Origin of the sequence: Indolivaga capnocytophagoides DSM 22835, from assembly GCF_000426485.1 — a bacterium.
In the GTDB taxonomy this organism is placed as follows: domain Bacteria; phylum Bacteroidota; class Bacteroidia; order Bacteroidales; family Dysgonomonadaceae; genus Dysgonomonas_A; species Dysgonomonas_A capnocytophagoides.
Map to the genome: position 1 here is coordinate 1 of NZ_AUFL01000012.1, position 57,671 is coordinate 57,671.

Sequence of the window (57,671 nt, forward strand, 5' to 3'; positions counted from 1 at the left end):
TAAAGTATTGCTACTTTCATGCTACCCCTCGACTTGCATGTGTTAGGCCTGTCGCTAGCGTTCATCCTGAGCCAGGATCAAACTCTTCTTTGTATATCTTTTTTTATATTCTCAGAATTATTCTAACCTCTTTATTGACTCTAGGTATTGACTTAGAGTTGATACCGGTCGTAAAGACCGTATCACCCGTCTAATGCTATATTTTTTTGTTCCTTTTCAAATCTTTCAAAGATCGCTTCTCTTTTTCGCTTTTCTTAGTGACCGTCTCTCGGTCTTAAAGCGAGTGCAAAAGTAGTCCCTTTTACTATACACTCCAAATATTTTTATGCCTTTTTTTAAAATATTTTTAGAACTTCCTTTCAAGGCAGTAATTGCCAGCCGTTTAGAGAGCAGAAAAAATATAACAAGAGATTGTCCTGTTATATTTTTAGAGATTCTATATTTGCACTGAAACATGGCAAACATACATTTTTTATTTCAAATATCCAAATTTAAACGGACAATTTTTAATATTTTATGTGATTTTATTTATTTCGGCCACAATTACAAACTAAAACATTCTTTATTAGGGGTTTTCATACAGAAATGTTCAATATAGGTATTACCTTCATAAAATTCTCAGATTCTCGTTTTAACGAAGCTAATTATAAGTAAAGCCCAACCTGCAATCATAAAAAGTCCGCCCAATGGAGTTACCGGTCCTAAAAATTTCAGATTTATCTTCCAATATTCAGCAAATGCCAGAAGATAGATACTTACCGAAAAGAGGAAAGTTCCGATAATAATACTTCATGCTGTCCATTTTTCTATCGATGTTTCTAAATTAAGAAATAAACCGATTATGAGTAAGACTATAGCATGATACATTTGATAACGCACTCCGACTTCAAAACTATCCAATTTGTCCGGAGTCAGCAGATTTTTGAACGCATGAGCACCAAAAGCTCCTAATATAATAGAAAGCATACCATATATACCTCCAATAATAAGTACTATTTGTTTCATATCAACACATAAATTACATCTATATTTATGAAACAAATATAAACAATAAAAAAAACGAAAACTATCCGATAAGGAATAATCTTCGTTTTTTCGAAGGTTAGAATAGGTTAATAATTCAAATTAGGTTTAGTTCTAGGTTTTGGTTTATGTCTATTGTTTATTTCTTTTATCTATCTCTTTATATTTTTTCACATCCGATGCGTTCTTATATGCCGGACGTATAATCCTTCGTTCTTTGAAATTGAGTTCCTCAATACGGTGCGCACACCATCCTACTATACGAGCCATTGCAAAAAGCGGCGTATATATTTCCTGTGGCAGACCAATCATATCATAGACAAATCCCGAATAGAAATCGACATTGGCACAGACTTGTTTCTTTACATTAGTACCTTTAAACTCCATAAAGTTTTTAATAGCTCGTTCTTCGAGCAAGCTCATAAAATTAAACTCTTTCTCACGTCCCTTTTCTATTGCGAGATCCCGAGCCATTTCTTTCAGAAGGACAGCCCTCGGATCGGATATGGTATAGATAGCATGCCCGATACCATATATAAGTCCTGTTTTATTATATGCCTCCTTATTCAATATCTTTTTGAGATAAGTATCTATTTCATCAACATCAGTCCAATCCTTGACATTCTTCTTTATATGTTTCAGCATATCTACGACACGAAGATTAGCACCTCCATGCAATGGACCCTTCAATGAACCAATTCCGGCAGCAATGGATGAATAAGTATCGGTTCCGGCCGAACTGGTTACACGTACCGTAAACGTAGAATTATTACCTCCACCGTGATCGGCATGAACCATGAGCGCCAAATCGAGTATCTTTACATCAAGAGGTGTATAATTATGACCTTTCATCATATACAGAAAATTCTCGGCAAGAGACAAACCCTCCTGCGGATGACGGATATGAAGCGATTTGCCGACATTGTGCCGCAATGCATTATAGGCATAGGCAATAATAGTAGGAAAGGTTGCCACTAGATTTAGTGACTGACGAACCAGATTTTCTTCTGATGTATCATCCGGCGCCTCATCGAAAGTATATAGCTCCAGCACACAACGAGCCAGAATATTCATTATATCCTGCCCTTCGAGATCAAGAATATGCATCGTTATCTTCTGATTCAGATCCATAGTCCGGCTCAGCATGGTAGAAAAATTATCTAACTCTTGCTTGTCGGGCAAATAGCCTGCAAGAATCAAGTATATTGTTTCTTCAAATCCCAAGCGGTTTTCGTGCTGAGCTCCCCGTACAATTTCTTCGAGACTGATGCCTCTGTACATAAGTTTGCCAGGAATGGCTTTGAGAGAGCCATCCTCATTACGCTCATACCCTACTACATCTCCGACTTTAGTAAGCCCGACCACTACCCCTGTGTGATCTTCGTTACGGAGCCCTCGTTTGACATTATATACGTTGAATAATTCAGGATCAATCTGTGTCGTAGTCTTTATTGTCTCAGATATTTTCTTAATAATGTCATCCATTTGAATAATCTTATTTTGTTTAAAGGTTAATGGTCAATGACCTGTATGTAAACTTACAGTAAATCAACTACAGTGTTTCACCCAGTAATTTAGCAAATTGACTGGTTGAAAGGCTCGTTCCGTTTTCCATAAAGCGGGCAAGATCGTTTGTTGCCTTACCGTTGCTATATAATTTTTCGAGAGCATCGGTTATTAGTCCGGCAGCTTCGTTCCATCCCAAATATTCAAGCATCATTACAGCGGAAAGCAATAATGACGAAGGATTAACTATATCTTTTCCGGCAATATCGGGAGCTGTACCATGTGTAGCCTCAAAAATGGCATGACCCGTTTTATAATTGATATTTGCTCCGGGAGCAATACCTATACCGCCGACCATTGCTGCAAGCTGATCCGACACGTAATCACCATTCAGGTTCAGTGTTGCAATAACTGAATATTCAGAAGGTTTCAGCAATGTATTTTGCAAGAAAGCATCGGCTATAACATCTTTTACAACAATTTTTCCCGAATCTTGTGCTGCTTTCAGAGCTTCATTGGCAGCGGGTTCACCTTGCTCTTTTTTTATTTTTTCCCATTGAGGCCAAGTAAATACTTTATCTCCATATTCTCTTTCAGCCAATGCGTAACCCCAGTTTTTAAATCCTCCTTCGGTAAATTTCATAATATTACCTTTATGAACAATAGTAACCGATGGTAACTTGTGGACAATGGCATAGTCGATAGCTGCACGTACCAAACGTTCGGTACCTTCTACCGAAACGGGTTTTACTCCAAAAGAAGATGTTTCGGGAAAACGAACCTTTTTCACACCCATTTCCTTTTGAAGAAACTCTAGAAACTTAGCAGCTTCAGGTGTCCCCTGCATCCACTCTATTCCGGCATAAATATCTTCGGTATTCTCACGAAAGATAGTCATATTTACTTTTTCCGGAGTTTTTACGGGTGATACAACTCCTTTAAACCAACGTACGGGACGAAGGCATACATATAAGTCCAAATCCTGACGCAAAGCCACATTCAGAGAACGAATACCTCCTCCGACAGGGGTAGTAAGAGGGCCTTTTATCCCCACGAGAAACTCACGAAAAGAATTCATTGTCTCCTCGGGCAGCCACAAGCCATTCTCATTGAATGATTTTTCTCCGGCTAATACCTCTTTCCACTCTATCTTACGTTTTCCGTCGTAGACTTTTTCAACAGCTTTATCTATTACAGATTGACTGTTTTTCCAAATCTCTTTTCCGACTCCGTCTCCTTCTATAAAAGGAATAGTAGGATTATCGGGTACATTTAGATTTCCGTTTGCAATTGTTATTTTTTGCGACATATCTAATCTTTTCCTTTTTTGAATATTTAGAAGTTACCTTACTGCTGTTGATTACAAAATTCATCTGCATCCTTATCTTCCTGCCAGCGATATTCGATCCGAAAAGCGATTTTGCGAGCTTCTTCTACCCCGAATTGATCTGCTACAAACCCCAATGCCATATCTATTCCTGCACTGACACCCGATGATGTATAATAATTGCTGTCAACAACCCAGCGGGCTTCGCTTACCCAGAGTACTTTATCGGAACAACTTTTCACCCATTCAAAAGACCGTTTGTTGGACGTAGCTTTTTTATGATTGAGTAAACCTGTCTTTGCCAAAATCGCACTGCCTGTACATACCGTCAACACAAATAGGCTTTGTTCAGATATACTTTTGATTTGTTTCAGCAATTCAGTATTATTTACTTCGGTACGCGCTCCCATTCCTCCGGGAATAAAAAGAACATCAAGATCTGTAATCTTACTCACAGGCTGAGTTTCTATCCGTACTCCATCAAGGTTAGATATACTCCCTCCCTTTTCAGAAAAATAGCGAATCGTAGTATTTTCTAATTTGCCGAAAATCTCCACAGGGCCAAAAACGTCCAGTGTTTCGAAATCAGGGAAGAGGAGTATATTAAAAACCATTGTATATTAGGTAATAGTAAGTATTTAATGGTACATTAGAGTAAATAAAAAGGTCTGAGACCTTAATTTTTCATATAATTTAATGCACTACCGGCTTTAAACCATTCTATTTGTAAATGGTTGTAAGTATGTGCAACTTCGAAAGTGTCTTTTTCCCCATCGGAATGTAATAACTCTATTGTCAGATTTCTTCCGGGACGAAAATCCGATAATCCGAGAATACTGATTTTATCATCTTCCCTGACCTTATCATAGTCTTCTTTATTGATGAAGGTAAGAGCAAGCATTCCTTGCTTTTTAAGGTTCGTTTCGTGTATACGGGCAAATGATTTTACAATAATCGCCTTGACATTCAGAAAACGGGGTTCCATAGCGGCATGCTCCCGAGACGAGCCTTCGCCGTAATTTTCTTCTGCCACAACAACCGAACCCAATCCTTTCGATTTGAATTCACGAGCCAATTGTGGTACAGCTTCGAATTCTCCCGTAAAAGGATTCTTCACTGAGTTGGTTTTATCATTGAATGCATTCACCGCTCCGATCAGCATATTATCCGATATATTATCCAGATGCCCACGGAAACGGAGCCACGGACCTGCCATAGAAATATGATCTGTAGTACATTTCCCTTTTGCTTTTATCAGCAGAGGCAGGGCTGTTATATCTTTTCCATCCCATGCCGCAAAAGGATGTAATACCTGTAAACGTTGCGAGTCGGGTGCTATATTTACTTCTATGTGACTGCCATCGGCAACGGGTTCAATATATCCAAGATCATCTACACCGAATCCTTTATTAGGCAATTCAGCCCCAACCGGTTCCTTTAACATTACTTTTTCACCCTTATCGTTCAATAATGGATCTGTCATCGGGTTGAAACTCAAATCTCCTGCGATTGTGAGTGCTGCTACCAATTCGGGAGATGCAACAAAGGCATGAGTATTAGGGTTTCCATCGTTTCTTTTAGCAAAATTCCGATTAAAAGATGTCACGATCGAATTAGGTCTGTCGGGATTGTCGGTTTCTCTCTTCCATTGACCAATACAAGGCCCACAGGCATTTGCCATAATCGTAGCTCCTGCTTTTTCAAACACATCCAGAATTCCATCACGTTCCGAGGTATAACGTACCTGTTCCGATCCCGGGTTAATGATAAACTGTGCCTTTACTTTTATTCCTTTTTCCTGAGCATCTTTAACTATAGACGCTGCCCGGGTCATATCCTCATAAGAAGAATTTGTACAAGACCCGATCAAACCGACTTCCATTTTCTGAGGATAACCCTTTTCGGCTGAAACTTTAGCAAACTCCGAAATCGGATTTGCCGCATCAGGCGTAAAAGGCCCATTGATATATGGTTCGAGTTCACTCAGATTAATTTCTATCACACGGTCGTAGTATTTTTCAGGCGAGAGCTCAACTTCCGTATCAGCCTGTAAATATTGTCTTACGGCTTTGATAGCATCAGCCACTTCTTTCCGGTCTGTAGCAATGAGGTATTCGGCAGATTTTTCGTCATAAGGAAAAATCGAAGTCGTAGCACCTACCTCAGCACCCATATTGCAAATAGTTGCTTTTCCGGTAGCAGAAAGAGAGTGTACCCCCTCTCCGAAATATTCTATAATAGCATTGGTACCGCCTTTTACGGTCAGTATTCCTGCCAATTTAAGTATCACATCTTTTGCCGAAGCCCATCCAGAGAGCTTACCTGTTAGTTTTACACCTATAATGCGAGGCATTTTCAGCTCCCACGGCATGCCGGCCATCACATCTACGGCATCGGCTCCACCTACACCTATAGCTATCATACCCAATCCCCCTGCATTTGGAGTATGGGAATCTGTACCGATCATCATACCGCCAGGAAACGCATAGTTCTCGAGGACCACCTGATGAATGATTCCTGCTCCCGGTTTCCAAAAGCCGATTCCAAATTTATTTGATACTTCGGTCAGAAAATCATATACTTCTTTATTGGTAATCTCGGCTGTATTTAAATCTTCTTTAGCCGACTTATATGCTTGTATTAGGTGATCGCAATGAACAGTCGAAGGAACAGCTACACGTTTACGCCCCGAATTCATCAATTGGAGTAACGCCATCTGTGCGGTGGCATCCTGCATTGCAACACGATCGGGGGCAAAGTTGACATAGTCTTCGCCTCTTTTATAATCTTTCAGCTCCTCGTCTTTCGACAAATGAGTATACAATATCTTTTCCGTTAATGTTAATGGTCTTTTTAAAACCTGTGTTATTCTGTTTATTTTATCCGGTAGTGCTTCATATACCCCCTGAATCATTTTGATATCAAAAATCATCCTCTTATATCTTTTAGTTAATCGAATTGTATTTTAACGTACTTTTTCAAAGATATAAATTTTATATTAAATCCAACTATAAATTTATAATTATGTAATAAAAATGAATATTTATACATGATTTATGCATAAAAAAGAAAGATATTCCCTACAAATACCTTTCTTTATACATTAAGTAATAAAAAGTACTTATGATATACTTTTTATTTACAACAGGCATTGGTTGTTTTATTAACCAAAGCAATAAATAAGTATGAGACTTTAAATATGTATTTTCTTACAATTTCATATTTCCCAGAAAATTACTCATCCCCATCACGAGCAATTGATACAGAGCTTCATTAAACACGGTCATTTCCTTTTTATTCACAGGATAACCGCCAAGCATTAAAGCCTGCACATACATAATATGGACAACCGATGAAAACAAGCTGTCGTCTTCTATTGCTATCAGATTTTTCACTATCTCATTATCCTTATTGAAGCATAATGTAGGCATGTTATCTTCTTTCTTAATAAAATTCTGAAGTGTTGCCGCAAATGGGTTTCCACTATTTGAAAGGCTTTGCAGGTTTTTATTATTCATCGCCTCATCATTAGCCACATAAATTGCCGGAGTATCGGTCGGTTCGAATTGCTTAAGCTGAGCTTTGCAATACTGCTGCTTGAGCAATTCATTCGCTTTCTTTTCGAACCGGATGAAAGATTCATCATCCGACACCTTCACGTCCTCCAAAGTATCCAGAATGTCCTGAGGTGTTATTTTCTCGATCTTGATAGAAGGAAAACTGATCTTGATCTGTTGTATCAAATCTGCTTCGAATGAATAAGCCGCATTGATTACCGTCTTTCCCTGTGATCCCGCAATACGCCTGATCTGGCGAAAATCGTCTAACGAAGGAGTATAATAAATCACATCGTTATATGACTTAATCGATATAAACGGAATGTGCCCCTTATTGGTTTCGAAGGGTATATAATCCACAAAAAGTTTCAGCAGGTTGCGGTCTTCAACGGCCAGAGCTTTAATAAACATATGATGTATACTGATTATTTCGCCCAGCTTTTCGGTATCTTTCAGAGTCAGCACTTTCAGATAATCTTTGAAACTGTCACTCAGTTCTTTCTTCGCCTGTTTCATTACATCGTCATCCATCAACGACTCACGGGAAGCTGTCGGACGAAGTTCATTTGTATTGATAATACATTTGACGAAAGACGACCATTCGGGCAATAAGTTATTGACCTGTTCGCATAAAAACATCCGTTTCAGATACACCTTATGCTGTTTACTTCCAGAAAACTGTACTTTATGAGGCATAATATACGCTACCCCATCTATTGTTCCAGCTATCGAATGCAATGGAAAAACATCCAAAAAATTGATATTGAATGTTTCTTTTCCGTAAGTCAATAATTCTTCTTTTGTGCTTTCCCCAGATAACCAGACCGGATCTTTTTCAACAAGGACTTCGGTTTCACTATCCGCTATCAGTTTAATAGTTATAGGCAAGGCACTTCCGAAATAGAGGATATTTTTCCTCAACTCGTCTTTTTCGAAGAGCGGCAACCATTCTTTTTTCGGATAAAGAATGACCCTCGTACCGGCCTGCTCCAAATTATCGATACGCTCTACGGTATAAGTACCGTCTGCTTTTCCACGCCAGCAAATAGATTCGTCTTTTATCAAGGAACGGGTTTCAACTATAATCTCATGACTGACAACCAAACACGATAACATACCGATACCAAATTTTCCGATAAAGTCTTTCTCATTGAAATCGCCCCGCTTGGAACTTTGCCCGATTACAGACAAAAATTCATGCACTTCTTTTTCGGATAAACCGATCCCGTTATCCTCAAATATAACCTGAGGTAATCCGTCTACCTTATTTATGTATATATTTATTTCGCCTTTATGATGTTCATCTATTGTCTTTCGGGCTGTTGTCGCATCCATTCCATTTTGCAGTACTTCCCTCACAAAAACATTCGGTGCACTGTAAATGTGTTCGGACAACAGTTCGATCATCCCTTTCAAATTTACTTGAAAGAGGTATTTATTATTTTCCTCTGCCATTTTTCTTATTCTCCTAAGGTCTCAGACCTCGTTACAGACCTGTATCAACAACAGAGAACTATCTCTGAACACATCATCAAATACCTGTTGTTGCTTACACTTGGTCTTATGTCCTTTTCCTTTATTTTACCTAATTTTAGCTAAGAGCCTGTTTATTTTCGGCAGATATGAGCGTTTCATGTCTTTACTTCCGATCAATACAGGCATTCTCTCTTTTTCAAACGGCTGTGTGTGTTCCCAACCTAAACTAACCTTTTTATAATTGACATTCGCTGTTATATTCATACAGAGAATGGACAGAGAACTCTTATCGCTTTCTCCGCTCTCGTCTCCCTGTCACTTTCTGAGCCTGTTCATTTCCGTTATCCGCAGCTTTCTGATACCAAACCATCGCTTGTATATCGTCTTCCGGAACTCCACGTCCTGCCAGATAGCAATTTCCGAGTTCAAACTGAGCCCAATCGTAATTTTCTTTGGCAGCCTGTAGCAACATTTTTGCGCCTTGCTCTTCATCTTTAGTTATTCCATCGCCACTCAACAGCATCATACCCGATTCGTATATCGCATATATATTGCCGTTCTGTGCAGCATCCGACAACCAGCGATAAGCCTCAACCATATTTATGGATGTGCCAGTTCCGTATTTATAACAAAGTCCCAAACGATATTTAGCAGGTACATAATTTTCGGCTGCGGCTAATGTATAATATTTGAAAGCTTCAGTTTCATTAGCTTCTACACCAAAACCGTATTCATAACATACGCCTATCCCTTCGGACACAACACCCTGATCTGCGGCTTGTTTATAATACTGGAAAGATTTTCCGTAATCGGGTTCATCTTTTCCTTCAATATTATACAAATAAAAATCGCCGAGCATCAAAGCCGAATAAGGATATCCTTGTTCGTTTGACTTTTCGAACCAATATTTTGCTTTTTCCAGATCGACTTCTTTCAGACCATAGTAATAATATGTTCCTAACTTATACTGTCCATAGGTATATTCTTTTTCAGCAGCCTGTTGCATATAACTGATTGCTTTATCGGCATCAAACTCTATCCCACCGTACTCTTGCTCATAGGCCAAAGCCAACTCTACCAGCCCTGGAGCACTTCCGGCTTCTGCTGCTTTCCTGAAGCAGTCTAATGCAATCTGTGGATTTTCGGCTATTCCCACAGCATATTTATGGTATCTCCCAACGTGGTATATAGCATCCGGCAAACCGGCATCTGCTGCTATTTTGTACTGTTCGAGAGCAGCCACATAATCTTCTTTACCAAGTAGTCCGTCTTCATAATATGATGCCAAGCGAGTATTAGCATAAGGGTAATTATTATCGGATGCAGCCTTAAACAAATCGAATGCTTTTTGATAATCTTGCTCTACGCCATAGCCTGCGTCATAACAAAATGCCAATTCTACTTTAGCATAATTTGATCCTCGGTCTATAGCCTTCGTCAAATAGCTTACGGCTTTACGGGCAGCTTCTTCTGAATCTCCGCCAACACCTACCCTATAATAATTTCCGGCTAATTCTAAACTGTAAATATGATCCCTATCAGCCCCCCTTTCAAAGTAACCGAGAGCTTTTACATAATCGGATTCGCCTCCGAACTCTCCATTCTGATAAGCTAATCCCAAACGATAAGGAGCATATTCATTTCCTTTCGAATCAGCTTCTTCAAGTAACTGCTTTGCTTGCTCGATATCTGTATCGAGGATATCCGTTTCGAGAATAAGGTATGCCTTTTCACTGAGAGCACGCACACTTCCCTGTTTTATAGCTTGTTCGATATATTCCAAGCCTTGCGGGATATCTCTAAGTTTTTCGTTGTAAAGGTACAGGCATGCGAGTTCGAATGACGATTCTGCATTACAATACAAAGCGGCTTGCTCATGCCAGTATACCGACTTCTCCACTGAAGTATTCTCGTCATTAGCATAATTGTAATACTGCCCTAAAAAGTTTGCCGCATATACGACATTATGCTCGAAAGCATCCTCCAATAAGGCAATCCCCTCGTTCTTATCACTATTAGCTATTCTGCCGTTCAACATATTCATCCCTAACATATATTTACAATAGGGTATATTGAGGTCAACACCTTTTTTCATAGCTTCGAGTGCCTTATCGAAATCATCTTCACGTCTCTGATAATAGTCTGCCAGTATATGATATGGCTTACGATATTCTTTTTCCGTTTTTTTGATAAAATCCTCTATATCTTTCAATAGCTGTAGATTATCGGCAGCATCATAAAAGTCGATATAAAGCAGCAACAGGTCGGCCGATTCGTATCCTAGTTCCCTCGATTGATTCACCAGTCTTCGCCCCTCCTCTTTATCAGCGTTTCCGTATTCGGGCAAGCCCAAATAAATTCCGTAACCATAATCGCCAAGGGAAGCCGGATCTTTCGCTTCAACCCCCTTAACAAGATATTCCATCTTTTTGGACAGATCACGGTATTCTTTCCGTGCCGAACCATACAAATCGGCTTGCTCGCAATATCCACGAGTATGCCCCGATTTTATAAATGCTTCATTTAGATTACAATTTACCTCAAACCAACATTTATAGTCCTGATCTTCGAAATCCATAGAGACATACTTATTCCAGTTGCGGCTGTATATCTGCCTGTAAAGCTCTTTGATATCTTCAGTCAATATCTTTTCAGACAGAGCAGTTTCACATATAGCTAACGCTTCTACCCATCTGCTTTTGTCTTCGTAGTTATCTCCTGCTATCAGGACATTTGCTCTTTCATGTAATAAAGAAACGATATCGCCCGAAGCAAATTCTGCTAAATAACCGTTGTAGGTTTCGGCGAAAGTTCCAACCATTGTAAATGAGTGTGATTCTTTATTATCTTGAAGTTTATTTATCTCTTTTTTGCGCTTAAACAAATCAAATATTCCCATATTATACATTTAAAGGTCTCAGACCCATTCGTTATTTATTACCATTGTATCGGAGACTGCCCTTTGGAAATCAGATATTCATTTGCTTTACTGAAATGCTTGTTTCCAAAAAATCCTCTATGCGCCGATAATGGAGAAGGATGCACAGATGTCAATACCATATGTTTGTGTGAATCTATAAAAGATGCTTTTTTCTGAGCATACGATCCCCATAGCATGAATACAATATTAGAACGTTCATTTGCCAGTTTTCGTATAGCGGCATCAGTAAAATTTTCCCATCCTTTATTTTGATGTGATCCCGCCAAATGAGCTTGTACCGTTAGAGTTGCATTGAGCAAGAGCACCCCTTGATCTGCCCATCGGGTAAGATTTCCGGATGAAGGTACGGATATATTGAGATCGTCGTTTATCTCTTTAAAGATATTTATGAGTGACGGAGGAAATTTCACCCCGTCATTTACTGAAAACGATAACCCGTGCGCCTGCCCGTCATTATGATATGGATCCTGCCCTAGTATTACCACTTTAACTTTATCGAAAGGGGTATGATCAAAAGCATTAAATATCAATTTTGCAGGAGGAAATACCTGTCGAGACAAATACTCACTTCGTACGAAATCGGTTAGTTTTATAAAATAATCTTTTTCAAATTCTTCACTTAAATGTTCATGCCACGATGGCTCTATTTTTACATTCATGCAGGTTTCTTTTCTGTGTTATCCTTACGAACAAAGATATAAATTATAAAGAAAAGGCAAATCAAAAAAAGAAGTAACTGTTTAAATTTTCCCAAAATAAGTTCCCTTCAAACAAAAACTTACTAACGAGCATATCTTTTTCAACTTTTTTTAAAATATAATATACCTCATATGAACATTTTACAACCAATTATATTATTTTAAGAAATAGGGATTTTTCACACAAAATTTACAAAATATCTTATATTGATTCGGAACAATATAAGATTACTTAATAAAACCACTCATGATAACAAACTCATTTATTTATTTTCAGGAGGGATTATATATTCCTTTTAATTTCGGGTAAACAGAAATAAGCTCTATAGTCATTATTTCTATTATATAAAATGAATTCATTCTATAATGGACTCAAGCGGAATTATATCAAAACAATATTTTTATGTACCTGTACTCAAGGAATCATCGCAGTAGGGTGTCGGGAGACACTCTGCTGTATTTTATTGCTTTAACATAAACCATTAAAACATTTTATATATGAAAACACTTACAGCAATATTCTTATCCAGCCTCCCGTTTCTCTTATATTCTCAAGTCGGGATAAATACCGAACAGCCTACCTCTATGCTCGATATCAATGGAGATCTCAGAATCAGAAGTGTACCGGTCAACAATACCCAAACCAATATATTGGTTATAGAAAGTGACGGGAAAGTTTCTCAAAACCAGACATTAGGTTTACAGACCCGGAAAACTTTCATAAGAGCTACCGGCAGCACAAGTATGTCTCTGATAAATTTGACAATTCTACAGGGATGGTATCAAATAGGCTTTAACACCTCTGCTTTTGATGAAAACAGCGAATACAGTACAACAACCTATCTATATACAGCCAAGCAAGACGGAATATACGATATTTATGTACAGGCTAAAACCGAATCTCTTGTATCTGCCGCAGAATTCGGAGTTGGTATTTTCAAGCGAAATGTTGGAGAGACTACTTATACGCTCATGGCGGAAGAAACATTTCTCAGTGTAAACATCAATTTAGGGGTAACCAGTATAGATGTTTCTCCTCCAATCAGAAGCACCCGTACTCTTTTAAAACTAAAACAAGGGGATGCTATCACCTTTGCCGTCAAAGTTCCTCTGCTTTCATTAAAACTCGTGGGTGGCACATCTTCATTTTTCTCTATATATCAGGTCAAATAAGGTTATTTGGATCGGATCTCCGGAAACCGGACTATGATTAATAAACTAAACTATGCATTTATCAAGAAAAGACAACTCAAAAAGATAAGAAATGAAAATGATTAATAAATATTTTATACATTTGCACCACAAATCGGAAAAAGCAGGTCCCGTAGTTTAATGGATAAAACGTAGGATTCCGGTTCCTATGATGGGGGTTCGATTCCCTTCGGGATCACATAAACATAGAAATCCAATTATAAATCAATAGTTTATAATTGGATTTTTTATATCATCATTTTATTTTTCTTTAAAAAAATCTACGTTAAAGACAGTCGTATTAGTATAGCAAATTTTAATTTCTAGTCTTATTTTTCTATCGCCTTTATATTCCCTATATTTGGACTAAATAAAATATTTCAATAGGAAAAAAACTATCTTAATGCTATCATGGGTAAAGAGTATATTCTAGAATCAATGTCTCAGGAAGAAGACGGTACACTTGAAATCATTAAGTACTATTCAGAATTAGATATTTCATATTGGTAGGCTAATCCTTTTTAACAGATATTATTCACCTCATATACCAGAATAGATAGTGATAATTAAGCATGAAAACGAATAGAACTAAACAGCTTAATCTTAAAACGGACTTAGTTTAATTGATCATTTTAGAGCCTTATGAAAAAAATAAATGATATTTCATCTAAAATATTTTTCACATCCGATCAGCATTTCGGTCACGACGGAATTATAAAGTTTGCAAACCGACCCCATAATGATGTAGAGAAAATGGATGAAGATATCATAAATAGATGGAATAATACAGTGCCTTCAGATGGTCTGACTTTTGTTTTGGGCGACATCGGTTTTTGCAGTAAAAATCAAATTATCGACATATATTCTCAATTAAACGGAAGAAAAATACTAATAAGAGGAAATCACGACAGTAATTATCCTGACAGTGTATTATCCTCTATCTTCGATGAAATATACGATCTTCTGTATATAAGAATACAAGATGACGAAACTATGAAGTACATGTATATAGTCTTATGTCATTATCCGATGTTTGATTGGCAGGGATCTTTCAAAGGGGCATGGCAATTATTCGGACATATACATACCAGAGAGCTTTCTGAATTTGAAACACTTAAAACAAAGTTGTTTGCTTCTCAATATGACGTGGGTGTTGATAATAATAATTTTGAACCTGTTCCTTTTAAATCATTAAAGGAGATCATGATTCGTCAATCAAACATTTCCTCGTTTAAAAAGACTAATTATTATTAACTAAACATTCTTCGCAGGCATATACTGAGTCAGAACATTGGGTAGATTAAATACTTACTATTTTTTCTTCACCAAATCCTTACCTTCATATTGGCAGATGGCTTTTATCCACACATCGGGTAACGGTTTTGACTTGTGCAATGCAAGATCATAAGTAACCATTACCGAACGACAGAAACATTTTACTTCCTGCGTATCGATATCTATCACCTGCTGAGCTAGTTCAAAACTTTTCGTTCCGATGCTCGTAATAGCTGTTTGTACAGCAATATGATCCGTACCGAAAATCTGAGATATAAAATTAACATTGATCTGAACAACTACAATAGCCTCTTTTTCCCAATCGACATCAGGACATACAGTTTCGACATAGTTCGTTTTTCCTAAATCATAGAATGTAAAATAAACGGCATTATTTATATGTCCGAACCGATCGAGATCATTCGTCCTCAGTTGAAGAGGAATTGTATGTTTAAATGAGATATCATCCATTTTGGCTTATTGTTTTTCGCAAAGTTATAATATCTCCCGCACTTAAGGTCTCCGACAGGTACATTAATTTACCAAAATGATGTATATATATGCAATAAATCCGGAGAGAGGTAAAAGAGTATGCACTACTCCCTATCCTCTTTCCGGACTTATCATTTATTTATTCTCAGTTCCACTTATTTATCTGAATTTAGTTCGTTTAAACCAAGTCTCAAACATCGAGAAACCAACAGTTACACCAACATAAGACTCACGGATATACCCCTTAGGTGCGGATAATGAGTTTCCGTATTCGAGGCTCATATTTAATAGTCCGGCTCCTTTCAGCGGCCAGCTGTATCCTGCCGAAACGGTATAATTGTATACATCGTTTTCTCTGACTTGTAGATACGATTTAGCTAATGAAACTCCAAACTGATATTGACTTTGAGAGCGATAATGATGTATGTCCTTGTCGGGAGTATAACTCATCCCTGCTTTAATCCTATGATAATCGGTAATCTTAATACTACTTGCTCCCGAAGCCAAACCTTTTAGCTTCTGATACTCATAGTCCATAGCTAAAACGATATTCTTTTTCGACCATGACAGTCCGGCACTAAAGGTTTCAGGGATAAACTGGGAAGAAGACCTGCTATCTTCGGAGTCCAGCTCGGTATTACTGCTGTTATATATCACAGTCGAATTTTCCATCATAAGCTTTTGCTTGTACCCATAGGTAAGACCTGCAACCCAGGGACCATTGTGATACTGGAGTCCGAATGTATTATAAAGCTGCGACGTACGCGACGATTTCTCGAAGAGATAATCCGTTTGATTTTCGGTTTGCTTTATATTTCCGGATATATACATCGAGTTGATACCCAGTGACAGATATTTATTTAACAGAAAAGCATTAGACCAATATATACTGTACAGACCGCCATCGCCTTCGATATAAACAGATTTGGTTTCGGTAGATCCTTCAATATCTACGTCTGACTCAATCTGGTATCCGACATTAGAGAAAGGTTTTGTTCCGAAAGCCATCGCCCAACGGTGTGATACTTTAAAACCGAAAGCCAGACGGCGGAAATTTGCATTGAATGTATTCTCTCTTTTTGATCCTGATGCAAAATAAGACTGCTTGGCCGTAGCACTTATATCAAAAACAAACTTAAGACTGTCTAAAGCTGTCAATCCCGAAGGATTTGTTGTATTCAGCAAGTCATAGTCCCTCATACCGGCTCCTACTCCTCCCATGCCGGCGGTGCGTCCGTAATCACGGGTTTCGAGCTCTCCCAGCCCCAACATCGAATAAGGAGAATATGATGTTTGCGAATATAAATTATACACCGAAAATAAGATCATGCATATATACGATATGCTGCGTTTGTTATAGATCATCATTCACTACAAAATATATAAGTAATTTAATCTGTCTGTCTGTATTCTTCGAATCTCCGATTACCAGACTTTTAAATGTCCCGGAAGCATCGTCATCCGAAAGGTCGAGTTGCAGCATCGTTTTATTTACGCCTATTGCCCCCAGTTCATTGGTTATATAGGATGATATATCAAACGCATAGTAAGTCCCATTTTCATAAATAGGATTCTGAGTAAGCGACCCCGACTGTACGGCTGTTTTATCGCTGTCGACATATATATCCAGTGCTTTTCCGTTTTCATCCAGATAATTCAAGACCAAACTCTTGGGCAAAGGAATAAACGTGCTATACGAATTTTTGGCAGGATATATATATAAATAGGCACTTGCGATATTAACGAATTTACCGATTTGGAGTAAGTTGTTGATATGAGGAAAATTCATTTTTATATACAGGCTGTTTATACCTTGTATATATGCTTTGTTATCAGTCTCGGTAGATACAATCGAACGATTTTTATATGTTAAAGGCGCAAGTTTTGTAGCTGATCGGTCGTTGTTGACATGCGAAAAAGCAGTTGTGGTTACCGGTGCTATATCCAGCGTTTTCTCAGTAGGCCCAACTCCGTAAGTATGATAATACAAACGAATGACAGGAGAAGAAGTGCTTACTGCAAAACCGCTGACAGTTGCATCATCCGTTTTTCCGGGAGATATCTTAAACCCTTTGAAGTATTGCTGAAATTTGGTAGTGGAATCCAGCGTATCAGACTGTGCCTTCATCATCCGTATAAGTTCTTCTCCGAAAGCATCGGGGAGACGCATCTCAAATATCGAATCATTCTCCCAATTGCTGTTCGGACGATAAAAAGTATGAGAAGCGAAGGCTGTTTCTTCAGCACTGAACGATGATGTAGTGTACAACTTGCTGTTGTTTTCATCAAGTTCGAGTTTTTCTTTCAGCTTATAAAGATTAATTGTCTGAACTTTTGTAGTATCTCCATAGTGAACATTATCATAACTCATCCGAAGTGTGATAGAATCGAGTTTAACCTTGAGTGTTGCCTGAGACCCAAATTCAGAAGAACTATAAGAAGGGGTCTCAAAAGACACATATCCATCCGACTCGATAATACCGAAATCCGAAGATTCGTAACGCCCTACAAAAATTTTACCCAGCCCCGAAGTTGTAGTCGAGTCATCAAGCTGTGTATACAATTGTACCGTACACGTATCTATCAGTATATTCCGCGCATCGGATGAAACCAGATTGTCGCCAATGTTAAAACCATCGCTTACGCATGAGGTCAGTAGACCCGTAAACGTCAATAGGTAAAAGAAGTATTTCATCGAGTCCGTTTTTAGTTTAAAGAGGAACAATCGCACGCCTAAAGTCACAATTGACCGTTGCAAAGAAATAAATAGGCACTCCATTATGAAAATTGAATATATAAGCAGCCCAATTCTATCTATCGAATACCGATAATACTCCATAAACGGGCAGAATTATTATTACACCGCCAAAATATCAGGTTACAGACATAAATGTCCCGTTCATAGATTTTAGAACCCTGCTAACAGATATTTTTTTTACAAGCAAATCTGTCTATATACATTTGTGAGCCTGCATAGAAGCCATAAATCTCGGTTATCGGTTGCAGTGACCTGAAAGGGACTAACAAGGATTGTATACTATAAATAAATTACTGAAATTATGAATAGAAGATTTATTCTGTTTTTATTATTATCATCGATCTTATTGACATCATGTTCGAGTGATGATGATGATCTTGTCGGCAACTGGATCAAGCGTTCCGATTTTGGGGGTGTGGCACGTAGTGATGCCTCCTTATTCGTCATTGGAGGTAAGGTCTATGTGTTTGGCGGATATACTGGAAAAAAAAGATTAAAAGATATTTGGGAATACGATATAACAGGTGATTCGTGGACGCAAAAAGCAGACCTGCCAGGAACCGAACGCAGTTCGGCTGTAGGCTTTGCGATATCCGATAAAGGATACATAGGTACAGGATACGATGGCGAAAATTACCTGAAAGATTTCTGGGAATTCAATCCTACATCAAATCTTTGGACTCAGAAAGCCGACTTTGCCGGCTCGGCCAGATACGGAGCAGTCGCTTTTACGCTCAATAATATAGGTTATGTAGGAACCGGATATGATGATAATTACCTGATGGACTTTTACAAATACAATCCATCATCCGATTCATGGACTGCAGGAACAAGTATAAAAGGTTCGAAACGTGCATTTGCTACGACCTTCATATATGATAGCAAAGCATACGTAGTGTGCGGTATCAACAATGGGAGCTATGTAACCGACTTCTGGATGTTCGACCCTTCGACCGAAACATGGTCTGAGAAAGCTCAAATAGCCGATAAAACCGACGAAAGTTTCGACGACGACTATAATATCAAAAGGATGAATGCAGTTGCATTAAACATCAATGATAAGATATACCTATCAACAGGCGAATCAGGTTCTCTGCGTTCTGATACTTGGGAATACAACCCTATAACAGATCGATGGTATGAAAAAACCGCATTCGAAGGAACCAGCCGTTCGGGAGCCGTAGGTTTTTCTTATAACAACCGTGGGTACATCCTTACAGGACGTAGCTCAACATATTACTTCGATGATATGTTCGAGTTTATGCCTGAAGAAGAATATGATGAGTACGATTAATCAAAGACAGATGCCAAGGCTTGTATATATTATAATTTCGGTAGTGAACATTGTACTGTTTACAGCTTGCAACGATAATTCCGACACAGTTATTCCGGTTGATAAAACCGGGAAACTTGTTGGTAATTGGGTTAAATGCTATAACTTCGAAGGAACCAGCCATTCGGATGCTGTCGTTTTTTCGTACAATAACCGTGGATTTATCCTTACTGACCGTACCGGATCTTATTATTTTGACGACATGTATGAATTAAAAGCCTAATGATAAATATAATGAGCTCGATTAATCAAAAACGTTTACTTTGGGCTATAATATCGCTTATTATAGTGATAGCCTGTATCTTTGTATTTAACAATACAAAAAGTGCATCTTCAAATTCTGTAAGTGTCGAAACTTATAAAGTTAAACAAGGATGGGGGTATCTTATACGCAAAGGACAAAAAAAGATCATAGATCAACCGTACATGCCCTGTATAGCCGGTAATCTTCCTTTTCCTGATGAGGTATCGGCTAAGAATACAGGAGAACTTGTAGCATCAAAAGTATCAAAAGATGAACTGCCAACTATCACTCACGATGAGTTGGTAAAGATTATAGGAAACCGGATAAAGTAAGCTCCACAACCCTATTCATAGTTATTCGCTTAAATAAAAGCCCCTCCTAAAATTAGGTTCTACTTTTAGGAGGGGCTTTTATCATCAAATCATTAATTAACCTTCTTAATCAACCCCTTCAACAGTTCTGCCTATAGCGAATTCTTCCACATCCTGAGCGATCTTATCTTCAGACTTAAGTATTTGATCGCTTTACAGACAAAAATCCTACTTAAGAATATTATTCGATATCAGAGTATTGAAGAAGTTATCATAATACGAGTTACTGATCGGAAGTGAAGCTCTTTCTCCGATCAGAACTTTCTTATGCTCTATTGCCTTGATCTTGCTCAACGATACAATATAAGACCGATGTATACGCTTAAAACGATTCGACGGCAGTTTCTCCTCAAGGCTTTTCAAGCTGCTCAACGATAGTATCGGACGCTGAGAATCTTCGGTATATATTTTTATATAATCGGACAAGCTTTCGATATAAAGAATCTTATCGTAATTTATTTTCAACAGCTTATTATTTGATTTGACGAAGATATAGCTCTCAGAGGCTTCTTCGGTCTGAAAATGTTGTTCCACCGGATTTTCATGTGAGGCATTTTGTATCCGTACCTGATCTTGAAGCTTCTGTGCCGTTTTCAGAAATCGAGAAAACGATACAGGTTTCAGCAGATAGTCAATTACATCCAGATTGAAACCTTCTATCGCATACTGATCATGCGCAGACACCATTACAAACAGAGGCTTACGAGATATCCGTAAACTTTCGACAAACTGTAAACCGTTGATATCAGGCATTTCTATATCGCAAAAGATTACATCGGGAGCCTGAGCGGGTACTTCGGTCAATGCCTTGATGGCATCAGTATATGCTCCTGCGAAATTGAGATAAGGAACCTTTTCGATATATGTTTTCAGCACTTCGAGAGCATGAGGCTCATCGTCTATTAGAACACAATTAATCATCTCTTGTATATTTTTAATTTTCCGTTTTCTTCTGCTTTGTTAATCTTAGAGAATCTATGAAATACCGTCTTTGTCTGTCTGATCATATCCTACATTAATGTCCAGATCGACTCTGTATTCGTATCCATCATTCATTATATTCAATCTATAATTGTCGGGATAAATCAGATCCAGCTTTTTTGTTGTATTACCGATTCCTATACTTTGCCTGCCCGCTCCCACCTGTTTCTGGGTCTTATATATCTTATTCGTAATATCAAAATGAATTATGCCTGCTTTGGCAGACAGGTTGATTATAATATCAGAGATATAGTGAGTACTTACACCATACTGAAAAGCATTTTCGACAAAAGTCATGATCAATAACGGGGCAATTGTATATTTTTCGATATCACCACTTACGTTAAACTCTACTTTCAAATTTTCGGAAAAGCGCAATTTCTGTAAATCAATATAATCACTCAGATAAACTATTTCTTCCGAAAGCGGAACTGTATCCTGCTCGGCCTTATTCAGAACATACCTCACCAATTGTGAGAAAACCAGAATGGCATCCGTAGCTTTATCCGATTTATTGAGCGACAGTGCATATATCGTATTCAATGTATTAAAAAAGAAGTGCGGATTTATCTGCGCCTTGAGGAAAGACAGTTCAGCTTTGAGTTTTTCGGCTTCTATCTCCTTATTTCTCTGATTGATTGAAAACCACTCTAGACTAATTCGATAACCGATACTCAGAAGAAAGAACATCAGAAACTGAAAAAAAGGCAGGGTGATAAGCCTGAATTCGAAAGGCATATTACTTCCGTTGCGGTTCGGAACAATATGTATTCGGGATTGACTGTTGTCCGGCTCGAGATCAGCTCTCGGCATGTCCTTCATTTCATGGGGAGGCATTCGCTCTTTGAATGTCTCATTATAATCGGCAAAAGTACCCTCTCTGTCGAATGGCTTTCTATGTGAAAACTTATGCTCGAAATTAGATCTCGTTTCATTCCATACAACACGTTGTATTACCATAAAAGACACAAATCCGATAAATATACACACCCCATACAAGAGATATTTCCGTTTCGAAACCAATCTGGGTATTAACACGTAAACATTCAAATAAAAAAATAACAACAGATAAATATAAGCAAACACAAAAGGCAGCATATTTATCAGATTGAATGATTCTCCGGGACGCATAGGCATCAGCGGTACTATGATCAAAAAAATTACCCAAGCAACGGTATGAGTCGCTATAGTAAGCAAACGTCTCTTCATCAATTTATATTTACTCATCAGACATTATTCATATGATGATAAAATTAGCTCTCAGAATTGGTCTATTCAATAAAAATCGACATACTATGCATTTTAATCGGCGAATAAGTGCATTTACAGCACATATCTACAAATTCATACAATTATAGATTCGCAATAAAACTAATTAAACAGTTAATTTCATAGATAAAATTGAACTAATTTTTCGGACTATTGTTTACATTATATTAAAACCATAGTGATTAGTGTTTGTAAAAAATGTTGTTTTAAGTTGAAAAGTCTGTGATGTGAAATCACGGGCTTTTTTTATTATCACCCCTCTGCTTCGGTCTATATAAAATAGAATCCTCGCTGTTGAACAAACTATTTAAGACCTATTAAAACACTATTATTAAACTATTTATCAATCCGCAAAACACTAAAAATTAGAAAAGGTTACAAAAGTGACAATAAAATCAGTTATCAGACTTCATTTTCGCAGGTCTGCTGTTCCGCTGCTTTTTGTTCTGCTGATTCACGCAGCCACTTTTGATACTTTCTCTCTCTTTCCTCTTCCCATAATTGGTCTTCCAGCTCTTGCTGTAAAATACGTTCTTCTTCCTTCAGTTGCAAAAGAATTTTTTTCTCTTTATTGTTGATGTCGCTTTCTTTGGATATCGCCATTTTGAGGGTCTTTTCATCCGGAGAGTATTCTTTCATCGTTACGGTTTTTCCAGTCAGATACAATTCGCCATACTCATCCACTGCATATTTATAGCGGGTTGTAGTAACTGTACGTCCCTGTTCTATTCTCTGTTTGAGTATCTGACGTGCTTTCTGAGACAGACGTTCATCTCTCTCCAGACGGGCATTCTCAACCATCCCCTCAAAATCGGGATATTTAATCATCCACTGATAAAATGTTTTTCGGCTGATATTGTGTATTGAGCAGATTTCTCCCAGTGTATACTCATCCTGTTCTATTGCTTCAGCTATTTTCTTTCCTAGTTTTTCTGTGTACTTTGCCATAATTGAATGTGTTTTTATACATAGATAAAAAATGAGAAAACACACCGGATTATGGTTCAACTTCAAGAGTCTGTTTAAATTTTATAAGAATAGGAATAACCTCCGATCATATCACAATACATTCATTCTGTTTTATTTTTTTAACATTGAATAACAAGTTGAAATTGAACTATTCTTTTTATTCTGCGTTTAAACTATACAAATCCATAGTGATTAGTGTTAATTCAAAAAGAAAGTGTTGTTTTTAAAGAAAAAAGCCTGTGATGTGAGATCACGGGCTTTCTTGCTCTTTGGGGTCTAGGACCTTCTTCAACATCCTAAATACAATAGCAGCATTAAGCTATCGCTTTAGATCACGACATTAACACTCTCTGCTGCTTGAGTAAGAATTGAAACTAAAAATATATAAAATGTTTATAGGTAGCGTCTCTATTAACTGTATTTTACGACCTGCCGCAATCTTTACGAATTGGAGCAGGTCTTTGGTTTAACCTCGATCCTGAGTATTCTCATCAGGATTTATTCTGTTCAATGCCGCCTTCACAGCCTTTGGATTTGCTTTCTTCACCTTCTTTACAGGTGTTGCAATACGAGCGTCTTCATAACCAGTGAATCCGTGGTATTCATTTTTATCCAAATTCTTCATTTCTAATAGATTTAGAATAATATACCTTTCTAACAAAATAGACACATCATATGTTCGGTACAGATAAAAGAAAAGTGTTTTTTGTTCTGAAAAGGAATCAGGCAAATATTCCGGAGTCTTTCATTTCTTACTACCTTTACGAAAAAAGGATAATGACACACACAAGTATAAACATAAAAGAAATAGGTGTAGGGGACAAAGTCCAACTACAAAAGATAAGCAGTCAGACTTTTGTCGAAACATTTTCAGAAAGCAATACAAAGGAAGATATGGATAGATATCTTCAGGAAAATCTGAATTTAGAAGTACTTGAGGCAGAAATCAGAAATGAATCATCGTTTTTTTATTTTGCCATCTCCAACAACGACATAATAGGCTATCTGAAACTGAATTCGGGCAGTGCACAGACTGAATTAAATGATATCCAAGCCATTGAAATAGAAAGAATATACATTCTGAAAGATTATCATGGGCAGAAAATAGGCCAGTTACTTTATGAAAAAGCAATAGAGGTCGCTCACAAGATCAATGCAAAGTATATCTGGTTAGGTGTTTGGGAGAAAAATTTCAAAGCCATAAGATTTTATAAAAAAAACGGTTTCATGGAATTCGACAAACACATCTTCAAACTTGGGAACGACGAACAAACCGATATAATGATGAAACTAATATTGTAAGTTGTGAGACTTATAATAAAGAAAAAAGGACTTCAAGAAATTGAAATCCTTTTTGTGCGCACGACGAGATTTGAACTCACACACCCGAACGGGCACTACCTTCTGAGAGTAGCGTGTCTACCAATTCCACCACGCGCGCATGCTCTTTTATTTGGTGCTACAAAAATACGATATATTTTAAATATGATCAATCAAAATCCGAACAAAAAAACGAAGGATGGTTTAAATTTTAATAAAACCGGCTGTTATAGGCTTATAATAATAGTTGCCTAAGATATTTTACCATCTTTAACTACTAATTCAGGTTTTAATAAAATCTGACATCTTAACATCTGCTCAGATTCTAAATTATTTATAACCAAAATATCATTTTTATTTTATTTAAGCCCCATTTTCAAGTTAAAAACAACATTAAAAAAAATATGTTAACGTATAAATTTCGAAAACGAACTATTTTTTAAGAAAAAAGCATTATATTTTTAGTAATCACATCCTAAAAAAAACAGCATCACACAATACAACAAGCTGATTATTTACATTTTCACTTTTCATTTGAGAGAAACAGCAATCCTAGCACCGCCTTGTGTTAAAATGATACAAAGAACCTTTTCTATAACATATTTTAACAACACAAAGCGAGATTATATTAATCTGTTATACTATATTTGCCCATTGAACAACAAGTTCTTATAATAGAACAAACCAAAAAACAACAAAAAACTCTTTTTTTTCTATTTACAACACAATTAAATAAAGAGAGTTATTTTTTTTGATATGAACAACAAAAACAAAAGAACCATTCTGATTATTGTTTTAATAATCCTGGCACTGTTAACATTTACCCAAATGTGTAATGGATGCTCTGTCAGGGATAATACGAAAGATAAAAATCAGGTATCAGTCGAAAAAGTAATCAGTTTAATTAAACACAAACACAATTATACTATCACGGGGCTTCCCGATTTGGATATGTCGAAACAAGTCCAAATCACCAATCAAGATGATATAGATGAGCTACTCTTATCCATATTAGATCATAACATCTACACATATCAAATAAGCAAAAAAAACGGACAGAACATTATATCTATCACAGATACAGAAGATTCAGAAAAAAATCTGTTTAAAAATATTATAATAGACGAATTAGACAGAAATTTAACGACTTCAAATTCCAGCTCTAAAAATTCTGGATCAGGACGAGCTAGCCATGCAGCTGCAAACCAAAGATATAATATAGTCTCGGATTCAGATCCACCGGTACCTTCTTTCGGAAACAAAGAAGACTCTGAATCTGATATCGACACGCCTCATAAAAACGACATCATTACTCCTGAAAATACATTTCAACAGAAAGATACAATAATCCACACACCGGATACATATACTGAATCCAAACCTTCGAAGGAGGATATACAACAACACTCTATATATTCTGATGAGATTGATTACAGCGTAAAGGCAAAGCCTGCGAAATGGTCCATCAAAACAAACCTGCTTTATGATGCTACACTAAGTGTCAATCTAGGAGTGGAATACCTGATATCAGACAAATACTCTATCGACGTCCCTATCAACTGGAACTCATGGACATTTTCTAACAACAAAAGATTTAAACATGTACTCATTCAACCCGAATTTCGTTATTGGAAAGATCGTTCGTTATCAGGCCACTTCTTTGGATTGCACTTACACTGGGCTTTTTATAATGTAGGTAAAACCAGCTATCCGCTTCGTATAAAAGACAGATATCAAGGATGGCTTGCAGGTGCAGGGCTTTCGTACGGCTATCGGTGGAATCTGAATAACAAGTTTGACATTGAAGCTGAAATTGGCGGCGGATATGCTTATCTCCACCATTCTAAATACGCACATGAAGTTTGCGGCCCATTTATAAAACGAGATAATAAGCATTATTGGGGCATTACGAAAACAGCAATTAACATTATATACAAATTTTAGAATATACGATTTAAACTATTCTATAACAACACTCTAAAAACGAGAAAAATGAAAACAATCAAAAAATTCAGCTATTTATTTACGGTAGCTTTAGCTACTGTTATCGGATTCGCAAGTTGTTCGAGCGACGATGACAATGGAACTGATGTTAATCCGACAGGAAAAACTAAGGAAGTAAGCCTTAGCATATCTATCGGAAGTAATACACAATTGAGAGCAGACGGACCATCAGCTGTAGGACTTACACCTGATGTGGCTGATCTAACTCTTTATTTCTACGATGGTACCGGAAATATACTAAGTACACAGCAATTCCCTATCTCTGGATCTTTGCCGGCAGGAACAACAATGAAAACTTTCACTGTGCCTGCAGCTGCCACTAAAATTTATGCTATAGGTAATACGGGAGCTATCTCTGGATCTATCACTTTTGCTTCTCCTCTGGCAAACATTACAGACCTAAAATCCAGCTTTATCCACATCGATAAACAAACTCATCCCCAAAATGCTGTTAATGTAAAAGGAGAAGCTACGATCACAGCCGGAACTCCATCTAGCGCAAGCATAGAATTAAGAGCCGTTGTTGCCAGAATAGAAGTGAAAGAAATCAAATCTGCACTGGAAACCAATGTTGTAGCAACACCTCTGACATCATTCAAGGTAACAAATATATTTATCAATAATACATATATGAAGTTCCCTTTAAACGAAACTCTTCCTTCATCAGGATTGGTTGCTGCCGATATTCTAAATTTTGATAAATCGGTATGGGGATCACCATTCCCTGCAATATACAGTGCAGCAGGAGCCATCTACCGTGACGATAACTCCGCAGCGACAGCAGGCACAAGCCATACTCCCTCTGGAGCAGTTTGGGGATACTTTGTTCCCGCAACTACAGGTGCAGCTAACGGAACAACATTCCCTGATCCTACGGATGATGGCAGTGGTGCGGTTAAGCAACAAAATGTTCCTCATATCATACTTGAGATAACTGATGCAACAGCCACAGGAATGGTCATACCAGCCAAACAATATGTAACAGTTAAAGGTTTGAAGAAAGCTTCAGACGGATCATCTGTCGCAAATCTGGCAGGAGGTTATTATTATATAATCAACTCCTTGAATATTGGAGCTGAGCACCTGACTACTGCTCCTGAAGATCCTAAAGTTGAATTAGAAGTAACCGTAGAGGTTAAACCTTGGGAAGAAGTAGAGGTATTACCCGAAATTTAAGTAAAAAAAATAAATTAAAGCCTAATATTTTTAATAACCGGAACGGACTGTAAGTCTGTTCCGGTTGTATAAAAAGAACAGAAACGAACAAAGGATGAATTTACCGAAAACTATATCACTGCTATTTACAGTATGCATGTTTGCAGCATGCATAAGGGAAGATATGTCTAAATGTGGAGAATGCGAAGGTATTATCCTCAATTTCGAATATCCGAATTTCCCTAACAAAATAAATAAAGTGAATATCGGTATTTTCGACAAAGACGGAAATCTGGTAGAATCGCGCCTGATAAATAAAGAATCCCTGACTGAATTTCAGGGAGTCAAACTAGGGCTCGAATCAGGGAATTACACAGCTATATGCTGGGGAAATGCATTTGACAATACTCAAATAAAAGGTTTGGGTGTTGACTCTAAAATAACAAATATGGAAGTATCGCATCCTAACAGCGGTTCTTCGAAAATAATACAAACAAGCGATTCGCTTTTTTACGGCAAGCTTGCGTTTACCATACCATCCGACCGTAAATACACAGGTACTGTAAAGTTTAAACCGGCTTTTATCCATTTTAAAGTTGCAGTAAAAGGTCTTGATACTAAGAAGAATATGGTAGCAATCTATATTACTAATCTCAAGACGTATTATAATTCTGAAATGCAGACATACGGAGCAGTAAGCAGTTACATTCCGTCAATGACAGCGGCAGCCGACAAAACGTGGGCAACCTGCAGTGATGTTTTCAGATTTGACTATGACAATCCGATTACGGTTGATTTGTTAAATCCGACCGATAATAATAATATACTTGCTAGTGTCGACATTAAAACTTTCGTAAAGAATAACAACATATCCTTAGATAAGGATCGTGAGGTAACGATTCCCATCCTGTTTAATTATACATCAGGAGATATATCTATCTCTCCCGAAATAGGAGTCTGGGACGAAAGCACAGTTATCCCCGAATGGTAACAATACAGCAGGCACTACCCTCTTAAAAAAAACGATTATGTACAAAGTAATATTACACATACTATTGGCAGTCGTTGCGGCATTTATGTTTCAGTCGTGCTGTAATGATGCAGATCCCGATACTGGACAGGGAAGTAATAAGCAGAAAGTAACGATAAGCCTAGTCCAATCCACACAAGATCGGACAGGAGCTTCTCTGAGATCAATGTCTGTTGCCCAAGAAAACGAAATAAATGAAATAGACATTCTGGCCTTTCGAAAAACAGGAGGTATCTATAAATTGGCATACTCTGTCAAAGGGATCGATATACAACAACAAAACCCTCAGTATGAATTCTCAACATTCACAGCTTGGCTCGAAACCGGCGAACAAAAATTCGTATTTATAGCAAATGCATCCTCCTATATTCATAATTCAGGGATACAAATAGGGGACAGATTCGATGATATTATTTCAAATCTGACAGTAGATTCGAATTCAGAATGGCTTAATCTTTATATCCCCATGTATGGAGAGATAGATACAGAAATAACAAATACTTCCACTACATTAAGTAATATATACCTTATACGGATGCTGGCTCGCTTTGACATAAGCCTGCTAAATACGGTCACAAATTTCAATCTAGAAGAAGCATATATTTTCAATCGTAAGAATAAGGGCTATATAGCAAGCCAGCACATAACCGGCAATATAGCAACGAATGCAACCGTACCATCGGATGCTATACAGATAAAAACTCCGGCATACACATACACTACCACAAGCAACAATGAAATAAGCCAAAGCATCTATACTTTTGAAGTTAAAGGGGTGAATTTAAGTACGAATAAAAAAGATGCAACAGCCATTGTGGTAGGTGGTGATTTTAACAACTCTGGTAAAACAACCTATTATCGGGTAGACATCCACAATCCACAAACAAGTATTCAAACACTGGATATTCTGAGAAATCACCTGTACAATATCGTCATACAGTCGGTATCGGAAGCCGGGGCACCTACCCCCGAAGAAGCATTTGACGGCATATATACCCTCAACGCAGAAATAGAGGTGTGGACGAATAATGAGATAGGTGTCGATCTGGATGAACAATATTATCTACAAGTAAGCCATCCGTCCATTCAATCTTCTGCAATACCTGCCGATGGACTAACGGTAACAGCCATTACCAATCACCCGAAAGGCATATCTCTCGAAAATAACGGCTCAACTATAGACCTCCCCCTTCCGGACGAAGGTAAGTCGGTCATGACATTAAAACTCATGCCTACCGCTGCCGGCAATAAATTTACGTTCATAGCTGGCAACCTGAGATATGTTGTCACAATCAAGTAAAACTACAAACAAATGAAGTCATTATACAATATAATAGGTGCTATACTTATCTTTACAGGAATAATTTCCTGTAAAGATGATCACGCGACTTATAACTCAAACCCAACAGAAGGGTTGCAGGAAGTGACATTCAAAGTGATACTCCCTCAATATACAAGTCCTGATATTCCGAAATTAAGATCTATGGGGGCAGGTGAACAAGAAATAAAGAGCCTCGATGTACTGGTTTTTGATGTAGATGGATCAGGTAGCGAAACTTTAACATATAAGTATAGTGTGAGGAGTGCAGATATTTCGCAATCCGGAAATACCGTAACATTCAAATCGTGGCTCAAAGCAACCAACAGTTACAATGTAGCAATAGTAGCTAATGCCTCTGAAGTAAAAAATAATGGTTCGGTTCAGTTGAGCAATGTTATCGCCGGATTTACCGAAGGTATGACCAAAACGGCAATCCTCTCAGCCTTGAATGTTCGTAATACATCGGGGTGGTTATCCGACTATAGCAATAGTTATACAGCTATTCCAATGTACGGAGAAATAAAAAACCCAACAGTCACTTCGGGTACTATCAGTAATATTCTGCTCAAACGAATGCTTGCCCGGATAGATGTGGAGGTAGATACAAATGTTACCGATTTTATATTGGAAAAGGTGCATCTATGCAACTACAATACGGTAGGAATGGTTACTCCATTGAAAAATATATCCCCCTTGGACGAAGTAAATATGTCGCCGGCCACTGTTCCTAATATTGAACTACCCGGTAGCCCTCAGACAGGGGTTTCTGATGCTGTCATCTATTCCGGTAATGCTGTCGTGCAGGATATATATACATTTGAATCAGCAGCTGCCAGCGATAACAACGAAACAAGCAGACAAAATGCGACCTGCCTAATTATAGAAGGGAAATACAAAGGGCAAACCTATTTTTACAGAGTTGACTTTACTTATGACAACAGCACTTCCAATCTCAGCAATTACATGCCTCTGCTGAGAAACTACAAATACGAGGTCAAAATAATAAACGCAGCCGATATTGGTTACGATTCGGCAAATGAAGCTTTCAATTCATACTCTGTTATATCAAATCTCAAAACACGGATCATCAGTTATGACGAAGGAGAAATGAAAGACATCAATTACAACGGACAGTATTATCTGGCCATGAGCGATGACGGGGTTTTAGTCGAAAAAAGCGGAGTCTTCCTCGATGAAACAGGTACAGGATATTACCCTTCCGAATTTACTGTTCAAACTGATTATCCCGATGGAATAGATCTTTCAAGTATAACCGTTACAGATCAGGAAGGAAGCGGCAGTACAGTCAATTGGATAAACGGATTGACTGTTTCTCCCGACTTTGTAAAGGGTAATCAAAAATTAACCATTAATGTTCCTGTGTCAACAATGGAATCTTCCGAACCGGAAGATGTAAGAGTGGCATACATCAATTTCAAGGCCGGACGACTACAAGCCAGTTTTGAGATTATACAGTTCAAAACAAGCCTAGGGCTCACATCGAACTGCTATATGGTAAAGCCGGGTTCTGCCCCTATTCTTATACCTATATTAAGAGCAGAGGAAGGAGTTCCGGGAAGTCTAAGCAGAAGGAATAATCTCGAAGCCGAATACATTTGGACAGACAATGCAAATGGAATCGGAAAAAGTGGTTCATCAGTAAAAAATGCCAAGGCATACGGTAAAAGCCGTAAGGCTCTATTATGGGTCGAGCCTGGATTAATAGAAGGCAATGCTGTGATAGCCGTGAAAAACACCAACGATAACAAAATAAAATGGAGTTGGCACATGTGGGTAACTAATTATGAGCCATCCGGTGATATTATGGATCGTAATTTGGGAGCATTAGCTGAAGGGTCGGGAACAAACAACACCGACTGGTGGAACAGTCACGGTTTATTTTATCAATGGGGCAGAAAAGACCCTTTCCCTTATTTCTTTGAAAAAAGATTTGATAATGGAACATACAGTCAAGCCCTCATATACAACGCCAACGGGGGAGCACCCGAAAAAGTAGCCTTTGATATTTTCAGTGACTTAGTAACGTCTATTGAAAATCCAATATTATTTTCAAGAAATCACGACACCAATAGCAGCCACAGATGGTTTGGATCGGATGGCGCAAATTCTTGGAACAAAGGCAATAAGAAGTCTGTATACGACCCTTCACCCCAAGGATGGCGTGTTATACCCGATCACTCCCGATTGGATGCAAGTTTGTTTACCCCGAACTCTACAACATGGAATACAAATTATTTGACATTCCAATTACCCTATCTACAAACCGGATATAACGCAGGACGGACAACTTACACCTACCTAGATGGAGGTTTCTATCCCGGAGCTGGAGGAATCTTCTTCGGTAAAAATTCGGGGGAAGTCGTTCACAATGATACGGCCGGCATCGGTTATTACTGGACAGCGACATCGTCCGGTACATCTATGGCAGAAGTTACTAAAATATCGGGCAGCGAATATACGCCCGGTTATGCCTCTTCGCGGTCGAATGCTTTTTCAATCAGATGTATCAAAGAATAATATGATCAGATGATCTCAAGCATGCTTGAGATCATCTGGTCTAGGCTCTTCAGACAGAAGAGTGTCCAAAGCTCGTATTTAGACCTTATTGATGTATACTTTTCAGATGAAATTTCTTTTTGAAATTAAATTCAGAAATAAACATCGCCGATAGGATACAAATACCTCCTATTACGGTATAAATGGTTATAGTTTCGTTGATTAAAAAATAAGCTGCAATCACGGCAAATACAGGTTCGCAAAGGTAAGTCAGTGCAATCTTTTCCTCCTCTATAAATTTCTGTGAAATATTTTGTATTCCATACATGTAGGCAGTAGCCAAAACTCCGGTAAATAAAACTGCTTTCCAGACGCCTCCATCAGCAGGAAGCATTAATTGATCAGTTCCCAATACACTGACAACCAATACAGCATATGCAACGGCACATGTATAAAGCTGTACGATTACCATTGATATGGTCTCTGCTTTAGCCGTATATTTCCCAACAAGCAAGACATAGAATCCGAAGGCTAAAGCACCTCCGAGCACATATAAATCACCGGTATTGAAACCTCCGTTCTCTGAACTCATCGCTATGATATAAAGACCGACTAAAGCCACACTACAGGCGACCCATGTTTTCGGCTTTACAGATTTCTTGAATATAAACAGTTTAAGTACCGGAATCAACAAAACATCCATCCCTGAGATAAAAGAAGCATTGGCCGAACTTGTATATTGCAATCCGACTGTCTGGAACAATATGGCCAGAAAAAGAGGTATCCCCACCAGAATACCGTATTTCACAGTCTGCCAATTGATACGTTTGAGGTGATTGTAGAATAGCACAGACAGAACTATTGCCGCTAAACAAAACCGATATAATAGAAATGAATACGGATGAACGACATTCAGACCGTCTTTCACCAATGGGAAAGAGATTCCCCAAAATGCAGTGCCCATGACCAAAAGAGCCAAGTAGATTCTACTTTTCTTCATAACTCAATAATTTAAGTTTTTAAATTAAACTATTAGGGTATGTAAAAAAGAATACATTTACAAAAGGTAGCCTACACCCCCGATTTTCTTCCCTAATGCTAGGGCATAAGCCATCAATAACCTTATCTGAGCCGCAAAGTTATATCATATTGCCGATATTTGCAAATTTTCGCACTATTCTATCTCACGACAAAACGGAACAATCACAAATTATTCGGCGTCGGTATTAAACCGCCAGCATTTTATGATATTATCATATACAATAGTAAACATCTCCACTGAAGGCAGATGCATATGTTTAAATTTATGATTGAGCGAATTACGGTTTTCTTCCATATCCGAGACATCCGAATTCCATGATTGTATCTTCAGATAACAGCTTTCTACTTTAGGCTTATCTCCGTAATAAATGGCTTCATTGATACCGGATACAATACTTTTAATATCCGAATTGTTATACCTGTCTGCCAGCTTGTTGTAGTTTTCGATATACTGTTTCGATAGTTTTTCTGAGTCCATAAGATTTTCGTTTTAAGTTTTGTATAATATGTTACAAAAAAATGAGATCAGATTCTAATGCAAGGTCTCTGACTTTAAAATTACATATTAATCATATTAACAACTAAGTTGAAGGTATGTTCTTCAATATATTTTCGATAAAATAAAGGTAAAATGCTTCTGTGGATATTTTACTGAAGTATTTTTTGCAATTAAGAAGAATAAAAGAGAAAAATATTATACAACATTCTATAACAACAGAATACATTTGTAAAACAAGCTTCAATAATTTTATTTATTAGTAGTTATTAGAATTTTTTACGGGAACTTAAAATGATTAGTACTTAGGCAAACTAAACATGTAAGACAATTACCGGAATGGATGTTAGGGATTTTCCACAAAAGGTTTTCCAGGGATGGAAGGCCTTTTGTGCTATTTAAGAAAATCCTATTACAGCTTTTAAAATACCAATTTAGATCCCAGCACTATGATAAGTAAAACGCCAAACATCACTCTCAGGCTTATTCTGAAAAAATGAATGGCCTTATCTCCATGACACAGCCATGCAATAAAATATCCTGCAGAAAACAACGATATACATATTGAAAAAATAATTACTATTAAAAGAAATAATTCCATCCCGAGTGCTTTTATATACGTTCAATTATATTAGTCGTTTTGCGAGAGTCGGCATAGTCCAAACGAGTTTGACTCTGCACTCGCTACTTAAAACGTTCAGTTCCGTTTATTAAATCAACAGGTTAAAATGTTTATTATACTCCGATCTCAATAAACTCAAATATAAGCATTTTCCGATAAAACACAAAGCGTTTTTTCAAAAAGACAATATCTATTAGGAGAATCAAACCCTAGTACTGAAAGGCTTTTTCTATCTTTGTAGAATGAAACTGAAGCACGGCAGAGATTACATCATAAAAAAAACAGATAACAAACGTTCTATAAGAGCTATGTTCTTGTCGGAATACACCAATTTGTTCGGCGAACATTACAAAAACATATTCATCGACCAGTCAAATCTTCTCCACCGCGTTAAAGACTGCACTTTTATAAAAGAAGTTTAATCTCATCAGTCCACGACATCCGTTCCATTAGGTAATCGTCGGGCAATTCATTATCTTTGGTTCTAAACATCATCTTTCCTACCAATATGCAAAAACTGTGGAATCCATGGCATGGTTGTCATAAATTGAGCGAAGGCTGCCGCAATTGTTACGTGTACAGGGGCGATGCGAAGAGAGGTATAGATAGCAGTATTGTTTCCAAGACTAAAAACTTCGACCTACCAGTGCAGAAAAAGAAAAACGGTGAATATAAAATACCACCCGGATCGGAAGTTGCAACTTGTTTCACCTCAGATTTTTTCGTTGAAGATGCCGATGAATGGAGAACCGAAGCTTGGCAGATGATACGAGAACGCTCCGATCTCACTTTTCTGATGATAACCAAACGTATAGACAGACTCTCTGTAAATCTGCCTGAAGACTGGGGAGACGGATACGATCATGTTACGATCTGTTGTACCGTAGAGAATCAGGAGAGAGCCAATTACCGACTGCCATTGTATAAAAACAGTCCCATAAAACACAAGATCATTATATGTGAACCGATACTCGAATCAATAAACTTACGCCCGTTTGTCGGAAAATGGATAGAACAGGTTGTTGCCGGAGGCGAATCGGGTTACCATAATATACGTACCTGCAACTACGATTGGATTTTGGATATCAGGCAGGTTTGTATAGAAAATAACATCCCGTTTTGGTTTAAACAAACAGGAAGCAATTTCGTGAAAGACGGGCATGAGTATAATATACAACGGAGACTCCAGCATTCACAAGCCCGAAAAGCAGGAATAAACTACAAAATCAGATAAAGTCCGACTGTGGCTAGCCGCTTCACCAAAACTCAAGATTTACAGACAATTGAATACGACAAGATAAATATCACAGCCTACAGACAAGTATCGATTAAAAAATAAAATGAACATTTTGTCAAAAAAAGTGTCTTCAAAATAGCGTGCAAACGAGGATAGAATATATCTTTGTCCCGATTTAATTTTTAATAGAACAAAATGAAAGCATTACTAGACAACTTAAACGAGCTTTTCGCAGAATTTGCAAAAGACGCAGCTCTTCAAGTAGAAAACGGAAACAAAGCAGCCGGAACTCGTGCCAGAAAATCTTCTTTAGCAATTGAAAAAGCGCTTAAAGAATTTCGTAAGGTATCTGTTGAAGAGTCTAAAAAATAAGAAGGAACAGGAGCTTTTAAAGCTCCACCTTTCTTTATTGATAAACAGCATCACCTTTTCTGCACAACTTTCACACCATTCCAACCTTTTGTCATAAGACATATATTAAAATCGGCAATACTACATCATCTGCCAGAGCTATCAACTTATCCTTGTCTTCTCCAACTTAGTTTTACTTTTTCGGATAAAACACATCCGACGCCAGCTATTCATTTTTTGTTCCACCCTACTGACTATAAAAAAGGGAAAACAACGCAGTCAATCAAAAAACAGAGTATATAATGCGAAAAAGCCCGTGATCTCACATCACAGGCTTTCGCTACTTAAAAACAACACTTTTTTTTTGAATAAACACTAACCTTCGAAGTGTGAAGGTATGCACTATAAACGCATGTGATGAACAATGGTTCAATATATCTTATTTATGCGATATAAATAGCATAAATAAAAACAAAATAAATACCTATATATAAATATATTACAAACAACTAAAGCTAAAATTTACGCTAATTTTTTTCTCAAAAAAATATCAAAATACCCAAAACAACTAAAATACTAGCAAAATATATCTAATACCGAATAAACGGCTTCAGCACCTCCTAATATTATCGCAAAACACATTCAAAAGAAATAGAATGAGTATGAATCAAATTTCTGTCAAAATGTCATATTTAAAAAAACCCTTATTTTTTGGCACAAGTTTTGAACAAACCCTAATGTCTTTGCGAATACAAAACGCAAGACAGACAAAACAAGTAAATGAAAACAATAAAATATAATATATAAAAATGGGAAAAATAATTGGAATTGACTTAGGTACCACAAACTCTTGTGTTGCCGTATTGGAAGGTAACGAACCTATCGTTATCGCCAACAACGAAGGAAAACGTACTACGCCTTCTATAGTTGCCTTTGTAGATGGCGGCGAGCGTAAAGTAGGTGACCCCGCTAAGCGTCAGGCTATAACAAATCCCGAAAAAACTATCTTCTCTATCAAGAGATTTATGGGTGAAACATGGGATCAAGTGCAAAACGAAATCCCCCGTGTGCCTTATAAGGTAGTAAAAGGAGACAACAATACACCTCGTGTAGATATAGACGGACGTTTATACACTCCACAGGAAATATCGGCTATGATACTTCAAAAGATGAAGAAAACAGCCGAAGATTATTTAGGACAAGAAGTAACTGATGCTGTAATTACAGTACCTGCATATTTCAACGACTCGCAACGTCAGGCAACTAAAGAAGCCGGTGAAATCGCAGGACTTAAAGTTCAACGTATTGTCAACGAACCTACAGCCGCAGCTTTGGCTTACGGATTGGACAAAAAGAACCAAGACCTTAAGATTGCTGTATTCGACTTAGGTGGAGGAACTTTCGATATATCTATCCTTGAACTTGGAGACGGAGTATTCGAGGTAAAATCAACTAATGGTGATACTCACTTGGGTGGTGATGACTTCGACCACGTTATTATCGACTGGTTAGCCGAAGAATTCTTAAAAGAAGAAGGACTTGATTTACGTAAAGACCCAATGGCTCTTCAACGTTTGAAAGAAGCTGCCGAAAAAGCTAAAATAGAACTTTCGAGCACAACTTCAACAGAAATCAATCTTCCATATATCATGCCGGTAAACGGTATGCCTAAGCACTTGGTTAAAACATTAACTCGTGCTAAATTCGAACAGTTGGCTGATTCTCTTATCCGCGCTTGTGTAGAACCATGCCGCAATGCATTGAAAGATGCAGGATTATCAGCATCAGACATCAATGAAGTTATCCTTGTAGGAGGTTCGACACGTATACCTGCTGTACAAGCTGAAGTTGAAAAATTCTTCGGAAAAGCTCCTTCTAAAGGTGTTAATCCCGACGAAGTAGTTGCCGTGGGTGCTGCTATACAAGGTGCAGTATTGACAGGAGACGTTAAAGATGTATTGTTGCTAGACGTAACTCCTCTTTCTTTAGGTATCGAAACAATGGGTGGAGTAATGACAAAACTTATCGAGTCGAATACTACCATACCTACACGTAAGAGCGAAACTTTCTCTACTGCTGCTGATAATCAGCCTTCAGTACAAATCAATGTACTTCAAGGAGAACGTCCGATGGCCAGAGACAATAAGCAAATAGGTGTGTTCAACCTTGACGGACTACCACCTGCAATGCGTGGGGTACCTCAGATTGAAGTTACATTCGATATCGATGCCAACGGTATATTGAAAGTATCAGCTAAAGATAAGGCAACAGGAAAAGAACAATCGATCAGAATCGAAGCATCATCAGGTTTGAGCGATGCTGAAATTCAAAGAATGAAAGACGAAGCTGCTGCAAATGCTGAATCAGACAAAAAAGAAAAAGAAAAAATCGATAAGCTTAATCAGGCTGACTCTTTAATTTTCCAAACAGAAAAGCAATTAACTGAACTTGGAGATAAAATTCCAGCCGACAAAAAAGCTCCTATTGAAGCTGCATTGAACAAATTGAAAGATGCTCATAAGGCTCAGGATATAGATGCAATAGATACAGCAATGGCTGAATTGAACAATCTGTTTCAGGCTTTAAGTCAGGAAATGTATAACGCTACAGGCGGACAACCGGGTGCAGATCCTAATATGGGAGGAAACCCTAACGCCGGAGGTAGTTCTCAACAAAAGAACGACGACAGCGTAACAGATGTAGATTTTGAAGAAGTGAAGTAATCAACTTCAATATTAATAAAGAAAAGGTCATACCAAATGGTATGACCTTTTCTTTTTATCTGATAGAATTTCTAGATCTTTCTAGCTATATTTAGACTTTATTAATAACACAAAATTTACAGTATGAAGAAACTAATATTGACTATTTTTTATTTATCTATCACTAATCTATTATTTTCTCAAGAAATCTCAACTTTAAACACTCTGGATTGGAATACTTTAAGATATTCCGGATTTTATGAATCGGCAAGATCTAGTTCTGTAAATATGCCTAATAAAGATTATGATTTATTTTGGGGTATAAATATCGCTCACTCTATTAATAAAAGCTTATTATCTAAGCCGTACCATTGGGGTGGGCAAATTGCTTTTGGCATAAACAGGACTAACAGTTGGCCAGCCATGTATATCAGAAGTACAAATGAATTGGGTGAAGGTAAATGGGCTAAGGCTCTTGTAGATAATGGAGATCAAGCCATTGATGGTAGCTTAGGTGTCACTCAGAATATTAATGCAGGAGGTAATATCAAACTATCGAATGGAGAATTGACATATGTATATAACGACAATTTCATATATGACCAAAAGTCTATCGGAAACTATGCAATAAAATGGGTCGTTGATTCATGGCAGCCCGGAGCTGCAACATTATGGCAAAGCGGACATGCTGGTATAAAGTTCTTTACTGCCACACAATGTCGTTTAGCGATTACCTCTACTGGTAACATAGGTATAGGAGTGATTAATCCTCAGAACAAACTCGATGTAGCCGGAACGATCCGTGCGACTGAAGTAAAAGTTGAAGCTGGATGGGCTGATTTCGTATTTGATAAAGATTACAAACTGCCGACACTTCAGGATGTTGAAAATCACATCAACACACACAAACATCTACCCGACATTCCATCCGAAAAAGAGGTTAAAGAAAATGGGGTTAGCCTGGGGAAAATGCAAACTAAGTTATTGCAAAAGATAGAAGAACTGACACTGTATGTAATCGACCTAAAGAAAGAAAATGAAGAACAAGAAAAGAAAATATCAGAGCTGCAATATGAGCTGCAAAACAAACAATAAACGGATCTGAAAATCATGGATCAAGATCTGTCTAAAGGCAGACTTTGATTTAATTTTAATTTTTCGCTTACAGAGTTATTTTATTCTAAAAAAAGAACTCTTATCAAGGCTTTTTTCATACTTTCACAAATAAAAACACAATAATATAGAATACCATATCACACATAAAATATCAAGGCATATGAAAAAGCTTATTTTACTTGCGACACTACCTTTCTTGCTTTCTTCGTGCGCATCTACCTATTTCTATTCTTATCTGAATACCGAAACCCCGACAACTACTAAAGTAGAAAACGGCGATTTCGTTTTTGAAAATGACAGTTTATGGATAGCACACTCTTTTAATGGAGAAAATGCACCTATACAGATCACAGTATATAATAAGTTGAATGTTCCAATGTATGTCGATTGGGGAAGATCAGCTCTGATTATACAAGATCAGGCTATAAGCTATATTGGAAATGTTATGCAGTTCCAAGGTAGTTCAAATACATATACTAATGGTTACGACAGAGCTATCAGTGACATCAGTGGCAAAATGAGTCTTCCAAGCAATGTCACATTTATACCTCCAAAAACTAAGGTTAGTAATTCGAATCTCAACCTTAATTTCGGGATAGAATCAATGAATCGACAACCGTATAGGAGTACTTACATGGGAAATAAACTTAGCGAAAGAAAGACTGTAAAAAGAGCGGACTTTTCGCCTCAAGAAGCTCCTTTTAAGTTTACCAGCTATGTAACAATATATACAAGTCCTGATAAACCCCAATCATACGAACAAGATTTTTACATCTCTAGTTTAATAAAAACGAATGCCATTTCGCCAAAAAATTTACCCGGGGATATGTCTGCACGAGGAGATATATTTTACATAGAGAAACCTGCCAACAATACCGGTTGGGAGGTTCTACTAGGAGCTTCAATCATTGCGGGAGCCGCTGTACTGAATGCAAAAACGAATTACGGTTCCAATACTTATTACTATTAAAATCGACAATATACTTTTACATTTGTACTTACATATAATCCTACCAAGTTGCAACTCCGGTAGGATTTTTTATTTGAAATAGGATACTTTCTTTTATTTCAGACTGAAGGTTTTACCCATTTTTACTAATTTTGTTTGCAAAATAACGACAGAAATGCATATAGAAAAAGCAGGAATTAAAGACATACCATTGATACGTAATATTGCAACAACAGCCTGGACGAAAACATATGGTGAAATACTATCCTCCGAGCAATCTATGTATATGTTAGATATGATGTATAGTGATGAATCACTTTCTGATCAAATGCAGAATGGACAGTATTTTATTCTAATCCGTAACAGTACCACCCAAGAATATAACGGTTTTGCATCGATTGAATACCATTATAAGGGAACGAACAAAACAAAAATTCATAAGCTATATGTACTGCCCAACAAGCAAGGTGGCGGCTTTGGCAAAACACTTCTCGAATATATCTCATCACTTGCCCAAAAGCAGGGAGATAAATATATTACTCTTAATATGAATAGATTCAACCGTTCACACGGATTCTATACAAAGATGGGGTTCAGTATTTCAGGAGAAGAGGATATTGATATCGGCAACGGTTATCTGATGGAAGATTATATCTTTGAAAAAGAAATCTGATAATAAACAATTATAAAAACTCTTTTAGTCTATAAACAAACAGGTCTTGGACCTTACTTTAAATTATCACTTAAATGGCAAATATAACTTGTGCCCTTTTCGATATGGACGGGGTAATAATAGATACAGAACCACAATACAGTATTTTCTGGAAACAAACCGGAGAAAAATATAAAGTAGGTATAGCTAACTTCGAATCCGTGATAAAAGGCACAACCATGCCTAATATCCTAAAAAAATATTTCGCACACGTGTCTGCCCGAAAAATAGATGAACTACTCGAAGATCACGACCGGTTCGAAGAACAAATGTCTTTTCCAGAAATTCCCGGTTCGGTCAAATTTGTTGAGTCCCTGAAAGCGAAAGGAATAAAAGTTGGGCTGGTAACAAGCTCTTCCGAAACGAAACTAATAGGAGTCAATAAAGAAAAACATTTCGACAAGTTGTTCGACACGATTGTTTCGGCGGCCAGAGTAAAGAATGGAAAACCAAATCCAGAGTGTTATCTGTTGGCTGCCAAAGAATTAGGCATCGAACCTCAAAACTGTATTGTTTTTGAAGACTCTTTTGCGGGATTGGAAGCAGGTAATGCAGCCGGAATGACTACCGTAGGTGTAGCGACCACACATCCAGCTAATAGCTTGGCCGGCAAGTGTAATAAGGTTATAAACGGGTTTGCTTCGTTAGAATGGAATGCTCTGACAAGCGAATAAAAACATGGAGCCGGAAAAAGAAATACTCAACATAGCCACACGCATCAGGGCACTGGCCCAAACAGGACTGGTATACGCCGCTGATGAATATAATACCGAACGTTATCAGGAGCTATTATCACTTAGTAACAAAATCACTTCACTCGTAACCAACATTTCTCTATCAACAGTAGAAAGCTGTTATCGGATAGAAACCGACTATGTGACACCTAAAGTAGATATACGGGCTGTGGTATTTAATGATCAGAATGAAATACTGCTTGTTAAAGAAAGGGCAGATGGAGGATGGGCTATTCCCGGAGGATGGGCAGATGTTGGTTTTTCACCATCGGAAGTTGCAGTGAAGGAGGTAAAGGAAGAAACAGGTTTGGACATACAACCAATCCGAATTGCAGCCGTTCATGATAAACGCTGTCATCCCCACCCTCCCGCATCTCATTACGCATATAAAATATTTATACTCTGTAAACTGACAGGCGGAGAATTCAACACAGCTTTCGATATACTTGATAAAGGATTTTTCGGGCAAAATAATATTCCTCCCCTATCAGAGGAGCGAACACTCAAAAGCCAGATAGACCTGATGTTTGAGTATCTATATAATCCCGATAAACAGGCCGAAACAGATTAAAAACATTAACAAATAACGAATTATACAACAGCACTTTTTTGCTTTTCGGAAATAATTCTTATATTTGTCATTATAATAACTCTTTAACGTACAGTTAATGACTAATAATCTTACACATAAAAACTTAGACCTCTATCTAAATTTTAACAATTTGGATTTGTCTCTTTCGTGTGAATTATTAGAGAGAGAGAGAGAGAGAGAGAGAGAGAGAGAGAGAGAGAGAGAGAGACGCATCTAGCGTAATAAATCATTTTTTTTCAGAAACCAAACTTCTATTGTATCAAAATAACGGAGAGCTTTTCAGAATCTTCGGATTCGTTATTTTATCTATCTGTTATCTTATATCCGATCCGAAATTACCACTTGTAACTCGTTACTGCCTTCAGGGTGCAGTAACAAGTAACTATTCTCCCAGATATACCAAATATCATACAAATCGGCAGGGCAAACAGTGTATGGCAGTCTTGTTGTTATTTTGTTGTCGTTCTGAATCTGCTTTAAGCATATACTTGTCCGACAGCCGGTTTCATTATGCAGTAAGGTGCAGAGATTGTACTTTACTGCCTTTTTCAGATTTTCAATTAATCACAAAAGATATTCGTAGGGACGTATTACATACGTTCGGTATACAGTTCAATATATTCTTCATTGGGCGTATACAATACACCCCTACGATGAACATTCAATCGTCACTCAGGACTTATAATCTCGAGTGGATAACAGCGGATTTGAAATCCGCAGCCAACAACTATAGGATTACAAATCCCATAGAACGAAAAAACGAAAATACAAATAAGAACAACAAAAGGGTCTTAGACCCCAACACTCAAACAAACAACAATGAAAAAGAAAATTCTTTTACTGATGGTAGTATTCTCATTGGGGATAGTTCATGCACAAGTGGGTATTAATACTCAAACTCCGTTGGGTATATTCCATATAGACCCGAAAGGAGATACATCCGGAGGTATAACAAATACCTCTGATGATATTATAGTAACCGCAACCGGAAATGTGGGAATAGGAACAATCTCACCCGATGCTCGGATGCATATAAAAACCGACAATGACACACCGGCCTTTAAATTGCAAGATGGAAACGAAAAATCAGCATCGGTATTAATATCCGATGAATCCGGTAATGCAACGTGGGGTCGAGGGCTTATCGGCTCCGTGATCGGTAAACTTGGTGTAGGAGCAACAATGTATCTGCCAGACTACAAACTTACAGGGTTGCCTTATATTGTAAAGGATACAGGATCGTATATAGACTTACCTCCCGGAAGGTGGCTTGTATATGTTACTTTTCAACTGCCTCCTTTGGATGCGTCGAAACATGATTCAACTCCTGCATATTGGATAAGAAGTACATTTTATGATAGTCCTGCGCTAGTATCTTTACCCGGTTTTAGCAGTGATATTGAAGACGGATCCCAGATTTCCGGAAGTGGATGGTATGATACTCCTGGTATAGTTTCAGGCTTTACCATTTTAAAAAACACGGGAGTGAAAAAAAAATATTATTTGTATATAGGATTAGTTTCTTTCTACAAGGCAGCCCCTTATACAATAACTATCGGGGGAAACGGGCACCCTGAAAATAGTATAGTTGCGATCCAATTAAATAGCTAATCTATGAAACAAATATTACAATTAAACATATGTCTGATTCTTTCATTACTTAGTGTTTGTAAAAGTAATGCTCAGATAGGTATCAATATTAAAAATCCGGTAGGTACGCTATATATCGACTCGTCAGGAGATAATACGACTTCCGGAACGCTTACTCCGGATGATATATTTATCGATGGCACAGGTAACTTAGGGATAGGTGTTACTCCAACGAAAAAACTAAATATAAAAAGTGCGACTATAAACCGTGCTTTGCGAATAGTCGATGGAAAGCAATCTGAAAGGAAGGTGTTAACTTCGGCTTTCGACGGAACCGCTTCATGGCAATATGCCGGTGCTGTACCTACTGTAATGGGGCAGCTTTCTGTAACAGGAGTCAATCTATTTTTAAACACTTCTTCATTCGTTAATACGGGCAGCTATATAATTCTGCCTCCCGGAAAGTGGTACATTCAGATAACAATGTTAGCCGAATTTTCGGCAATTTCTCTGATGGAAAGAGCTTGGGTAAGAACCCGATTTACTCCGATTTCGGATCTCGAAGGTCCATCTTATATTTCTGGTATTGCTCATAATAAACAGCCCTTGTCTATTATCGGTAATCTTATCATAAATAATACATCGAGCAACGTTAAGCGCTACGATTTTCAGGCAGGAGATATTCAATATTCCGGATCAGATGGAGCCAGTGTTTATCTTAAAAGTTTTGGAAATAATTATTCGGAAAATACAATATCTGCATTTCAATTATTAGGTGATTAAACTCATTCTCAATCGTACATCAAAATATGAAAATAATAATCTCTTTGTTATTCTTGATATTATCAACAATAAGTTTTGCTCAAATCGGGATCAATACCGATGAACCCCAGCAATTAGTACATATCGATGCTTTGCACGATACTCAGGTACACCCTACGCCGGTAAATTATTATGATGATGTAGTGGTTACTTCGTCCGGCAAAATAGGCTTAGGAACATTATCTCCTGATGCCCGTTTACAAATAAATACGGCAGGAACTCCGACTACTCCCGTAATAGGTCTTCGTTTACAAGACGGAAGCGAAGCCAATGGATATGGATGGACGTCCGACAACGATGGATACGGACAATGGAAAGTAATATCGCCTGAAGGTTCCAGAAAAGGAATCAGGCAAAACGGGATTACTCTCAATCTATTAAGTGTTAAGAATAAATTTATTAATACCAATACATATATAGATCTACCAACAGGCCGATGGTTGCTAAACCTCACTATTCTTTGTCCGGCAACAGTCTTGCCTATAGGAACAACCTATAAGATACAAATTACTGTTGGTGATGGTGTAACATCTGGGGGAAGCAATCCGACAAATACTTCCGATCTGGAAGGGAATACAACTCTTACAGGTGTAGCATGGCCTGCTACACATGCGATGATTAAGAATATTCTGATTATCAATAATACTACTACAGCCACTAAGAGGTATTATCTGTTAGCCGGAAAAACGGATTCGACCCTCAATATTAATATTCAGAAGTTTGGAGGAGGCTGGGGTGAAGATGTCATTACGGCTTTCCAACTTCAGGATTAAATTTCCTGAAAAATAAAATATACATAATAAACAGCAAATTCTGGAAATTTCCAGAATTTGCTGTTTATATAAAATCAATATTTATAACAAATCCCGCCAGTGTTTTAAGTTGCTTTTAGCTGTATCCCAAACTTCATCAATACGTCCTGCCCAAAGCAACCTTGCCATCGATTTAGCAAAACCTTTCATCTGTACAAATTCTATTTTAGGAGGCATAGCTAAAGCATTCGGATCGGTTTTGACCGATACCAGCACAGGACCTTCCATGGCAAAAGCCGTCGAGATTGTTTCCTCAACCTTTTCCGGATCATTAACCGATAGGCTCTTCATACCCATAGCATTTGCGATTGCAGCAAAATCGGGATTATACATATTAGTTTCATGATCAGGCAAACCTGCAACTTCCATTTCAAGTTTTACCATTCCAAGCGTGCGATTATCAAATACAATCAACTTAATGGGCAGTTTATACTCTACGATTGTAGCCAAATCTCCCATCATCATAGACAAGCCGCCATCGCCGCACAATGCCACAATCTGTTGATCGGGACGAGCCAAGGCGGCTCCTATCGCCATCGGCATGGCATTCGCCATAGACCCATGACTGAACGATCCTAACATTTCGCGTTTTCCGGTTGCATGCAAATACCTTGCCCCCCATACACAACACATTCCGGTGTCAACGGTAAAAATGGTATCATCGTTTGCCAGATTATCTATAATGGTTGCAACATATTCAGGTGCTATATTATCTATTTTACCCCGTTGATCAGCCATAGCCGCCAGATTCTTCTTCACTTTATCATAAAGTTTCATCTGATCACGAAGGAAATCATCTTTTTCTTTCTTCTTAACCAATGGCAGCAAAGCCCGTAAGGTATCCTCTACCGTTCCTGCCAAACCCATATTTACTCTGGCTCTTCGTCCTATACGTTCGGGACGCACATCCACTTGTACAATCTTGCAATCATCGGGCATAAACAAAGCATAGGGAAAATCCGTACCTAAAAGAATCAATAGATCGGTATCATTCATACTCGAAAATGCAGATGGAAGGCCAAGCAAACCAGTCATTCCTACCTCATTCGGGTTATTATATTGTACAGCCATTTTTCCCCTGAAACTATATCCTACAGGAGCGTTTATAAGTTTCGAAAGCTGAACAACTTCATCATGAGCATCTTTTGCCCCGATACCGCAATACAGCGTTACTTTCTCAGTACTGTTGATCAACTCTGCCAAAGCTGCTATCTCTGCATCCTGAGGACGGTATACCGATTTGGAGGGTAATACCTGCACCGATGTATGAATATCACACGCTTCGGATTCCGCCAAATCGCCGGGAAGCCCCAGTACGGCTACTTCTTTTTTATGAACAGTATGTTGTAAAGCCGCCTGCAACATACGGGCAAACTGCATGGGTGTATTTGCAATCTGATTGTAACCGCTGCAGTCGTCAAATAATTTTATAGTATTGGTTTCCTGAAAAAATGAAGATCCGAATTCTCCCGTAGGACAAGTCGATGCTATAGCCAGCACAGATGCATTAGCTCTTTGAGCATCGTATAATCCATTGATAAGGTGTACGTGTCCTGGACCGCTGCTTCCGGCACAACAGGCAATACCATTCAGTTCAGCTTCAGCTAAAGCTGCATAGGCTCCTGTCTCTTCGTGACGCACATGTATCCATTTTACATCATCATCTTTACGAACGGCATCGTTCACTTCATTCAGGCTATCACCTGTTACCGCATAAATATGTCTTATTCCTGCATGTTTAATTGTTTCAATCAATTGTTCTGCTACTTTTTTTCCCATAATCTTATATCGATAATAATTATATTTCGTTAGTTCAGTGAAGACTGCATTTATAACAATCGTTATGATATTTGAGGGCATCAGCCCTCTTCTTTTTAACATATTTTAGATCTAAAACATGATAATTATAAAAAAAGAAACAGACCTTGACTTACTCTCTATTTAGATATTCTGTATATCGAAGTAATTATTATCTTTGTCAAAACGGGATAGTCTTTTTTCCGGACACTATAGAGCTATTAAGGAGCAAGTCTGATTATCTCTTTAGCCGGGACGAATAGAATAAGTGGTTTGACTTAAACAATATATCATCAGATACTTTCATCTACTTAACATATAATATAAGACAGTATAATTATGGCAATAAATTTGACTAAAGGTCAACGCATTGAAATCGGTTTATCGAAAGTAGGCGTTGGACTTGGATGGGATCCAAATGAAGGAACAGGGCACGATTTTGACCTTGATGCCTGCGCTTTTATGCTTGGAGATAATAAGAAACTACCTAAGGACGAATATTTCGTTTTCTACAATAATCCCAAATCACCGGATGAATCTGTTGAATCTTCGGGTGATGACCTGACCGGAGGAAACAGCGATGGAGATGATGAAACACTTACTGTTGATTTGTCAAGAGTCGACCCTAAAATACAGGAAATTGTATTTACGGTAACTATCCATGACTATGAAACACGCCGTCAGAATTTCGGGCAGGTTCGTAATTCATTCATCCGTATTTATAATGCGCAAACCAATGAAGAAATCGCAAAATACGAATTAGATGAAGATTTTTCGATCGAAACAGCCGTTGAATTCGGACGTCTTTATAAACGTGGCGGCGAATGGAAATTCGAAGCAATGGGCATAGGATACAAAGGTGGATTACAATACTTTGTGGATAAATACGTTTAAAGTAAAAAATCATCACTACCAACTCATTACACAATTGTCTCATTAAGAAAATAAAATAATAATGGCTATAAATTTAGAAAAAGGGCAACGAACTGAGATAAAGCTGCCTAAGTTTACAGTAGGTTTAGGATGGGATACAAACTCATCAAGTACAGGACAGGCTTTTGACCTCGACTGCTCGGTTTTTGCTTTAGGTGACAATAGAAAACTTGTTGCCGATGATTTCTTTATATTTTATAATAATCTGAAATCGCCGGATGCAGCAATAGAACATACAGGGGATAACCTTACCGGAGATGGAGATGGAGATGATGAATCAATAAAAATTGATTTATCAAAACTCGATTCGAGAGTAAACGAATTATGCTTTGTAGTGACTATACATGATGCCGAAAACAGAAAACAGAATTTCGGGCAGGTACGCAACTCGTTCGTTCGGATTTATAATCCTGATAATAACGAAGAAATTCTTAAATACGAACTTGAAGAAGATTTTTCGATCGAAACCGCAGTCGAATTCGGACGACTTTACAAGCGTAACGGCGAATGGAAATTCGAAGCTGTTGGTGTAGGTCAAAAAGGCGGATTAGCTGAGTATCTCCAAAAATATAACTAAAGATTAAAATAAACTACTCATTTCTTAAACATAAAAAATAACCAATCATGGCTATAAATTTGCAGAAAGGACAACGCATCAATCTTGAAAAAAGTTCAGGAGCGAAACTCACACAATTTTGTGTAGGTGTAAACTGGGGTGCGATAGAATATCAGGTAGAAGAAGGAGGATTCCTTGGTTTCGGAAAAAAAACAGTAACCAGAACCAAAGATGTAGATTTGGATCTAAGCTGTGTAATGTATGACGAAAACGGTAACCTGTGCGATCATCTGTACTCACCGCTGTATCGTCCCGAACTACTTGCTCAATTTGGTCTGAATACAGGTAAATTAGTTTCTCTGACAGGAGCAATGCGCCACACTGGTGATGACCTCGAAGGAGATAAAGGTGGTGATGATGGACTTGATAATGAAATTATCACAGTAGACCTTTCGAAACTGGGAAGTAATATCCATCGTATATTTTTCTTTCTGAACAATGTCGGAGAAGAAGACTTTTCTCAGGTTCCATATGCTAAAATCAGAATGTACGAAGGAACTCCCGTTAAGGTAGACAGTGTATATGCAGAATATAATGTAGTAGCAGAACCTCAATACAGAGGTAAAAAAGCCCTTATTATGGGAGAATTGTACAAAAAAGGAGACGACTGGAAATTCAATGCCATCGGAGATGCCTTTGAAGATGTATTCTTAGGACAAACCATACAGCGTATCTCTCAAAATTATGCCAAATAAGGCTTAGTGATATAATTTTTCCTAATCCTTTTTGCTTATGATATAAAAAGCAAAAAGGATTTTGTATTTTTACGAAGAACGCATTGTTCTATAAATCAAAAACAAGGTCACAGACCTATTTATTGACTTAGCAAGCATAACAGCAACAGCTAGTTATCGTTTTGAAATATCTCATTAAATATTTTCTATTACTTATATTATTTAACCAACAGAAATATGGACATGAATAGTATGCCCGAAATGGCACCGGTAAACCCAAGCCAGACACCGGCTGTGCAACGTATAGACAGGGATGGCAATGTTGATCTGAGCCATTTAAGTCAAAATGAAATAGACAAATTATCGCAGCTCAATCGCAGTCTTGTCGTTACTGACGTCAACTCGGTATTGAATTACGGAGCTGATTTGCAGGCTACAATGGAAAAGTACAGCAATGACTTCCTCACATCAGTGCGTACATTTAATTCGGGAGAAGTAGGAGCTCATATCAGTGATTTGCTTACCGAACTGAACTATATAGATGTAGACGAACTGAATCAGAGCGCATTCAAATCATTCCTCAGCAAAATTCCATTGGTTAAAAATCTGGTGGTAAATGTGAAAAGGATATTCCAGAAATACGACACCGTTATTTCGAATGTCGATAAGATTTCAAATAAGATAAAAGCCGGACGTATCAACTCGCTCAAAGATAATACCGCCCTGCAAACCATGTTCGACAATAATATCGAATACATCAAGCAAATAGAAGAACTCATCATGGCCGGACAGTTGAAAATGCAGGATTTGCAGGTCAAACTGGCCGAGATGGAAGGAGCTCCCGCCCAGTATAAGGATTACGAGATCAGTGATATGCGGGAATTTATCTCCCGGCTCGACAAACGATTGGCTGATATGAAAATCATCCGATATGTGATGATGCAGTCTTTGGCTCAAATACGTGTGGTACAGAACAACAATGTGGCAATTGCGGACAAAGCACAGTCTATCATCTCGACAACGATACCTGTATGGAAGAACCAGTTGACTATCGCTGTAGCTCTTTACAGACAGAAGGCCAACGTCGAAATGCAGCGGAAAGTGGCGGAAACAACAAACACCATTTTGGAAAAGAATGCCGAACTGCTCAGACAGAACAGCATCGAGGTTGCCCGTGAAAATGAAAATACAGTTGTATCTATCGAAACGTTGAAGAAAACAACTCAATCGCTGATCAGCACTCTCGACGAAGTGAAACGTATACATGAAGAAGGTATGCGCAACCGTCAGGTATTAGACAAGGAACTGCAATCACTCGAAACAGAATTAAGAAAAAATGTGACCGGTATTCGCTAAAGGATAATGGATGACAACAGAGCCGAAATATTAGAGACATCGACCCGCACTATTGAGCAATTATATGATCTGACGGTATTTTTTGAAGACCAGACGATCATGAATATATATCTGCAAAATCAGGTTATTCACAAGTTATTTGAGGATAATCCTGATATGGATGTAAACAAACTTGAGCTGTATCACATACAGTTTACCATGACATTGGTAGAATTGCTCGAGAAAATAAAGAAGAAAAACGAGCGCATAGTAGGGATGATGAAATCGGAGATCGAACTGAATAACGATATGATGCAGAAACTCCGTAAAGCAATTGCCATGGAAGGCAGCTTCGAAGGAGAAAAAGTTCAGCAGGCTTTGAAAGTTTCACGCTCTATCTATAATTTCCATAAAATACTGTCATCACAATCTCGTGATTATCCATTTCTTGAAAATACAACGATATTCGGTCTCAAGTTCTACAAAGAATATTTCTTTGAAGTAGATCCTCAATTACAAGAAGCCTTAATAGGCTATTCGAGTTCGGATGTTTACCGCAATTCTTACGGAGCTATCGGACGCGGGTTGTTAACTATACTTGCAGCGAATTCATATGCTATTGATTTCTTCGCAGGAATCCGTATAGGAAATCTGCTTGCTGAAATATACAGGATACGGAATAACGATACGTATTTTATTTTTGTTCCGTCCAAAAACCTGTTCCTGCAGGTCGAAATGTCCTTATTTACGGATAAAGACGAATGGATTGCCGAATTATCGAAAAAAGAATCGACCATCAAAGACCTGGCAATAAAGAATATTGAATTGGAGAAGAATATAAAATCCAATCTGAAGAAAATAGATGATGATATTGCCGACCTGCTGAAAGAAAATCTCAAGAAAGTAACGGACATCGATTTTCTTGCCGATCTTGAAAATGTCGATATTCAGGCAAATACATTGAAGGCTATGCTGGAAACTAAGATGATATAAAACATCAGACAAAAAGCAACATAACAAACAACAAAATATGAGAAAACTACCTGTATATTTAATTCTTGACACCTCAGGGTCAATGCATGGAGAACCTATCGAAGCCGTTAAAAACGGAGTGCAAGTATTGGTTTCAACTCTACGGCAGGATCCCTATGCACTCGAAACTGCATTCCTGAGCATCATTACATTCGATGACAGGGCACAGCAAATAACACCTCTTACCGAATTGTCGATGTTTCAGATGCCGACCATCTCGGCTAACGGAACAACCTGCCTGGGAGGAGCTTTATCTTTGCTGGCAGAGCGTATAGATGCAGAAGTACATAAAAGCACAGCCGAGAAAAAAGGAGATTGGCGTCCGCTCGTTTTCATTATGACAGACGGAGCACCGACTGACAATTGGGAAAGAGGACTCGAAGATTTTAGAAAAACCAAATGTGCCATGGTAGTGGCTTGTGCAGCAGGACAAAACGCCCAGACCAAAATATTGAAGAAAATTACCGACACAGTAGTATCGCTCGACACTGCCGATAGTACAACCATTAAGGCATTTTTCAAATGGGTATCGGCATCTATCAGTTTCGGCAGCCAGAAGGTAGAATCGTCTCATCAGGAAATATCCGGACTGAACGAACTTCCGCCGCCTCCACCCGAAGTGAATATTGTTCTCTGATGAGAAAACTAAAATAGAAATAGAATCAGTATATTACTGATTAACAAATAAAAAAACATTTAATAATGAGACGTTTACCCGTATATTTATTATTAGACACATCCGGATCAATGAGAGGAGAGCCTATCGAGTCGGTCAAGGTTGGATTGGAGTCGATGGTTGCTAGTCTCAGACAAGACCCGTTTGCTCTCGAATCGGTATATATGAGCATCATTACTTTCGATAGAGAGGTAAAGCAATTACTGCCTCTTACAGCTTTGGAACATCTACAGATACCGCCCATAGTTACCCCCGAATCGGGTCCGACACATCTGGGAGCAGCTCTCGAAATGCTTTGCCAGAAAGTGAACTCAGAGGTAAAGTTAAGCTCTGCCGAAGAAAAAGGCGACTGGATGCCATTACTCTTTATCATGACAGACGGAAAACCATCCGATTTACAAAAATACAATCAGATGATACCCGAAGTACGCAAGCGAAACTTCGCAGGAGTGATTGCTTGTGCTGCAGGCGTTAAAGCTGACACGCAGCCATTGCTGGCATTAACCAATCAGGTATATTCGCTCGATACGACAGATAGTTCTACTTTCCGTCAGTTTTTCAAATGGGTATCGGCATCGGTCAGTGTGGGTAACCGCAGTATCGGTGTCAACAGCGATATAGCATTGCCGCCTCCACCACCCGAAATCCATACAGTTATCTGATAAGCTGTTTCATCATTGTATAAAAAGGGATAAACCAATGAGACGACTACCTATTTATTTTCTGATAGATGTATCCGAATCGATGATCGGAGAACCTCTTACTCACGTACAGAATGGAGTTGAAACTATCATTCGAGAGCTTCGGACAGATCCTTATGCCCTCGAAACCGTATATTTATCTATTATAGCCTTTGCTGGAAAGGCAAAGAAATTATGCTCAATGCAGGAGTTATCGAACTTCTACCCTCCCCGATTACCTATTGGCGGGGGAACGTCTTTAGGGAATGCGCTTCTCTTTCTGATGAATGATATGGATGCTGCCATACAAAGGACAACAACCGAAACAAAAGGAGATTGGAAACCTATTGTTTTTCTCTTTACAGACGGAGCACCCACAGATGATACCAAAGCTGCATTTGAAAGATGGAACAGTAAATACCGCAGTAAAGCCAATCTTATAGCCATTGCTATGGGAGACAATATGGATACATCGGTTCTCAAAGAGATAACCGAAAATGTACTGCAATTGAAGGATACGGACGAAGTATCGTTCAAAGCCTTTTTCAAATGGGTAACTGCGTCCATTAAAACCACCAGCGTAAGTGTAAGCAGCTTAAACAGTGATGACCTGAAACTGGCTCCGCTTACAGACGATTTCCTTACCAAGATAGAGAAGGAAATGAATATACCTATAAAAGTAGATGAAAATTTTGCCGTTATTCTGGGAAAATGCCAGAATACAAAACAACCTTATCTGCTTAAATATCAAAAGAGAATCGACAGAAATGATTTTTCGCACATGACCTCAGCAGGAGGACGGCACTTTAAATTTGTCGGTGGTTATCCTATTGACAATTCTTACTTCGAAATGGTAGATGGATATGGAGACGGAAACCTCAGCGGAAAACGTATCAATACGAGTGAACTAATCGGATTTCCTTCGTGTCCCTGTTGTGCCAATCAAGTAGCTATAGGGCTTTGTATGTGTGGCAATATTATGTGCGTAGGACATGAGCAGAACAGCATCTGCCCGTGGTGTGGTATGCAGCTGTCGTTCCGTGAATCGGGAGGAGGAATGGATATCGGACGCACCAGAGGATAAAGCGTACCTTTTTATAAAAGAGATAACCAGTAAGTTATGGATTTTGACAAAATATTACCCTACTTCGAAAACTCATCTGAGAATGAAGAATTACTGCGTCAATTCTTCGATTCGGAAGAAATTAAGAACTTCCTTTCTGAGAAATGGGATGAATTTCGGAAGGATGATGCACCTGCACCCGAAATACCGAGTATAAACCCCGAAACACCTATTGATGATATGCCTTTTATACCCCTCATACCCGATGACGAGGAAACTAAAGCTCGTTATCAACCGTCTTTCCAAGAAGAGAAATACGAGACTATCAACCGTCAGTTGCAAAATGTACATATACAATTCAATAATGGTAAAGTAAATCAGCCATACCAGATGTTATTCGATTTTACGGAATTGAACATTCCCGGTATAGAGCAATTCGAATTTGTAGGACTGGAGGAAACCGGACTGAGATTCAATACTTCAACCGATATGATAGAGGGTACACCTTCGGTATCGGGAGACTTCAAAATTAGATTATCTTGTTACCCTGTAGGCTGGCAGGAAGGAGAACCTGTTTTCGAGAAAAAGATTACACTGATTATCAATCCCGATCCCCGTGCTTTGTGGAACAATATCCCGACACCGGAAGATATTACCTATTATAAGCCTGACTCGGACTGCGAATATGTGACAGTGAAAAAGTCGAAAGGCTTTCTTGGTATAAGCAGTCACGAAAAAAAAGACATTGTTGCTGCCAGCCAGCGAGGTCGCTCTCATGCTCACGAAGGAAAAGCAAGGGACGATGATTTCAGTATACTACACAACGAAGAGTCAGATTGGTATGTTACTGTTGTTGCGGATGGAGCAGGCTCTGCCCAATTTTCCCGAAAAGGATCGGAGATAGCATGCACTACAGTATCGGACATTAGCAATATACATCTGGCAAAATACAATAAAGAAATAGACGAACTTGTTAAAGATTTTCAGAAAGAGAATTCGGAGATCAAACGAAAAAAGCTGGGAGACGCACTTTACAACATACTAGGTGCAGCCGTTTTCAAAGCATATAAAAATATCGAGCAAGAAGCTGTAGAGAATAACAATCAGATAAAAGATTATGCTACTACCCTATTGGCTGCTGTTGCTAAGAAATATAAATTCGGATGGTTCGTTGCAACTTTCTGGGTGGGAGACGGAGGTATTGCCCTGTATAATAAAGAAACAGGATTCGTAAAAGTAATGGGAGACCCCGATGGAGGAGACTTTGCAGGACAGACACGATTTCTTACGATGGGAGAAGTGATGCAGCCTGCCGAAATATACAAACGGCTGCGATTCGAAATTATCGAAGATTTTACCGCACTCGTTTTAATGACAGACGGTGTAACCGATCCCAAATTCGAAACTGATGCTAATTTGCAAAGAATTGAGAAATGGAACAATTTGTGGGAAGATATCACATCTTCCGTAGAATTGACCGATGACAACGAAAATGCGGCACCTCAATTATTGAAGTGGCTCGATTTCTGGTCTCCCGGCAATCATGACGATCGTACCATAGCTATTATTTATTAGACACAACAAAACAACTCGCTGTTACTTATTTTATCTATAGAGATAAGATCAGTTAACAGTGATCAGTTAACAGTGAAAAAAGTGACATCAAAAAGTGTACATAAAAGCTGTTACTTTTGTAACTTTTTTTAATAATTAGTAATAATGTCAATGAGTAGCTGGATTGATAAAAACGTTATTTTATACTCTCAGGTTTAGCTATTTACTAACGCAGCCTCCCGGCTTTGTTTTTCATTTTGGCTTGATGCAAAACGAAACAAAAGATCAAGACTGCGTCTCCAACCCGACCCGCTGAGCTCTCGAAAGCTAAGACAAATAAACATGATTATCGCTGATATCTATCTGTCTTTTAACGCTTTCTTCGTGCAGCGGGTACCCCGGGCTTCCGCCGAGGTCGAAAACCTGACGGACGAGGAGGCTTGCGCCGGCGAAATCGTGCGTCAGCCGGGGTGCATACAGAGGTGAAGCCGTAATCTGACCAGTGAAACGGGCGTTTAAACTAAATGCTGTCTGAGCTCGCAGAGCGAGTTTTATTTAGTTTCGCCCATGAACGTTGTCAGATAGGCAGAGCCTCGAAGCGCCAAAGACCTTTTGGTTCCTTTTGGGGCTTTGGCCAAAAGGAATACAAGCAATCTTTGATTGCGCGTAGAAGTTACAAGAGAGAAAAAGTTACAGATGAAAAGTGTACATAAAAGCTGTTACCTTTGTAACCTTTTTTTAACAATGATCGATAAACAATAAGGAGTTCTCAATTGA

At 38.1% G+C, this 57,671-nt stretch carries 49 protein-coding genes, 2 tRNA genes, 1 rRNA gene and 1 pseudogene; 32 read left to right on the plus strand and 21 right to left on the minus strand.

The genetic code is table 11. The features are described 5' to 3' along the window. The 9 genes and pseudogenes from K322_RS0106700 to ung all read right to left on the minus strand — a co-directional run. Nucleotides 1-93: ribosomal RNA gene (locus K322_RS0106700) — 16S ribosomal RNA — on the minus strand; the annotation flags it as partial. A 525-nt stretch (nucleotides 94-618) separates the two neighbouring features. Beyond that, nucleotides 619-1,005, minus strand: a pseudogene (locus K322_RS18800) (DUF423 domain-containing protein). Between the two features lie 150 nt (nucleotides 1,006-1,155). After that, nucleotides 1,156-2,508: a citrate synthase gene (locus K322_RS0106715; RefSeq protein ID WP_185095083.1), complete on the minus strand. Its 1,353-nt coding sequence runs from the start codon at nucleotides 2,506-2,508 to the stop codon at nucleotides 1,156-1,158. A 67-nt stretch (nucleotides 2,509-2,575) separates the two neighbouring features. Next, nucleotides 2,576-3,838 carry an NADP-dependent isocitrate dehydrogenase gene (icd, locus tag K322_RS0106720; RefSeq protein WP_026626195.1) on the minus strand — a complete coding sequence of 421 codons (1,263 nt, stop codon included), beginning with the start codon at nucleotides 3,836-3,838 and terminating at the stop codon, nucleotides 2,576-2,578. A 38-nt stretch (nucleotides 3,839-3,876) separates the two neighbouring features. Beyond that, entirely contained in the window at nucleotides 3,877-4,470 is a 594-nt protein-coding gene (locus K322_RS0106725; protein WP_026626196.1) for a DJ-1/PfpI family protein, read from the minus strand. Nucleotides 4,471-4,532: 62 nt separating this feature from the next. After that, nucleotides 4,533-6,788: an aconitate hydratase gene (locus tag K322_RS0106730; protein WP_026626197.1), complete on the minus strand. Its 2,256-nt coding sequence runs from the start codon at nucleotides 6,786-6,788 to the stop codon at nucleotides 4,533-4,535. Between the two features lie 277 nt (nucleotides 6,789-7,065). Beyond that, entirely contained in the window at nucleotides 7,066-8,868 is a 1,803-nt protein-coding gene (locus K322_RS0106735) for an HSP90 family protein (protein WP_026626198.1), read from the minus strand. Between the two features lie 307 nt (nucleotides 8,869-9,175). Then, nucleotides 9,176-11,788: a tetratricopeptide repeat protein gene (locus K322_RS0106745; protein WP_169714136.1), complete on the minus strand. Its 2,613-nt coding sequence runs from the start codon at nucleotides 11,786-11,788 to the stop codon at nucleotides 9,176-9,178. Nucleotides 11,789-11,826: 38 nt separating this feature from the next. Then, nucleotides 11,827-12,489, minus strand: coding sequence for a uracil-DNA glycosylase (gene ung / locus K322_RS0106750; RefSeq protein ID WP_026626200.1), 663 nt, complete (start codon nucleotides 12,487-12,489; stop codon nucleotides 11,827-11,829). 537 nt (nucleotides 12,490-13,026) lie between these two features. Between ung and K322_RS0106755 the strand changes: the two genes are divergently transcribed. The 3 genes from K322_RS0106755 to K322_RS0106765 all read left to right on the plus strand — a co-directional run bounded on the left by K322_RS0106755 (nucleotide 13,027) and on the right by K322_RS0106765 (nucleotide 14,973). Beyond that, nucleotides 13,027-13,701, plus strand: coding sequence for a hypothetical protein (locus tag K322_RS0106755; RefSeq protein ID WP_026626201.1), 675 nt, complete (start codon nucleotides 13,027-13,029; stop codon nucleotides 13,699-13,701). Between the two features lie 145 nt (nucleotides 13,702-13,846). Continuing rightward, nucleotides 13,847-13,918: transfer RNA gene (locus tag K322_RS0106760), tRNA-Arg, on the plus strand. Between the two features lie 443 nt (nucleotides 13,919-14,361). Beyond that, on the plus strand, nucleotides 14,362-14,973 hold the full coding sequence (locus K322_RS0106765) for a metallophosphoesterase (protein WP_026626202.1): 612 nt from the start codon (nucleotides 14,362-14,364) through the stop codon (nucleotides 14,971-14,973). Nucleotides 14,974-15,030: 57 nt separating this feature from the next. Here K322_RS0106765 and K322_RS0106770 read toward each other — a convergent pair whose 3' ends face one another. The 3 genes from K322_RS0106770 to K322_RS0106780 form a co-directional block, all read right to left on the minus strand. Then, nucleotides 15,031-15,465: an acyl-CoA thioesterase gene (locus tag K322_RS0106770; RefSeq protein ID WP_026626203.1), complete on the minus strand. Its 435-nt coding sequence runs from the start codon at nucleotides 15,463-15,465 to the stop codon at nucleotides 15,031-15,033. Between the two features lie 180 nt (nucleotides 15,466-15,645). Beyond that, complete coding sequence (locus K322_RS0106775) at nucleotides 15,646-16,815, minus strand: hypothetical protein (protein WP_221407000.1); 1,170 nt, start codon at nucleotides 16,813-16,815, stop codon at nucleotides 15,646-15,648. Between the two features lie 25 nt (nucleotides 16,816-16,840). Then, a complete protein-coding gene (locus K322_RS0106780; RefSeq protein ID WP_026626205.1) occupies nucleotides 16,841-18,181 on the minus strand; it encodes a DUF4270 family protein in 1,341 nt (446 codons plus the stop codon). 364 nt (nucleotides 18,182-18,545) lie between these two features. On the opposite strand from K322_RS0106780, the gene K322_RS0106785 reads away from it, so the two are divergent. The 3 genes from K322_RS0106785 to K322_RS0106795 are packed head-to-tail and all read left to right on the plus strand — an operon-like array spanning nucleotide 18,546 to nucleotide 20,153. Continuing rightward, on the plus strand, nucleotides 18,546-19,538 hold the full coding sequence (locus K322_RS0106785; protein WP_084158527.1) for a Kelch repeat-containing protein: 993 nt from the start codon (nucleotides 18,546-18,548) through the stop codon (nucleotides 19,536-19,538). A 10-nt stretch (nucleotides 19,539-19,548) separates the two neighbouring features. After that, nucleotides 19,549-19,800: a hypothetical protein gene (locus K322_RS0106790; protein WP_134435945.1), complete on the plus strand. Its 252-nt coding sequence runs from the start codon at nucleotides 19,549-19,551 to the stop codon at nucleotides 19,798-19,800. A gap of 11 nt (nucleotides 19,801-19,811) precedes the next feature. Then, on the plus strand, nucleotides 19,812-20,153 hold the full coding sequence (locus tag K322_RS0106795) for a DUF4907 domain-containing protein (protein WP_157279392.1): 342 nt from the start codon (nucleotides 19,812-19,814) through the stop codon (nucleotides 20,151-20,153). A 207-nt stretch (nucleotides 20,154-20,360) separates the two neighbouring features. On the opposite strand, the gene K322_RS0106800 is transcribed toward K322_RS0106795, so the two are convergent. From K322_RS0106800 to K322_RS20945, 4 genes are all read right to left on the minus strand, one after another. Continuing rightward, entirely contained in the window at nucleotides 20,361-21,113 is a 753-nt protein-coding gene (locus K322_RS0106800; RefSeq protein ID WP_026626209.1) for a LytR/AlgR family response regulator transcription factor, read from the minus strand. A gap of 54 nt (nucleotides 21,114-21,167) precedes the next feature. Beyond that, a complete protein-coding gene (locus K322_RS20195) occupies nucleotides 21,168-22,400 on the minus strand; it encodes a sensor histidine kinase (protein WP_051290683.1) in 1,233 nt (410 codons plus the stop codon). 444 nt (nucleotides 22,401-22,844) lie between these two features. Then, nucleotides 22,845-23,390, minus strand: coding sequence for a hypothetical protein (locus tag K322_RS18810; RefSeq protein ID WP_051290684.1), 546 nt, complete (start codon nucleotides 23,388-23,390; stop codon nucleotides 22,845-22,847). A gap of 487 nt (nucleotides 23,391-23,877) precedes the next feature. Then, entirely contained in the window at nucleotides 23,878-24,036 is a 159-nt protein-coding gene (locus K322_RS20945; protein WP_166786295.1) for a hypothetical protein, read from the minus strand. A 152-nt stretch (nucleotides 24,037-24,188) separates the two neighbouring features. Between K322_RS20945 and K322_RS0106820 the strand changes: the two genes are divergently transcribed. After that, the gene (locus K322_RS0106820; RefSeq protein WP_035331632.1) at nucleotides 24,189-24,713 is read left to right on the plus strand and encodes a GNAT family N-acetyltransferase; all 525 of its coding nucleotides are present in this window, start codon (nucleotides 24,189-24,191) and stop codon (nucleotides 24,711-24,713) included. 55 nt (nucleotides 24,714-24,768) lie between these two features. On the opposite strand, the gene K322_RS0106825 is transcribed toward K322_RS0106820, so the two are convergent. Next, nucleotides 24,769-24,852: transfer RNA gene (locus tag K322_RS0106825), tRNA-Leu, on the minus strand. A gap of 707 nt (nucleotides 24,853-25,559) precedes the next feature. Between K322_RS0106825 and K322_RS20575 the strand changes: the two genes are divergently transcribed. The 5 genes from K322_RS20575 (at nucleotide 25,560) to K322_RS0106850 (ending at nucleotide 32,779) form a co-directional block, all read left to right on the plus strand. Beyond that, nucleotides 25,560-26,675, plus strand: a complete 1,116-nt coding sequence (locus tag K322_RS20575) for a DUF3575 domain-containing protein (protein WP_260203252.1) — start codon at nucleotides 25,560-25,562, stop codon at nucleotides 26,673-26,675. A 48-nt stretch (nucleotides 26,676-26,723) separates the two neighbouring features. Next, on the plus strand, nucleotides 26,724-27,911 hold the full coding sequence (locus tag K322_RS0106835) for a FimB/Mfa2 family fimbrial subunit (RefSeq protein ID WP_026626212.1): 1,188 nt from the start codon (nucleotides 26,724-26,726) through the stop codon (nucleotides 27,909-27,911). 94 nt (nucleotides 27,912-28,005) lie between these two features. Next, nucleotides 28,006-28,881: a FimB/Mfa2 family fimbrial subunit gene (locus tag K322_RS0106840; protein WP_026626213.1), complete on the plus strand. Its 876-nt coding sequence runs from the start codon at nucleotides 28,006-28,008 to the stop codon at nucleotides 28,879-28,881. 37 nt (nucleotides 28,882-28,918) lie between these two features. Next, entirely contained in the window at nucleotides 28,919-30,220 is a 1,302-nt protein-coding gene (locus K322_RS0106845) for a hypothetical protein (RefSeq protein WP_026626214.1), read from the plus strand. A 12-nt stretch (nucleotides 30,221-30,232) separates the two neighbouring features. After that, nucleotides 30,233-32,779 carry a fimbrial protein gene (locus K322_RS0106850; protein ID WP_026626215.1) on the plus strand — a complete coding sequence of 849 codons (2,547 nt, stop codon included), beginning with the start codon at nucleotides 30,233-30,235 and terminating at the stop codon, nucleotides 32,777-32,779. A gap of 85 nt (nucleotides 32,780-32,864) precedes the next feature. Here the strand turns inward: K322_RS0106850 and K322_RS0106855 are convergent, their stop codons facing one another. From K322_RS0106855 to K322_RS20800, 3 genes are all read right to left on the minus strand, one after another. Next, nucleotides 32,865-33,758 carry a DMT family transporter gene (locus K322_RS0106855; protein ID WP_026626216.1) on the minus strand — a complete coding sequence of 298 codons (894 nt, stop codon included), beginning with the start codon at nucleotides 33,756-33,758 and terminating at the stop codon, nucleotides 32,865-32,867. Nucleotides 33,759-33,968: 210 nt separating this feature from the next. After that, entirely contained in the window at nucleotides 33,969-34,277 is a 309-nt protein-coding gene (locus K322_RS0106860) for a hypothetical protein (RefSeq protein ID WP_026626217.1), read from the minus strand. Between the two features lie 439 nt (nucleotides 34,278-34,716). After that, nucleotides 34,717-34,896, minus strand: a complete 180-nt coding sequence (locus tag K322_RS20800) for a hypothetical protein (protein ID WP_134435941.1) — start codon at nucleotides 34,894-34,896, stop codon at nucleotides 34,717-34,719. Nucleotides 34,897-35,425: 529 nt separating this feature from the next. Here K322_RS20800 and K322_RS0106870 point away from each other — a divergent pair. The 11 genes from K322_RS0106870 (at nucleotide 35,426) to K322_RS20210 (ending at nucleotide 46,495) form a co-directional block, all read left to right on the plus strand. Next, complete coding sequence (locus K322_RS0106870; RefSeq protein WP_026626219.1) at nucleotides 35,426-36,151, plus strand: DUF5131 family protein; 726 nt, start codon at nucleotides 35,426-35,428, stop codon at nucleotides 36,149-36,151. Nucleotides 36,152-36,349: 198 nt separating this feature from the next. Continuing rightward, nucleotides 36,350-36,526 (plus strand): histone H1, encoded by a 177-nt coding sequence (locus tag K322_RS0106875; RefSeq protein ID WP_026626220.1) that lies wholly within the window; start codon nucleotides 36,350-36,352, stop codon nucleotides 36,524-36,526. 788 nt (nucleotides 36,527-37,314) lie between these two features. Next, on the plus strand, nucleotides 37,315-39,228 hold the full coding sequence (dnaK, locus tag K322_RS0106880) for a molecular chaperone DnaK (protein ID WP_026626221.1): 1,914 nt from the start codon (nucleotides 37,315-37,317) through the stop codon (nucleotides 39,226-39,228). Between the two features lie 123 nt (nucleotides 39,229-39,351). Continuing rightward, entirely contained in the window at nucleotides 39,352-40,302 is a 951-nt protein-coding gene (locus K322_RS20200) for a hypothetical protein (RefSeq protein ID WP_051290685.1), read from the plus strand. Between the two features lie 181 nt (nucleotides 40,303-40,483). Then, complete coding sequence (locus tag K322_RS18825) at nucleotides 40,484-41,293, plus strand: hypothetical protein (RefSeq protein ID WP_051290686.1); 810 nt, start codon at nucleotides 40,484-40,486, stop codon at nucleotides 41,291-41,293. Between the two features lie 154 nt (nucleotides 41,294-41,447). Further along, the gene (locus K322_RS0106895; RefSeq protein WP_026626222.1) at nucleotides 41,448-41,945 is read left to right on the plus strand and encodes a GNAT family N-acetyltransferase; all 498 of its coding nucleotides are present in this window, start codon (nucleotides 41,448-41,450) and stop codon (nucleotides 41,943-41,945) included. A gap of 74 nt (nucleotides 41,946-42,019) precedes the next feature. Beyond that, nucleotides 42,020-42,658 carry an HAD family hydrolase gene (locus K322_RS0106900; RefSeq protein ID WP_026626223.1) on the plus strand — a complete coding sequence of 213 codons (639 nt, stop codon included), beginning with the start codon at nucleotides 42,020-42,022 and terminating at the stop codon, nucleotides 42,656-42,658. A gap of 4 nt (nucleotides 42,659-42,662) precedes the next feature. Beyond that, nucleotides 42,663-43,289, plus strand: coding sequence for an NUDIX hydrolase (locus K322_RS0106905; protein WP_026626224.1), 627 nt, complete (start codon nucleotides 42,663-42,665; stop codon nucleotides 43,287-43,289). Nucleotides 43,290-44,129: 840 nt separating this feature from the next. Continuing rightward, entirely contained in the window at nucleotides 44,130-44,921 is a 792-nt protein-coding gene (locus tag K322_RS20205) for a hypothetical protein (protein ID WP_026626225.1), read from the plus strand. A gap of 3 nt (nucleotides 44,922-44,924) precedes the next feature. After that, complete coding sequence (locus tag K322_RS0106920; protein ID WP_026626226.1) at nucleotides 44,925-45,683, plus strand: hypothetical protein; 759 nt, start codon at nucleotides 44,925-44,927, stop codon at nucleotides 45,681-45,683. Between the two features lie 26 nt (nucleotides 45,684-45,709). After that, complete coding sequence (locus K322_RS20210; RefSeq protein ID WP_026626227.1) at nucleotides 45,710-46,495, plus strand: hypothetical protein; 786 nt, start codon at nucleotides 45,710-45,712, stop codon at nucleotides 46,493-46,495. 81 nt (nucleotides 46,496-46,576) lie between these two features. Here K322_RS20210 and K322_RS0106930 read toward each other — a convergent pair whose 3' ends face one another. Next, nucleotides 46,577-48,313, minus strand: coding sequence for a thiamine pyrophosphate-dependent enzyme (locus K322_RS0106930; RefSeq protein ID WP_026626228.1), 1,737 nt, complete (start codon nucleotides 48,311-48,313; stop codon nucleotides 46,577-46,579). Between the two features lie 357 nt (nucleotides 48,314-48,670). Between K322_RS0106930 and K322_RS0106935 the strand changes: the two genes are divergently transcribed. From K322_RS0106935 to K322_RS18840, 9 genes are all read left to right on the plus strand, one after another. Next, complete coding sequence (locus K322_RS0106935) at nucleotides 48,671-49,225, plus strand: TerD family protein (protein ID WP_026626229.1); 555 nt, start codon at nucleotides 48,671-48,673, stop codon at nucleotides 49,223-49,225. 61 nt (nucleotides 49,226-49,286) lie between these two features. After that, a complete protein-coding gene (locus K322_RS0106940; protein WP_026626230.1) occupies nucleotides 49,287-49,841 on the plus strand; it encodes a TerD family protein in 555 nt (184 codons plus the stop codon). 47 nt (nucleotides 49,842-49,888) lie between these two features. Next, entirely contained in the window at nucleotides 49,889-50,575 is a 687-nt protein-coding gene (locus K322_RS0106945; RefSeq protein WP_026626231.1) for a TerD family protein, read from the plus strand. 216 nt (nucleotides 50,576-50,791) lie between these two features. Next, nucleotides 50,792-51,910 carry a toxic anion resistance protein gene (locus K322_RS0106950; protein ID WP_087880853.1) on the plus strand — a complete coding sequence of 373 codons (1,119 nt, stop codon included), beginning with the start codon at nucleotides 50,792-50,794 and terminating at the stop codon, nucleotides 51,908-51,910. Nucleotides 51,911-51,916: 6 nt separating this feature from the next. Next, complete coding sequence (locus tag K322_RS0106955) at nucleotides 51,917-52,882, plus strand: hypothetical protein (protein WP_026626233.1); 966 nt, start codon at nucleotides 51,917-51,919, stop codon at nucleotides 52,880-52,882. A 37-nt stretch (nucleotides 52,883-52,919) separates the two neighbouring features. Next, nucleotides 52,920-53,558 carry a vWA domain-containing protein gene (locus K322_RS0106960; RefSeq protein WP_026626234.1) on the plus strand — a complete coding sequence of 213 codons (639 nt, stop codon included), beginning with the start codon at nucleotides 52,920-52,922 and terminating at the stop codon, nucleotides 53,556-53,558. A gap of 65 nt (nucleotides 53,559-53,623) precedes the next feature. Continuing rightward, a complete protein-coding gene (locus tag K322_RS0106965) occupies nucleotides 53,624-54,259 on the plus strand; it encodes a vWA domain-containing protein (protein WP_026626235.1) in 636 nt (211 codons plus the stop codon). 37 nt (nucleotides 54,260-54,296) lie between these two features. Further along, nucleotides 54,297-55,361 (plus strand): TerY-C metal binding domain-containing protein, encoded by a 1,065-nt coding sequence (locus tag K322_RS0106970; protein WP_026626236.1) that lies wholly within the window; start codon nucleotides 54,297-54,299, stop codon nucleotides 55,359-55,361. A 36-nt stretch (nucleotides 55,362-55,397) separates the two neighbouring features. Continuing rightward, nucleotides 55,398-56,915, plus strand: coding sequence for a PP2C family serine/threonine-protein phosphatase (locus K322_RS18840; protein ID WP_051290688.1), 1,518 nt, complete (start codon nucleotides 55,398-55,400; stop codon nucleotides 56,913-56,915). Nucleotides 56,916-57,671: the final 756 nt, after the last annotated feature.

What these genes read in the sequence shown, in the direction of transcription:
- K322_RS0106715 (WP_185095083.1), bottom strand. Translation starts at nt 2,508, where the DNA reads ATGGATGACATTATTAAGAAAATATCTGAGACAATAAAGACTACGACA.
- icd (WP_026626195.1), bottom strand. Translation starts at nt 3,838, where the DNA reads ATGTCGCAAAAAATAACAATTGCAAACGGAAATCTAAATGTACCCGAT.
- K322_RS0106725 (WP_026626196.1), bottom strand. Translation starts at nt 4,470, where the DNA reads ATGGTTTTTAATATACTCCTCTTCCCTGATTTCGAAACACTGGACGTT.
- K322_RS0106730 (WP_026626197.1), bottom strand. Translation starts at nt 6,788, where the DNA reads ATGATTTTTGATATCAAAATGATTCAGGGGGTATATGAAGCACTACCG.
- K322_RS0106735 (WP_026626198.1), bottom strand. Translation starts at nt 8,868, where the DNA reads ATGGCAGAGGAAAATAATAAATACCTCTTTCAAGTAAATTTGAAAGGG.
- K322_RS0106745 (WP_169714136.1), bottom strand. Translation starts at nt 11,788, where the DNA reads ATGGGAATATTTGATTTGTTTAAGCGCAAAAAAGAGATAAATAAACTT.
- ung (WP_026626200.1), bottom strand. Translation starts at nt 12,489, where the DNA reads ATGAATGTAAAAATAGAGCCATCGTGGCATGAACATTTAAGTGAAGAA.
- K322_RS0106755 (WP_026626201.1), top strand. Translation starts at nt 13,027, where the DNA reads ATGAAAACACTTACAGCAATATTCTTATCCAGCCTCCCGTTTCTCTTA.
- K322_RS0106765 (WP_026626202.1), top strand. Translation starts at nt 14,362, where the DNA reads ATGAAAAAAATAAATGATATTTCATCTAAAATATTTTTCACATCCGAT.
- K322_RS0106770 (WP_026626203.1), bottom strand. Translation starts at nt 15,465, where the DNA reads ATGGATGATATCTCATTTAAACATACAATTCCTCTTCAACTGAGGACG.
- K322_RS0106775 (WP_221407000.1), bottom strand. Translation starts at nt 16,815, where the DNA reads ATGATCTTATTTTCGGTGTATAATTTATATTCGCAAACATCATATTCT.
- K322_RS0106780 (WP_026626205.1), bottom strand. Translation starts at nt 18,181, where the DNA reads ATGAAATACTTCTTTTACCTATTGACGTTTACGGGTCTACTGACCTCA.
- K322_RS0106785 (WP_084158527.1), top strand. Translation starts at nt 18,546, where the DNA reads ATGAATAGAAGATTTATTCTGTTTTTATTATTATCATCGATCTTATTG.
- K322_RS0106790 (WP_134435945.1), top strand. Translation starts at nt 19,549, where the DNA reads ATGCCAAGGCTTGTATATATTATAATTTCGGTAGTGAACATTGTACTG.
- K322_RS0106795 (WP_157279392.1), top strand. Translation starts at nt 19,812, where the DNA reads ATGAGCTCGATTAATCAAAAACGTTTACTTTGGGCTATAATATCGCTT.
- K322_RS0106800 (WP_026626209.1), bottom strand. Translation starts at nt 21,113, where the DNA reads ATGATTAATTGTGTTCTAATAGACGATGAGCCTCATGCTCTCGAAGTG.
- K322_RS20195 (WP_051290683.1), bottom strand. Translation starts at nt 22,400, where the DNA reads ATGAGTAAATATAAATTGATGAAGAGACGTTTGCTTACTATAGCGACT.
- K322_RS18810 (WP_051290684.1), bottom strand. Translation starts at nt 23,390, where the DNA reads ATGGCAAAGTACACAGAAAAACTAGGAAAGAAAATAGCTGAAGCAATA.
- K322_RS20945 (WP_166786295.1), bottom strand. Translation starts at nt 24,036, where the DNA reads ATGAAGAATTTGGATAAAAATGAATACCACGGATTCACTGGTTATGAA.
- K322_RS0106820 (WP_035331632.1), top strand. Translation starts at nt 24,189, where the DNA reads ATGACACACACAAGTATAAACATAAAAGAAATAGGTGTAGGGGACAAA.
- K322_RS20575 (WP_260203252.1), top strand. Translation starts at nt 25,560, where the DNA reads ATGTGTAATGGATGCTCTGTCAGGGATAATACGAAAGATAAAAATCAG.
- K322_RS0106835 (WP_026626212.1), top strand. Translation starts at nt 26,724, where the DNA reads ATGAAAACAATCAAAAAATTCAGCTATTTATTTACGGTAGCTTTAGCT.
- K322_RS0106840 (WP_026626213.1), top strand. Translation starts at nt 28,006, where the DNA reads ATGAATTTACCGAAAACTATATCACTGCTATTTACAGTATGCATGTTT.
- K322_RS0106845 (WP_026626214.1), top strand. Translation starts at nt 28,919, where the DNA reads ATGTACAAAGTAATATTACACATACTATTGGCAGTCGTTGCGGCATTT.
- K322_RS0106850 (WP_026626215.1), top strand. Translation starts at nt 30,233, where the DNA reads ATGAAGTCATTATACAATATAATAGGTGCTATACTTATCTTTACAGGA.
- K322_RS0106855 (WP_026626216.1), bottom strand. Translation starts at nt 33,758, where the DNA reads ATGAAGAAAAGTAGAATCTACTTGGCTCTTTTGGTCATGGGCACTGCA.
- K322_RS0106860 (WP_026626217.1), bottom strand. Translation starts at nt 34,277, where the DNA reads ATGGACTCAGAAAAACTATCGAAACAGTATATCGAAAACTACAACAAG.
- K322_RS20800 (WP_134435941.1), bottom strand. Translation starts at nt 34,896, where the DNA reads ATGGAATTATTTCTTTTAATAGTAATTATTTTTTCAATATGTATATCG.
- K322_RS0106870 (WP_026626219.1), top strand. Translation starts at nt 35,426, where the DNA reads ATGCAAAAACTGTGGAATCCATGGCATGGTTGTCATAAATTGAGCGAA.
- K322_RS0106875 (WP_026626220.1), top strand. Translation starts at nt 36,350, where the DNA reads ATGAAAGCATTACTAGACAACTTAAACGAGCTTTTCGCAGAATTTGCA.
- dnaK (WP_026626221.1), top strand. Translation starts at nt 37,315, where the DNA reads ATGGGAAAAATAATTGGAATTGACTTAGGTACCACAAACTCTTGTGTT.
- K322_RS20200 (WP_051290685.1), top strand. Translation starts at nt 39,352, where the DNA reads ATGAAGAAACTAATATTGACTATTTTTTATTTATCTATCACTAATCTA.
- K322_RS18825 (WP_051290686.1), top strand. Translation starts at nt 40,484, where the DNA reads ATGAAAAAGCTTATTTTACTTGCGACACTACCTTTCTTGCTTTCTTCG.
- K322_RS0106895 (WP_026626222.1), top strand. Translation starts at nt 41,448, where the DNA reads ATGCATATAGAAAAAGCAGGAATTAAAGACATACCATTGATACGTAAT.
- K322_RS0106900 (WP_026626223.1), top strand. Translation starts at nt 42,020, where the DNA reads ATGGCAAATATAACTTGTGCCCTTTTCGATATGGACGGGGTAATAATA.
- K322_RS0106905 (WP_026626224.1), top strand. Translation starts at nt 42,663, where the DNA reads ATGGAGCCGGAAAAAGAAATACTCAACATAGCCACACGCATCAGGGCA.
- K322_RS20205 (WP_026626225.1), top strand. Translation starts at nt 44,130, where the DNA reads ATGAAAAAGAAAATTCTTTTACTGATGGTAGTATTCTCATTGGGGATA.
- K322_RS0106920 (WP_026626226.1), top strand. Translation starts at nt 44,925, where the DNA reads ATGAAACAAATATTACAATTAAACATATGTCTGATTCTTTCATTACTT.
- K322_RS20210 (WP_026626227.1), top strand. Translation starts at nt 45,710, where the DNA reads ATGAAAATAATAATCTCTTTGTTATTCTTGATATTATCAACAATAAGT.
- K322_RS0106930 (WP_026626228.1), bottom strand. Translation starts at nt 48,313, where the DNA reads ATGGGAAAAAAAGTAGCAGAACAATTGATTGAAACAATTAAACATGCA.
- K322_RS0106935 (WP_026626229.1), top strand. Translation starts at nt 48,671, where the DNA reads ATGGCAATAAATTTGACTAAAGGTCAACGCATTGAAATCGGTTTATCG.
- K322_RS0106940 (WP_026626230.1), top strand. Translation starts at nt 49,287, where the DNA reads ATGGCTATAAATTTAGAAAAAGGGCAACGAACTGAGATAAAGCTGCCT.
- K322_RS0106945 (WP_026626231.1), top strand. Translation starts at nt 49,889, where the DNA reads ATGGCTATAAATTTGCAGAAAGGACAACGCATCAATCTTGAAAAAAGT.
- K322_RS0106950 (WP_087880853.1), top strand. Translation starts at nt 50,792, where the DNA reads ATGGACATGAATAGTATGCCCGAAATGGCACCGGTAAACCCAAGCCAG.
- K322_RS0106955 (WP_026626233.1), top strand. Translation starts at nt 51,917, where the DNA reads ATGGATGACAACAGAGCCGAAATATTAGAGACATCGACCCGCACTATT.
- K322_RS0106960 (WP_026626234.1), top strand. Translation starts at nt 52,920, where the DNA reads ATGAGAAAACTACCTGTATATTTAATTCTTGACACCTCAGGGTCAATG.
- K322_RS0106965 (WP_026626235.1), top strand. Translation starts at nt 53,624, where the DNA reads ATGAGACGTTTACCCGTATATTTATTATTAGACACATCCGGATCAATG.
- K322_RS0106970 (WP_026626236.1), top strand. Translation starts at nt 54,297, where the DNA reads ATGAGACGACTACCTATTTATTTTCTGATAGATGTATCCGAATCGATG.
- K322_RS18840 (WP_051290688.1), top strand. Translation starts at nt 55,398, where the DNA reads ATGGATTTTGACAAAATATTACCCTACTTCGAAAACTCATCTGAGAAT.